This is a genomic window from Confluentibacter citreus (genome assembly GCF_002807055.1).
Classification (GTDB): domain Bacteria; phylum Bacteroidota; class Bacteroidia; order Flavobacteriales; family Flavobacteriaceae; genus Confluentibacter; species Confluentibacter citreus.
Window position 1 is genome coordinate 1 of the sequence record NZ_NIXN01000002.1, and the last position, 57,671, is coordinate 57,671.

The 57,671-nt window shown below is 34.3% G+C and carries 38 protein-coding genes (1 of these 38 running past the window's edge); 17 read left to right on the top strand and 21 right to left on the bottom strand.

The features are described from left to right. The 5 genes from CDH49_RS05810 to CDH49_RS05830 form a co-directional block, all read right to left on the bottom strand. Positions 1–7,094 (bottom strand): beta strand repeat-containing protein (locus CDH49_RS05810; protein ID WP_100614517.1); only part of this gene is annotated, 7,094 nt, incomplete at its 3' end. A 74-nt stretch (positions 7,095–7,168) separates the two neighbouring features. Beyond that, entirely contained in the window at positions 7,169–9,586 is a 2,418-nt protein-coding gene (locus tag CDH49_RS05815) for a PorP/SprF family type IX secretion system membrane protein (RefSeq protein ID WP_239970593.1), read from the bottom strand. 22 nt (positions 9,587–9,608) lie between these two features. Then, positions 9,609–11,036, bottom strand: a complete 1,428-nt coding sequence (locus CDH49_RS05820; protein ID WP_100614519.1) for a T9SS type B sorting domain-containing protein — start codon at positions 11,034–11,036, stop codon at positions 9,609–9,611. Between the two features lie 180 nt (positions 11,037–11,216). Further along, on the bottom strand, positions 11,217–12,551 hold the full coding sequence (locus CDH49_RS05825) for a hypothetical protein (protein WP_100614520.1): 1,335 nt from the start codon (positions 12,549–12,551) through the stop codon (positions 11,217–11,219). 376 nt (positions 12,552–12,927) lie between these two features. Beyond that, positions 12,928–13,374: a hypothetical protein gene (locus tag CDH49_RS05830; RefSeq protein ID WP_100614521.1), complete on the bottom strand. Its 447-nt coding sequence runs from the start codon at positions 13,372–13,374 to the stop codon at positions 12,928–12,930. 485 nt (positions 13,375–13,859) lie between these two features. Here CDH49_RS05830 and CDH49_RS05835 point away from each other — a divergent pair, with 485 nt between their 5' ends. Further along, the gene (locus tag CDH49_RS05835; protein ID WP_100614522.1) at positions 13,860–15,356 is read left to right on the top strand and encodes a SulP family inorganic anion transporter; all 1,497 of its coding nucleotides are present in this window, start codon (positions 13,860–13,862) and stop codon (positions 15,354–15,356) included. 114 nt (positions 15,357–15,470) lie between these two features. On the opposite strand, the gene CDH49_RS05840 is transcribed toward CDH49_RS05835, so the two are convergent. Both CDH49_RS05840 and CDH49_RS05845 read right to left on the bottom strand, forming a co-directional pair. Continuing rightward, on the bottom strand, positions 15,471–16,820 hold the full coding sequence (locus CDH49_RS05840) for a sensor histidine kinase (protein ID WP_100614523.1): 1,350 nt from the start codon (positions 16,818–16,820) through the stop codon (positions 15,471–15,473). Positions 16,821–16,829: 9 nt separating this feature from the next. After that, positions 16,830–18,221: a sigma-54-dependent transcriptional regulator gene (locus CDH49_RS05845; RefSeq protein WP_317044380.1), complete on the bottom strand. Its 1,392-nt coding sequence runs from the start codon at positions 18,219–18,221 to the stop codon at positions 16,830–16,832. A 172-nt stretch (positions 18,222–18,393) separates the two neighbouring features. On the opposite strand from CDH49_RS05845, the gene CDH49_RS05850 reads away from it, so the two are divergent. The 10 genes from CDH49_RS05850 (at position 18,394) to CDH49_RS05895 (ending at position 37,028) form a co-directional block, all read left to right on the top strand. After that, positions 18,394–19,770, top strand: a complete 1,377-nt coding sequence (locus tag CDH49_RS05850) for a TolC family protein (RefSeq protein WP_100614524.1) — start codon at positions 18,394–18,396, stop codon at positions 19,768–19,770. Position 19,771: 1 nt separating this feature from the next. Next, complete coding sequence (locus CDH49_RS05855; RefSeq protein ID WP_100614525.1) at positions 19,772–21,022, top strand: efflux RND transporter periplasmic adaptor subunit; 1,251 nt, start codon at positions 19,772–19,774, stop codon at positions 21,020–21,022. Between the two features lie 375 nt (positions 21,023–21,397). Continuing rightward, positions 21,398–23,791: an ABC transporter permease gene (locus CDH49_RS05860; protein ID WP_100614526.1), complete on the top strand. Its 2,394-nt coding sequence runs from the start codon at positions 21,398–21,400 to the stop codon at positions 23,789–23,791. Positions 23,792–23,928: 137 nt separating this feature from the next. Next, entirely contained in the window at positions 23,929–26,298 is a 2,370-nt protein-coding gene (locus tag CDH49_RS05865) for an ABC transporter permease (protein ID WP_100614527.1), read from the top strand. Positions 26,299–26,448: 150 nt separating this feature from the next. Further along, positions 26,449–28,758, top strand: a complete 2,310-nt coding sequence (locus tag CDH49_RS05870; protein WP_100614528.1) for an ABC transporter permease — start codon at positions 26,449–26,451, stop codon at positions 28,756–28,758. Between the two features lie 193 nt (positions 28,759–28,951). Further along, the gene (locus CDH49_RS05875; RefSeq protein ID WP_100614529.1) at positions 28,952–29,644 is read left to right on the top strand and encodes an ABC transporter ATP-binding protein; all 693 of its coding nucleotides are present in this window, start codon (positions 28,952–28,954) and stop codon (positions 29,642–29,644) included. A gap of 69 nt (positions 29,645–29,713) precedes the next feature. After that, complete coding sequence (locus CDH49_RS05880; RefSeq protein WP_100614530.1) at positions 29,714–32,164, top strand: ABC transporter permease; 2,451 nt, start codon at positions 29,714–29,716, stop codon at positions 32,162–32,164. 30 nt (positions 32,165–32,194) lie between these two features. Continuing rightward, complete coding sequence (locus tag CDH49_RS05885; RefSeq protein WP_100614531.1) at positions 32,195–34,639, top strand: ABC transporter permease; 2,445 nt, start codon at positions 32,195–32,197, stop codon at positions 34,637–34,639. 92 nt (positions 34,640–34,731) lie between these two features. Next, positions 34,732–36,432 carry a GMC oxidoreductase gene (locus CDH49_RS05890; RefSeq protein WP_100614532.1) on the top strand — a complete coding sequence of 567 codons (1,701 nt, stop codon included), beginning with the start codon at positions 34,732–34,734 and terminating at the stop codon, positions 36,430–36,432. 2 nt (positions 36,433–36,434) lie between these two features. After that, positions 36,435–37,028: a gluconate 2-dehydrogenase subunit 3 family protein gene (locus CDH49_RS05895; protein WP_100614533.1), complete on the top strand. Its 594-nt coding sequence runs from the start codon at positions 36,435–36,437 to the stop codon at positions 37,026–37,028. Positions 37,029–37,146: 118 nt separating this feature from the next. On the opposite strand, the gene mnmE is transcribed toward CDH49_RS05895, so the two are convergent. Beyond that, positions 37,147–38,535 (bottom strand): tRNA uridine-5-carboxymethylaminomethyl(34) synthesis GTPase MnmE, encoded by a 1,389-nt coding sequence (gene mnmE / locus CDH49_RS05900; RefSeq protein WP_100614534.1) that lies wholly within the window; start codon positions 38,533–38,535, stop codon positions 37,147–37,149. 353 nt (positions 38,536–38,888) lie between these two features. On the opposite strand from mnmE, the gene CDH49_RS05905 reads away from it, so the two are divergent. Beyond that, complete coding sequence (locus CDH49_RS05905; RefSeq protein WP_157805275.1) at positions 38,889–39,311, top strand: hypothetical protein; 423 nt, start codon at positions 38,889–38,891, stop codon at positions 39,309–39,311. Here the strand turns inward: CDH49_RS05905 and CDH49_RS05910 are convergent. From CDH49_RS05910 to CDH49_RS05930, 5 genes are all read right to left on the bottom strand, one after another. Beyond that, positions 39,300–40,133 carry a CvfB family protein gene (locus tag CDH49_RS05910; protein ID WP_100614536.1) on the bottom strand — a complete coding sequence of 278 codons (834 nt, stop codon included), beginning with the start codon at positions 40,131–40,133 and terminating at the stop codon, positions 39,300–39,302. The genes CDH49_RS05905 and CDH49_RS05910 overlap by 12 nt on opposite strands. A 128-nt stretch (positions 40,134–40,261) precedes the next feature. Beyond that, a complete protein-coding gene (locus CDH49_RS05915) occupies positions 40,262–40,600 on the bottom strand; it encodes a DUF2853 family protein (RefSeq protein WP_100614537.1) in 339 nt (112 codons plus the stop codon). A gap of 69 nt (positions 40,601–40,669) precedes the next feature. Then, positions 40,670–42,430, bottom strand: a complete 1,761-nt coding sequence (gene menD, locus CDH49_RS05920) for a 2-succinyl-5-enolpyruvyl-6-hydroxy-3-cyclohexene-1-carboxylate synthase (RefSeq protein ID WP_100614538.1) — start codon at positions 42,428–42,430, stop codon at positions 40,670–40,672. 50 nt (positions 42,431–42,480) lie between these two features. After that, positions 42,481–43,602, bottom strand: a complete 1,122-nt coding sequence (locus tag CDH49_RS05925; RefSeq protein WP_100614539.1) for a chorismate-binding protein — start codon at positions 43,600–43,602, stop codon at positions 42,481–42,483. A 3-nt stretch (positions 43,603–43,605) separates the two neighbouring features. Then, positions 43,606–44,031 (bottom strand): PaaI family thioesterase, encoded by a 426-nt coding sequence (locus tag CDH49_RS05930; protein WP_100614540.1) that lies wholly within the window; start codon positions 44,029–44,031, stop codon positions 43,606–43,608. 131 nt (positions 44,032–44,162) lie between these two features. Here CDH49_RS05930 and CDH49_RS05935 point away from each other — a divergent pair, with 131 nt between their 5' ends. After that, positions 44,163–44,741: a GNAT family N-acetyltransferase gene (locus CDH49_RS05935; RefSeq protein WP_100614895.1), complete on the top strand. Its 579-nt coding sequence runs from the start codon at positions 44,163–44,165 to the stop codon at positions 44,739–44,741. A gap of 13 nt (positions 44,742–44,754) precedes the next feature. Here the strand turns inward: CDH49_RS05935 and CDH49_RS05940 are convergent, their stop codons facing one another. Both CDH49_RS05940 and CDH49_RS05945 read right to left on the bottom strand, forming a co-directional pair. Beyond that, entirely contained in the window at positions 44,755–45,081 is a 327-nt protein-coding gene (locus CDH49_RS05940; RefSeq protein WP_100614541.1) for a DMT family transporter, read from the bottom strand. A 124-nt stretch (positions 45,082–45,205) separates the two neighbouring features. Then, positions 45,206–46,192 (bottom strand): aldo/keto reductase, encoded by a 987-nt coding sequence (locus CDH49_RS05945; protein ID WP_100614896.1) that lies wholly within the window; start codon positions 46,190–46,192, stop codon positions 45,206–45,208. Positions 46,193–46,327: 135 nt separating this feature from the next. Between CDH49_RS05945 and CDH49_RS05950 the strand changes: the two genes are divergently transcribed. Beyond that, positions 46,328–46,687, top strand: a complete 360-nt coding sequence (locus tag CDH49_RS05950) for a hypothetical protein (RefSeq protein ID WP_100614542.1) — start codon at positions 46,328–46,330, stop codon at positions 46,685–46,687. Positions 46,688–46,708: 21 nt separating this feature from the next. After that, positions 46,709–47,128 (top strand): thiol-disulfide oxidoreductase DCC family protein, encoded by a 420-nt coding sequence (locus tag CDH49_RS05955; RefSeq protein ID WP_100614543.1) that lies wholly within the window; start codon positions 46,709–46,711, stop codon positions 47,126–47,128. A gap of 2 nt (positions 47,129–47,130) precedes the next feature. On the opposite strand, the gene CDH49_RS05960 is transcribed toward CDH49_RS05955, so the two are convergent. The 3 genes from CDH49_RS05960 to aroC all read right to left on the bottom strand — a co-directional run bounded on the left by CDH49_RS05960 (position 47,131) and on the right by aroC (position 50,648). Beyond that, positions 47,131–47,961, bottom strand: a complete 831-nt coding sequence (locus CDH49_RS05960; RefSeq protein ID WP_100614544.1) for a sulfurtransferase — start codon at positions 47,959–47,961, stop codon at positions 47,131–47,133. A 10-nt stretch (positions 47,962–47,971) separates the two neighbouring features. After that, complete coding sequence (locus tag CDH49_RS05965; RefSeq protein ID WP_100614545.1) at positions 47,972–49,417, bottom strand: dicarboxylate/amino acid:cation symporter; 1,446 nt, start codon at positions 49,415–49,417, stop codon at positions 47,972–47,974. Positions 49,418–49,586: 169 nt separating this feature from the next. Beyond that, on the bottom strand, positions 49,587–50,648 hold the full coding sequence (gene aroC, locus CDH49_RS05970; RefSeq protein WP_100614546.1) for a chorismate synthase: 1,062 nt from the start codon (positions 50,646–50,648) through the stop codon (positions 49,587–49,589). 194 nt (positions 50,649–50,842) lie between these two features. Here aroC and CDH49_RS05975 point away from each other — a divergent pair, with 194 nt between their 5' ends. Further along, entirely contained in the window at positions 50,843–51,682 is an 840-nt protein-coding gene (locus CDH49_RS05975; protein WP_100614897.1) for a UDP-2,3-diacylglucosamine diphosphatase, read from the top strand. A 221-nt stretch (positions 51,683–51,903) separates the two neighbouring features. Next, the gene (locus CDH49_RS05980) at positions 51,904–52,398 is read left to right on the top strand and encodes an outer membrane beta-barrel protein (RefSeq protein ID WP_100614547.1); all 495 of its coding nucleotides are present in this window, start codon (positions 51,904–51,906) and stop codon (positions 52,396–52,398) included. A gap of 141 nt (positions 52,399–52,539) precedes the next feature. On the opposite strand, the gene bshA is transcribed toward CDH49_RS05980, so the two are convergent. The 3 genes from bshA to serB all read right to left on the bottom strand — a co-directional run. Further along, on the bottom strand, positions 52,540–53,676 hold the full coding sequence (bshA, locus tag CDH49_RS05985) for an N-acetyl-alpha-D-glucosaminyl L-malate synthase BshA (RefSeq protein ID WP_100614548.1): 1,137 nt from the start codon (positions 53,674–53,676) through the stop codon (positions 52,540–52,542). A 98-nt stretch (positions 53,677–53,774) separates the two neighbouring features. Continuing rightward, complete coding sequence (locus tag CDH49_RS05990) at positions 53,775–56,690, bottom strand: glycoside hydrolase family 3 N-terminal domain-containing protein (protein WP_100614549.1); 2,916 nt, start codon at positions 56,688–56,690, stop codon at positions 53,775–53,777. 138 nt (positions 56,691–56,828) lie between these two features. Next, positions 56,829–57,671, bottom strand: the 3' portion of a protein-coding gene (serB, locus tag CDH49_RS05995; protein ID WP_100614550.1) for a phosphoserine phosphatase SerB. 381 nt of this gene lie beyond the right edge of the window; the window shows 843 of its 1,224 coding nt (coding positions 382–1,224); its start codon lies beyond the right edge, outside the window — the gene reads right to left on this strand; the stop codon is at positions 56,829–56,831.

Below are 57,671 nucleotides of genomic sequence, written 5' to 3' on the forward strand. Positions count from 1 at the left end.
TTGACTATACTGAATGTATTCGACGTTTGAATTGTTCCTTCTGGCAACATTTGGTAACTAAAGTCGCCCGAACCTCCCGTGACGGTTATACTTATTGAACCTGTATTGTTGCAATCAATTGGCGTAACAATAACTGCTACCGCCTCTGTTAATGCAGGTAGAGGTGTGATTGAAACCGTATTGGAAGCAATACATCCATTGGCGTCTTTTACAAAAATATTTATTGTTTGGGGGATACCTATATCAATAATATCAAACGTATTTGTTGATAAGTAATTGGTCCCATTAATGCTATATACATATGGAGCTGTTCCCCCTACCTCTGAAATGGTAAGAGAAGATGTGTTTACAGAATTATCGGGAGCACAAGCAAAATCCGTTGCTGTTCCCGTAACGGTCAAAAGCGTAGGCTCACCAATGGTTTCTTGTAGTGTTAAACTACAATCTCTACTTGAGGTTACCGTAATATCATAAATTCCAGCTGGTAAGCCTGTAAAAATATTTGAATATTGTGGCCCAACTGAAACTGGTCCCGAAATACTATAGGTATAAGGCGGATTATTATTACCTGCAGCTAAGGTTACTATTATTACACCATCACTTCCACCATTACAACTTACATCATTTGCAGAAGTTGTAAAGGTTACAGGTGTTGGCGTTTCCAAACTAATAGGTGTTTGTGATGAACAGTTCGTAGTGGTATCTGTAATTTCTACAATGTAATCTCCATCTGGAATATCTGTAAAGTCTGCCCCAGAAATTGTATAGGTTGTTGGGTTTCCTAGGCTATCCAAAACAGCAAAGCTATAATTGCCACTGCCTCCATTACCTGTAACTGTAATAATACCGCCTACAGTACATGATGGTTGTGCACCAACAACTGCATTTACCTGTATTGGTGGATAAATTGTAATAGTGTCTGTTGCTGTACAGCCATTTCCATCCCTAATAGTCATTGTATAGGTTCCTGGAGTAGATACCGTAAAGGTTGGGTTGGGTTGGAAATTAACACCATCAATACTATAACTAACCGGTGTTATTTCGCTTCCTCCAGGTGTGGCCGTGAGGGTATATGAATTACCAGTAGATGAACATTGATCTATTGCCAAAGTTGGCAAAGTTACAGAAGGCAATGGATCGGCAGCAATCACAACATCCAGAGGCGTTGCAACGGCACATCCATTTGCATCCCTTACATATACATCCCAATTGGTATTTACGGTATAATCTAAAACCGCCAAATTGTTTGTTGTCCAATCGCCCACAGAAGGTAACGCACCATCCTGAACAAAAGCGTATTCATAAGGAAGTACTCCTCCACTACCATTCACAACAACTTGTGCATCTTGGTTACAGTTTGCATTGGTGTTAACCACTTCGGCCAATAATAGCTCGGTAGGTTCTATAATTCTGAAATTGATAAATGCCGTACATTGTGTTGAACTTAGGTCTGTTTCAGTAACCAATAAATAATAATCACCAGGTCCTAAACCAATAACTGTGTCACTATAATCTGCACCTGACAACCCTGCTGCGTTACCTGTTATTCCTGTTGTTATATTTGTTAAATCATTAAAAACCTCCCAAGACAAAGCGTCTCCCGTATAAGCAGATATGGTAAAATCAAACGTACCATTAGTATCCCCTAAACAGGCTACGCTATTGGCTGTACCAGATAAGGCCATTGGGGATGGACTATCCACTGCCGGAACTTGCTCTATATAAGTACATCCTGTACTGGTGTCCAATACTTCAAAAACATAGCTCACTCCAAATTGTAAACCAGAAAACTGATGGTTTCTCTCGTTTGGTGAAACATCCGATGTTGGCATTCCGTTAGGATCTACACCATCAGTAGGGTCAAAAGTTGGAGTTCCATCATAAATACGTACCCTAAAAGGACCAACCCCATTTACGATTTCTATGTTATAGTCAACCCCTGTTAAACAACTACCAGAAGCATCAGTATCAATATAAAGCGCATCAACATCTGAAGCAACTTGATATGGCCCAAAATTGTATTCACAACCATTGGCATCAACCACTCTTAAATAATAATTTCCAAAAGCCAAACCGTTAAATGTAACACTTGCACTTGCTGTTGGCCCTACTGGATTTGTAGACGATGTTGTGGCAAGATTTCCAGAACCATCCAATAAAGTATACGTATAATTTCCTGTACCACCAGCAACGCCTGAAATTGTAATAGCCCCCAAAACATTACCACTACCACTACACGTAATAGGTGTTATAACCGCAGAACCTAAAGTAACAGCACTAGGCTCGTTAACCGTAGCAACGCCATTAAATTCGCAAGCATTGCTGTCCCTGACTATATAATTATACGTTCCAGCAGATAACCCACTGTAAACTGTTTGAGAAGAGAATGGAGCACCATTAAAACTTATTTGGTAAGGAGGTGCTCCAACGGTTTCGTCAACATCTATAGTTACAACACCACTGTTATCACTACTACAAAATACATCCAATACATTTGCTGTTGCCGAAGGATTTGTAATTGGCTGTATTATAACAACATTAGTTTCTGCCGTACAACCTAGCGCATCTGTAATCCTATATTGGTAATTTCCTACTTGGGTGTTGTTGTATGTATAGGCTGGAGTTCCAATAGATGTAAATGTTCCACCGTTAAATGATACTTCGTAAGTGAAAGGTGGCGTACCTCCCAATACCGTAACATCAACTTCTGCATCAGGGGTAGCCGTACAATCCAATCCTTTGGTTAAAACTGCGGTTGCCGTTAATTGATTAGCAATAGTTTGGGTAGGTACATTAAATGTACATCCATAAGCATCCCTAACGGTTATATCGTAGTTTCCTGGAATCAAATTGGCAAATGTATTATTGGAAACAAACGCACTGCTATTAATACTATATTCGTAAGGTGCTTGTCCATCGGAAGCATTTACTATAATGGTGGCACCACTTCCACTATAACATAAATCGGATGTAGCATCTATGGTTGCCGTTGGTGTGCTTGGAGCATTTAATGTAAATGATGTTGTGGTTTCACATCCTTTTGAATCGGTAACTGTAGCCGTATAAGTTCCTATTTGGGACAAGCCTGCAAAAATATTACTGCCTTGAGGACCTAAAACCGTGTTATCGGGCTGTAAAAGTTGGTATGTATAGCCACCCCAGCCACCAGTAGCACTAATAACCACACTACCATCGGCATTACATGTTATGAGTGACGTGTTTGATGTAGCACTTAATACCGTAGTTGGTTCGTTTATTGTTACTAAAGCTGTAGCCGTGCAATTGGTTGTTGCATCAGTTACCAATATAGTATAACTTCCAGCTAATAAGCCTGTTAAATCAATAGGAAATATTCCAGCTATTGATGCCCCTCCATTAATGGTATATGTAAAGTTTGTAGTACCAGAAACTGTAAATCTGGCAGATCCATCAGATGCGCCTAAACAAGAAACATCACTTATGGCTTGCCCCACTACACTTATTGTTGGTAATGGTGGGATATTATAGGTTTCCGAATAGGTACAATTATTAGCATCCCTTACTTGAAACGTATAGGTTCCTGGTGCTAACCCCGAAAAAACATTGGATGTCTGATAAGCTGTAGCCGATCCCGATGGCGCTATTATTTGGTATTCCAATGGTCCCGTACCTCCCGTTACACTTGTTATGGTAACATCCGTTGTGTTGGATGGACAGCTCAATGGCGTATTGCTGAATGACATGTCTGTTGGGGGGTCTAATGGATCAATGGTCACTGGTGCTGTTATAAATGTACAGCCGCTAGCATCTATTATGGTGACGTTATACGTACCATTTGTTAATCCTGAAAATGTTAATCCAGACTGAAAATTAACCCCATCAATACTGTACGTATATGGTGCCGTTCCTCCAGAAACCCCAGAGATGGTTATAACACCATTAATTGTACATGTATAAGGAGTTGTTAATGTTGCTGTTCCAGTAATTGCAGGTGGTATGTCTATAGTGACCGTTTGTGGTGCAGTGTTACATACGCTGCCACCCAATGAATATTGAACCACTACATCATAGGTTCCCACAGCTAAATTGGTAAATACCGATGAACTATAGAAAGTGGTTCCATTATCAATACTGTACATTAAACTGTTTCCGTTCGCATTAGTAACGTTAATGTTTATGGTACCTGTATCGCCAGAATCCGAACAAGCAATATCTGTGGCGGTTAAGGTAAATTCTGGTGCTGGTACACCTTCAACTATAATCGAAGTTTCGGCAGAACAGTTATTGGAATCTACAACTGTAATTGTGTAGATGCCAGGAGTACTTATAGGTATTACGGGCGAATCCAGAGAATCAGCTGCTCCATTCACATAATATATGTAGGGCGGTGTTCCTCCGTTTGGATATACTGTTATCTCACCATCGGTACAAGTTAAAGGCTGTGTTAATGCCGCCGTAGCCGTTAATAATGGGGGCTCTATTATCTCAATATCTTCAGAATAAGTACAGCCATCATCTGTTGAAACGTTCACCGTATAGGTGCCCGGGTTTAAAGAGGTAAATGTATGGTCGCTTTCCATAACAGGACCTACACTATTTACCAAAGTTCCACCTAAATAAATACTATAATAATATTGAGGGAGCGCATTATTTGCGGCTATGATAATACTCCCTTTTTCCCCATAGCAATAAGGTTGAATTACAGTTGTTGATACGGTAAAATCCCTTTCCCTAACATATACACTGGGCGTTTGGAATATACAAGGATTTGTATTTACGCCAATTTGTCTGATATAAACCGTGTAATATCCCGCTGAATTAATAGGAAACACATTGCTTGTTTGATAATCGGTTCCATTGATGCTGTATTCGTATCCACTTGGTACCCCACCTACTGTTACTTCTCCTGGGGTAGTACACAAAATATCCGTTGCCGTAATTGTAGGGTTTAATAAGTTTTGGTATACATTAAAATAAAAAATATTGAAACAACCTCCAGGATAATTTATAACTAACCTAAATTGCCCAGATGTATTTGCAACATAATTAGACCCGGTAGCTACCTGATTCCAATTACAAGTATCATTTTCATTGGCACAATTGTCCACTGCCATTGCTGGACAGCTGGTTTCATCCAATTGTTCCCAAATAATTGAAACAGCATCACTAATACCTGTATTAATTGCCCTCGAATCGTTTGCGCCACATAAGAAAATGTTGGGCAATTCCTTTCCATCATTGGGACAAATAACCACTTCATCTGCAAAAGGGATAACAGGATTGGTTACGCCTGCACCGTAAGTAATAACATTTATTTGTTCATCTATAGACAAACAATTAGCTGGTGCTGTATTTCTCACATAATATGTCCCCGATTCTGTTGCGGTATATGTTTGCCCTGTACCAATAACTGGAGTTCCTGTTGGACTTGTGGACCACGAATAGCTTTCATAACCGTCAGAGGCCGTTAAAAGTATGCTGGTACCACACAAAACTTCAGTTCTTTCAAAAATACAATCAGAAATATCCACTAAAAAGTTGGTAGCCATAGGTGTTCCCAAACATTCTGTAGAGGCAAAACTTCCTTCATCTTGAATTATTTCAGGATTAATAACCCCTCTATACGTGGCAAAGGCCTGATTAAGGATTTCATTAGAACAAGCCTGGCTTAAATCGTAACAGTTAGGCACAATCTGAACGGCCAAACGTATTGTAAACTTTGGGTCGTTTATTTCTACCGATGTATCGGGAATATTAAAAATAAGGGTTCTTGTTACCGGATCGTATGATTGTAAAGTGGCGCCTCCTGCGTTGGTTAAATCGATGTCTGTTGCCGGATTAAAAATAACATTTTCTGGAAGTACGTCTTTTATTGTAAATTGTGTTACATTATCATTGCCCGTACTTTGGTAAGTGATTTCATAAAATAATCTTTGGCCTAAATCAACCTCTTCGCCTCCAATGTCATTTCCAGAAGCATCAAGCACAGTTTTAGTTAAATCTATATCTGGTGCAATAATATCTACGGCAAAAGCACTAAAAAAGGCATACACAGGATCTGCTTGTCCCCTAGCCACCTGCAAACGAAAGTCAGCAGAGTCAACATTATTCTTAATGTATGCAGGATTGGCATTTTTAAGCTCTAAAAAACCTGTATCATATCCCAAGGTGTTTTCGTTAAAAGGATTTCTAGGATAAGTAACCGCATTAACAGGTTCTAAATTCGTGTTCTCTATAACAGAACCAAAAAATCTATTTGCAGGACCTCTTAGAGGGGTTGTTACTTCCTTACCGTTGATTTCCAATTTATTTGCTCGTCTAGTCCTATCACCATCTAATGCACCATAGGCAAATTGCAAATCGATACTACCAGCTTGAGGCGTTCTAAATCCTGTAACGGGAATTATTAACTGTTGTCCATCATAAATGTGGCTAAAACCATCATAGGTGGTAAAAGATTTTGTTTGGAGTTCTGGATCTTCATAAATTACCAAAAGGGTCCAGCCTGCACTTAACCCTGTAGAATTATTGAAACCTTGACTTGATAGAATATCTGCTATTGTATATGTCCCTTCAATATTCGTTAAGCCAGAGATAATATCGGTAACATTAGCATAACAGGCATATGGAGTATTACCTGGCTCGTTGGGTACAGAAATTATTGGATTTGCTATGGCATCATAAACAATTTCACCCGTAATATTGGTATATGTAGAACTTCCTGGTGTTTTTAACTTGATTTGATTAATATTTTCCCTGCTGCCAGATTGCAAAAATGACCCCCAATACAATGCGGCATAGGCCACACGATAACAATCTGTGGAACTGCCGTCTGCATGATTTGGTAAAATAAGATCTGCACTACTGGAATTAAAAGTAGCCGCATCATTATCAATATCAATATACCGCATATTGATATCCTGATTATCGGCATTATTGTTATTAAATGGCTGGTTACTTTCGCTGAGAATATTGTTTCCTATAACCAACATACTACCCCTTACATCAACTTTTTCCCTTACCACAAAAGGTTTGTAGGTTTGGGCTATGCTATTAAAACAAGTTAATATAAATAAAACAACAAACGTTGATTTAAAATAAGTAGGTTTCTTCATGGTGTTAATTTTCGTGATTTCTTTCCTTTAATTGGGGTTTAAGGAAAAAAGATCTATACATGCTGTTTCATATACTAATTTTCTATTTTGATCATAGACATTTTACTGTTATATGGTTTATTATCCTTTGTTTTTAAAGCATTATTTGCAGCTTCTATGGTTTCAAATTTTTGATAGTAAATAAAATATTTACTGGTGTTAACATCATAAAAGAAGTTAATATCATTTTGTCCAGATGCTACCACTTTAGTTAAAAATTCATCACGTTTTGCAACGTCACTATGTACCGCAAGTACGGCATAATAGCCACTTTCCACATTGCTAACTCCTTTTAATATTTGTATGTTATCACTTCGTTCTTCTCCAAAATCAAAATCATTTTCTTCAATTGGAACAGTACTTAAAGTCGTATTTTGTTTTATAACATTTAATGCCGCTCTATCTTTTAAATATCTATCTTGCTCACTATCAAAAGCAGCTCGCTTAATTCTTCGTTTTCTTTCAATCTCTGTAGCTTCTTTAATGCCTTCTAATGTTGTTAGCAAATTATCTTTAGTAATCACTGCTTGTAATTGTTCTGCTTTCAGTGCGTTTATTCTACTTAAATATGAAGCTTTCATGGAATCATCTGCATTTGCATTTTTATTATACAAATCTTCCATCTGTCTTATTTTAGCATTCTGCGCTTTTATAACATTTTCAATATCAATTTTTAAAGATTCTAGGGCAGCATTTTCTGCTGAAACACTTTTAAAAGGTTTAGGTTCTGAGTAAATGCCTTGTTCGCTTAAATCGTTTTCTTCTTTTAAATCTTTAAGATCTTGTTCTTTACGTGCTACAGTTTCTCGTAGTTTTATTAATAATTCATGCTGCTCTATACTAGAGTCTGCTGTTAATGGACTAACCTTTTCAGTTTCATTAGTTTTATTTTTCCCTTGGGCTTCCACAACAACATCGTCTAAGTCCACTTGGCCTATAGAATCGTTTACTTCTTCCTTAACTTCATTTTGAAGCGCTTCTTGCTCTAATTTTATCCTAGCTTCTTCGTCCGCTTTGACTTGAGCCTGTTCTTGCTCTAACTTAATTCTGGCTTCTTCATCTGCTTTAGCCTGAGCTTGTTCTTGTTCTAATTTTAGTCTAGCTTCTTCGGCTGATTTAGCTTGTGCCTGTTGTTGCTCTAACTTAATTTGGGCTTCTTCGGCTGCTTTAGCCTGAGTTTGTTCTTGTTCTAATTTTAGTCTAGCTTCTTCGTCTACCTTGGCTTGAGTCTGTTGCTGTTCTAACTTAATTTGGGCTTCTTCGGCTGCTTTGGCTTGAGCTTGCTCCTCCTCTAACTTAATTCTGGTTTCTTCGTCTGCCCTAGCTTGTGCCTGTTGTTGCTCCAACTTAATTTGGGCTTCTTCGGCCGCTTTGGCTTGAGCTTGTTCCTGCTCTAACTTAATTCTGGTTTCTTCTGTTGATTCAGATTGAACTTCAGGAACAGCATTAACATTTGTATTTCTAACCGTTCTTGTGGTTGGTGTTCTTTTTGCAGCAACAGTTCTTGATTTTTTTACAGGCGTAATTAAAGCGCCTTCATCATCATCTCCGCTGTAATTATATCTATATCGGTTTTTAAATTTATATGCTAAAGTGATTTCATGAGAACTACCAAACATTGATAAATCGCCTATAGCCTTTTCGTAATTATATTCTAAAGCAATCTGGGAACTAACATTAAATCCAACACCTCCAGATAAACCAAATAATGTATTGTACCCGGCTTGTGCCCAGAAACCTTTTGGGACCGTAAACATGGCGATACCAGAAATAACTGTTTGATCTTTTTTGAATTCCGACCTAACTAAACCAGAGAATTTTGTTTCATCAAAAAAACCACGACTGTTTACATACCCAGTATACATAACATGAGCCTGAACACTTTGCTCTGGGTTGTCTTCAATGAGCCTTGAGGTCGTAAAATTGTATGATGCCAAATTGTTTAGCGACACGCCTACATCAAAAAATGCCATTCCATAATTAATACCAGGATTTACAGTAATCACTGTATTGGACGGTATATTCTGTAATGATGGATCTGGAAAATTTGTTACAACGTTTCCTTCATTAATGCCACTTTTATAGGCACCTAAATTCATACCAAAAGTTAAATTACTGTCTCTATCAAGTACCACGTTGTAAGCATAATTAAATACACCTCCAAATGTGGTTAATACCCCATAATTTTGCTGAAACAATCCAACGCCAATACCAGAATTTTCACTAAATCTTCCAGAATAACTAAATAAATACGTTTGTGGTGCATTATCAAATTGCATCCATTCTCTTTTATTTGTAAAAGTGACATGTTTATTCTGTTCCCTTACAAAACTAAATGTAGGGTTGATAACGTATTTATTAAACTTTAATGAATTTCTAACAGGTAAAGCCAATGCCACAACACCGTCTTCTTGAGAATTGGATTGTTGCACTATGGACAAAAATAAAATCATATATATAAAATATTTTACCATGTTACTTCACTACCGTTATTGATCCTTTTTTGGTTTGGTTATTTTGCGTTGTTATTATATAGTAATAAACAGGATTGATATCTTTAAAATCTATTTGGTTCTGTGGCCAGTTGTTTTGATAATCCGTTGTTTTCAAAACAATTTTGCCCTGAGAGCTTATTATGATAACTTCTGTATTTGTTCCAGCTACGTACTGTTGGGGAATGACCCAAGTATCGTTGATGCCATCTCCATTCGGACTAATTAAATTGGGAATATTCGTCACATTTGGAAATGCTTCGGTTACAGTAAAAACATGTTCATTTGAAGCTATGCAACCACTTGTTTGATTTATTACAACCCTATAGTTGCCTGTTTGAGTCACTTCAAAACTACTTCCCGTTGCACTTGGAATAATAGCATCATTCAAATACCATTCGAATTCAGGATTTGTAGCATCAGTCGTTACATTAGCCATTAAGGTATTACCTTCATTCAACACATTCGTATCAGAAACATCAATGCTGCTTGTAAAGCCATTGTTTTCAAGGTCTATGGATGCATTTGTAACACAATTACCTAAATCTATGGTAACGGAATAAGTACCAGATTCATTGGTTACATAGGTTTGATTCGTTGCGCCTGAAATGGCGACACCATCTTTAAACCATTGGTAACTATTACCATTTATCGTACTTAGTGTTGTAGAACCTTCGTTTAAACAATAAGGATTTCCTAGACTGGAATTAATCGACGAAGAGGCTCCCGAAGACGCTTGACTGATAGTAACCCTATTTGAAAACGAGTTGGATGTACAAGTGCCATAATTTGTTTCGGCAAAATAGGTTCCTGCTTCGGTAACAGCTAAAGTGTTTCCAGATGCTACAAAAACAGATGTTGTGGGGCTCGTTTCTCTATACCAATTGAATGTAAGCGAAGGATATTGCAATGGCGAATCATTTGACCCAGTTCCAGGATTATCTATGGTTAATAGATAACTTCCCCCTGCACAATATGCACCTGTTTCTATCAAATTATTAATAGTGAATGGCGTATCTTGGATTTTATAATATGCCGCAAATTCGTTTGATGGCGTACTAGTTGCCACTGGCGCAGTACTTTTAATCCTAACCCTATAGGCTTCACCACTAGTTGTGGTTGGTAAAGAAAAACTTAAAGTAGCTGGTGATACTGTCACTGCGCCTTGTGCCGATGTAAAAACCGTTGTTGGGTTTGTGAAACTACCTGAAGCATCTGAAAGTTCTACTACAAATTGATTTGTGGCGGACAGTCCAGACTCCGGTGAAAAGGAAAAAGTTACGTTATAAGTATTAAATGTAGGGCTCGCACAAGCTTGGGTAAAACCTAAATTAGGCTTCGCTATAACTATTTGGGCATTAATAGTTTTAGTAAAAGAAAAAATTAAAATAATAATAGTAAAATTCTTCATTCCATATTTTTTTCTTTATCAGATAAATTTTAAAAAAATTACCGTTCTATGATATTTAGCCCATTGTTATGATAACCAAACATGGCTACCTTAATCAAAAAAATTCTTGCTTTTGGTTTGTTAGGGATTAAACTAGAAAACATGTGAAGCCAAGATTTTATCGATTAATATTACTTTGTATTAATCGTTAATACCTGTATCTTCTGCCGCAAAATGATCTTTAGATGCAATTATTTTATTAATCCTTAATCTAAAATCAGGCTTTTTATCATTCTTTAAATCAATAAAGGTTTCTGCATTATTACTTTTAGCGTACACATTAAAAAAGGCACTATTACCATACCAGTTCTCTAGGTCTTCATTATTGGAATTGTTTTCTACAAAAATATTGCCGTTGCAATTGTTAAAATACATATTAGAAAACTTGATTTTTTCTAAATTTTCTTGATTAATGAAAATGGTATCTTGGAACAATACAGCTGGATTAAAACCAGAGATTACACTTGTACTCATATTAAGTGATGAATTCTGACCAACGTATACAGCCTCTTTTACTAAACCTTTATCTATATCAGCTTTTATGTTATCACTATCGGTTACCAATGTTATATTTTCAGCAACTACCATAGTTCCATTTTTACTAAAATCCACTTCTTCCTTTTTATTATATGAAGAAATCTGTATACATCTGGAACCATAACTACTTGACACATAAGGTGATCTTACCGCTAGTGAATTATGTAATTTTGAATTCGCTCCATAATTAAATTTAAAATCATTACCGCTAGATCTATAAGAAACTAATTTGTTTAAATTAACTTGTCCTCCATATATTTCAAAAGAATTCCCTGCCGAATAACTAACCATAATATTCTCAATGACGGTTTTACTACCTGTGCAAGCCAATAGCAGACCATTAAAATAGTCATTATTGCTTATTCTTTTACCAGCGAATTCTATTCTAACATATTTCAATATCCCAGAGTTACTTTCTGGATCTGATCCTCCAAAATTTGTATTAGCATAAGCCGATGGTGTTAAATCTGTATGATATGATGCCACAGATCCATTGCCAAATTTGTTAGTAGGCGCATCTCCAAGTATAATTAGACCACCCCAATCTCCTGCTCTTTTCACACTTCTATTTGACGTGAAAATAATGGGATCCGTTTCTAAACCCTCTGCAATTATTTTAGATCCTTTGGAAATGGTAAGAGACGCTTTGGATGCAAAATCCCCTATGATTACGGTTCCAGGTTCTATGGTTAGTGTTGCTCCATTTGTTACAAAAACACTACCCAATAGCAAATAGGTATCCCTTTTAACCAATTTTGTATCTTTATCTATATTACCGGCTATTATTTGAGTGGGCTCATCGTAACTGTTTTGGTTCGGTTTAAATTCGGCCCAATTGTACAACCAATTATTGGCGCCTATTATTCCTTTTTCCTGCTGAGCAAAGACATTTCCAATTACAAAAAGAAATATCAACAATAATTGAGTAAAATTTTTCATGACTAAATAAATTTGTGTTAAAAAACTAAACAAGAATTTTCAACGAATTAATGCTCAAAAATAAAATAAAATCCTATGAAATACCAAATATTTCGTTAAAATACACAAAATAAGTGAATTCACTGTCAAATATATTCGATGAACGACACAAAATTGTTGATAAAAAAATCACTTTTCATTAAAATCAACAATTTACGTTTTCCTTCAACTATGACTTTAAATAATAAAACTTAATTTTTTATGTGATTAATATATAAGTTTCGCAAATTATACTTCTTAAAAAATAGCTTAAATGTTAAGTTCATTACAATAAAAAGCCTTGAGTGTTGTTCTCAAGGCTTTTATATAATTTTAAGTGTGTCTTTTAATAATATTCTTAATGAAACTCACTGTATTCATGCAATGATTTCAATATTTCTTCATAAAATAAAATTCCCGAAATTAACTTGTTTGTATCGGAATAAGGTAAAATTTTACTTTGAAACCCTCTATTAGCCTGTAAGAAAGTGCTAGTAGCCTCAAATTTACTGTCCAATATTTTTTTATTATCATTATCATTTGGAATACCCAGTGTAGCCATTGTTACGCCTGGCTTTGTAGCAAATGCTATATAAGGTAATGTTTCCACTAAAGCTTCAATACGTTCTGTGTAAAGTGTCAATAGCTCGCCCTTTTGCAAGCGTTCCAATTCCTCCTTATTATAATATTTCTTAATCGATATTTTACCATTAATTATGCTTTTAGGTTCATCCTTTTTTTGAGCAAATCCAATGCTTGCCACTAAAAACAGACTGACACTTAATAAAATAATTTTTGTATTCATGTCTAAGATTTAAGGGTTTGTTTGGCAAATCTATGCAATTAATCGTTAAAAACAATCGTTTTATCGAATTTTTTATCAATAAAATTTATTTTTATAAAATTTAAAATGCATTCGAAAGATAGTATTTAATATAAACACACTGTGTTTACTGATAAAATTCTTCAAAAAATCACTTTAAGATTACTATCACATATAAAATTTTTGATATAAATATATAAAGCAATAAACAACATTCATGGCATGCATTTTAAAACAAATAAGCGCAGTAAAAATCTAATTAAATTTGTCAGGGTTGGTAAATGATTTATATTTGCAATCTTAAAAAAATGAAGAATATTACATCTATATATCAACTTGTATTGCCAATGGCAACACCGCATTGAATCCTTCATAGATTCTAAAATCTAACACTCAATTATTTTCAAACCAATATCCTTAATTATTCAATTGACCAATTGGTCATAAAAATTCATTTTGTTCATATTATGAAACCATATTTACGATTATTTGATTTTAAACAAAAAGTAGATTATAAAATTGAAGTTCTTTCAGGTTTAACTGTTGCATTTGCTTTGGTTCCAGAGGCTGTTGCCTTTGCGCTTATTGCTGGCCTAGCCCCATTAGTTGGGTTATACGCTGCCTTTGTTATGGGCTTTGTGACTTCTATTTTCGGAGGGAGACCTGGCATGATTTCAGGTGCTACAGGAGCTGTTGCCGTGGTAATCGTAACTTTAGCTCAAAGTCATGGTGTAGAATATGTGTTTGCAACCGTGGTACTAGCAGGTATCATACAAATACTTGCTGGTGTTTTAAAACTAGGAAAATTAATGCGTCTCGTTCCATTACCCGTGGTTTATGGGTTTGTTAATGGGCTGGCCATCATTATATTTATGTCCCAATTAAACCAGTTTAAGGATGCATCAGGGAATTGGTTAACAGGCAACACTTTGTATATTATTTTAGGCTTGGTATTACTCACCATGTTTATCATTTGGGGATTACCAAAACTTACCAAGGCATTTCCTGCTTCTCTGGCAGCTATTTTGGTCGTGTTTGGTATTGTGGCCTTTTTGGGAATAGATACCAAAACCGTGGGAGATATGGCCTCCATACAAGGTGGTTTTCCTCCATTTCACATTCCAGAAATTCCCTTTACATTAGAAACCTTAATACTTATTTTTCCCTATGCTGCTATCATAGCTGGTGTTGGTTTAATAGAGAGCTTATTAACATTGGAACTTATAGATGAAATTACAGAAACCAGAGGACGTACCAATAAAGAAGCCGCTGCACAAGGTATTGCTAATATTGCATCAGGTTTCTTATCAGGGATGGGTGGCTGTGCCATGATAGGACAAAGTTTAATTAATATTTCCAATGGTGCGCGGGCAAGATTATCGGGTGTTGTTGCATCTGTAGCCTTACTTCTTTTTATTATGTTTGGTGCAGGAATTATTGAGCAAGTACCTATGGCAGCTTTAACAGGTCTAATGATCATGGTATCTATTGGAACTTTTGAATGGGTAAGTGTGAAAATTTTAAATAAGTATCCTAAATCTGATATTATTGTCATGTTACTGGTTATGTTGGTAACAGTGTTCTTGCACAACCTTGCCCTTGCCGTATTAATAGGTGTTATTGTTTCGGCATTAGTGTTTTCTTGGGACAATGCTAAGCGCATTAGAGCCAGAAAATATACTGATGAAAAAGGCGTCAAGCATTATGAAATTTTCGGACCTTTATTTTTTGGATCGATAAAAATGTTCAATGACAAGTTTGATGTGCTTAACGACCCAGCTGAAATTATGATTGATTTTAAAGAAAGTCGTATTGCAGACATGTCTGCCATAGAAGCCCTAAACAAGCTCACGGAACGCTATCATAAAGTGGGAAAAAAGGTGTATATCACCAATTTATCAGGTAGTAGCCATAAATTACTGATTAAAGCTGATAAAATGATTAATATCAATTTAGTTGAATAGTTTAGTGGTTTTTCAATCATCTAGATAAAAATAAAGGGATAGTATGGTTGAGAACAAGTAAATGTAAAATTATAAGATGTTCCCGTCCATAAATTTGGTGCAATCACAAAATCACTAAAATTCTAAAGTGAAAGTAGTTGTCTTATTAGCTAATGATTTTACATGAATGGCACCTCCGTGTAATCTCATAATGTGCTTAGATAAACTCAAACCTATTCCTGTTCCTTTTTCTTTAGTTGTAAAAAAGGGTATAAATATTTGGTCTAATAAATTGGGTGGAATGCCTCCCCCATTATCGGTGACTTGTAAACTGGTTTTACCTAAATTATTTTTCACACCCGATAGTTTTATCGTACCGCTCGGATTTTGATTTAATGATTCTAAAGAATTCTTTACAAGATTTACCAATACTTGAATAATTTGTTTTTCATCGGCAAATACCTCTAAATTTTCTGGTTCAACGTGTATTAAAAACTTAGTTTGGTTAAACCCAGTTTCTTGGCTTACTAATATTCTAATCTTTTCAAAAAGCAATGTTACTTTAACAATGTCTTTCTTCGGACTTGGAATTTTAGTAAGTGTTCTATAAGATTCTACAAAATTTGTTAAATCCTTTCCTTGGGTCTGTATGATATCCAATCCTTTAACAACATCAACTATATCATTTTCATTTATTTCAGAAGGGGAAATCAAACCCTTCTCCGTTTTATAAAAACCAGATAATGTTTCAGAAATGGACGTGATTGGAGCAATGGCATTCATTATTTCGTGCGTTAAAACCCTAAACAGTTTTACCCAAGAATCTACTTCATTATCATTTAATTCGTTGCTTATATTCTGAATGATCACCAGAAGCAAATTGTCATTATCAATTTTTATTGGAGTTGCTTTTATAGTCAGTTTTATTATTTCCCTTTCATTAAGTAATTCAATTAATTTTTGATCAAACGGTTTTAATTGGGATATAAGCGTGAACAATTTTTCATCAATACGCTTAAGTTGCTGAATATGGGTTAGCGACTCATAATTAAGCAATTTTTTAGCCGTTTTATTGGCCAAAATAATATGGCCTTTTTCGTTTAAAGTAAGGATGCCAATCGTTGCATGTTCTAATATGGTGTGATAATATTTTTCTTGCGTTTTATTTTCAATCTTTACTTTTTGAATTAAATGATTCACACGATTTAAACTTTTATGTAATTCTTTTAAGGATTTGTCTTTAGTGTGTACCGGAAAATGAATGGATGAATCGTCATTCTCAACAGCATCAAAAAAGAAAGCAATTTTACGATTGGTGGTATTGAGAAACTTAATAAGTCCCATGACTTGAAATAGAATAACAATTCCTAGATAAGTTGAGAAATCATACTGTTTTTCTAAAAGAAAATAAGAAAAACAAAAAATGGCTATGACTAATAATAGCACTCTTACTATAATTTTAAAATACATATTTTTACTTGCCATATCTGTAAATTATAGTCCGTATCGTTTCATTTTATTATAAAGTGTTTGTCGAGTAACACCTAATTGATTGGAGGCTGCACTAAAATTACCATGATGCATTTTTAATGCATTGGCAATCATGTCTTTTTCCATCTCATCCAAGGTGGTATTTAATTCTTTTTGATATACTTGGGGACGTTGTTTGAAAAGAAAATCATCAGCAACCAAAACATGACCTTCACTTAATATAACACTACGCTCTATGGTATGTTGTAGCTCCCTAACATTACCGGGCCAATTATAATTCAGCAATTTTTTCTCAGCAGATTTCTGAATTTTAAGGCCTTTTTTACCGTATTTGTTACCATATAGGTTCAAATAATATTCAATAAGCAACAGAATGTCATTGTCGCGTTCCCTAAGCGGAGGGACTTCTATGTTTATGGTATTTATTCTGTATAACAAATCTTCCCTGAATAAACCTTGTTCCACCATTAAATCAAGGTTACAATTAGTGGCACAAACTAATCGAATATCAACAGGAATTGCTTTATTGGAACCAATCTTAACAATTTCCTTATTTTGGATAACTGCTAGTAATTTTGCTTGCAATGATAAGGGTAAATTTCCAATTTCATCTAAAAACAATGTGCCTTTATGTGCCGCTTCAAATTTGCCCATGCGTTCTTCGTGGGCATCTGTAAAAGCCCCTTTGGTATGTCCGAACAGTTCACTTTCAAAAAGAGATTCACTAATGGACCCCATATCAATACTCACGAGAACTTCTTCGCTACGCTTAGAACATTTATGGATCTCCCTGGCTATAAGTTCCTTCCCTGTGCCATTTTCACCAGTAATTAATACGGTTGCATTGGTTTTAGCAACTTTTCTTGTTACTGTTAAAACCTCTTGTAAAGCCTTTGAATTACCAATTATATAATTGTCGTTTTTGTTGATAATGCTTTTTAAGTGTTTTTCTTTTTCCTTTAATCCAAATACTTCACGTCGCGATTGCCTTAATTGGTATGCAGATTGTAAAGTGCCTATCAATTTTTTATTATCCCAGGGTTTTAAAATAAAATCGGTTGCACCTTCTTTCAACGCTCTAACGGCAAGTTCTACATCACCATAAGCTGTAATCATAATAACCGAAATATCTGGAGCTATCTCCTTTATATATCGCAACCAATAAAACCCTTCATTTCCATTATTAACACCCGAAGAAAAATTCATATCCAACAACACAACATCATAATCTTTTAAATCGGCAATCGACGTAATTTGATTTGGGTTAAAAATGGTAACCACATGACTGTATAACTTTTGAAGTAATAATTCCAAAGCGCTTAAAACACTTTTATTATCATCTACAACAAGGATTTTTCCATCCAACATATTAATACTTTTAAGGTCTGTAACCAAAGCTAGCAATTCAAGTTAAATATTAACAATAAGTGTAAAATATTTTTACACTTATTGTTAATATTTTTTACATTATATATAACTACACACCATATAAAAATCATTAAACATCACATTATCAATTATTTAATTTTTATGGCATACCATTCGCTAAATATGTAACATATCATATATGAAAATAATGGGCCGACCCTTAAAAACCTTTCTCTTTTTATGTTTTGTATTGCACAATTCTTTCGGTTTTTCACAAAAATCGTGGACGTTAGATGAATGTATAGCTTACGCTTTAGAACATAATTTAGGCCAACAAAACCAAACTTACAATGAAGCTATAGGTAAAGAAAACTGGAGGCAATCCAAAAGGGATTTAATTCCACAAATCGGTGTTGGCTCACCAAGTTATGCCGTTAATTATGGTAGAACTATAGACCCTATTACTAATACCATTGTAGATACCAAATATGGTTCTGGCAATGGATCTTTATCTTCTTCCATAGTTCTTTTTGAAACTTTTAAAAAATGGAATACGCTCGCTTTTCAAAAAATACAATTTGAAACAAGTAAGCAAGCGACCGAACAATATAAGTACGATTTGGCATTTAAAATCATGAATTTGTTTAATGATGTGCTTTTTAATGAAGGCGCATTATCCATTGTAACAGAACAACAGGCCATTAACTTATTGTACTTAAAATTAATCGACTCGCAAGTAAAATTAGGCATGAAAGCTAAAGCGGATTTATATGACATTGAAGCCACTGTTAGCACAGACGAATTAAATGTTTTGCAAGCTAATAACAGGTTAAAGGAATCGAAGCTAGCATTAACACAGGAAATGAATTTACCCCAAAATGATATTGAGCTTTTAGCTCCTTTAGAAAATCAATCAATCAACGAATCGTTATTAGGCACCAATGCCGAAAGCTTGTTCAACAATGCCCAAAAGTTCTTGCCAGCGCTTCAAATAGGAGCGCTGGATTTGATGGCGGCTAAAAAAAACTTAGCGATTACTAGATCTTCATTTTTTCCAAAATTAACTTTTAACACCGGCATTAATACAGGATACTCGCCTAACAGATTGGATGCTTCAGGTAATGAAATGGAGTTTTGGGAACAAATTAAAACCAATACAAATAAATATATTGTGCTGTCTTTATACATCCCCATATTTGGCAATGGAAGAAATTGGAGTAATACTAAAATCGCAAAAATCAACATCCAGAAAGCAGATGTCGATTTAAAACAAAAAGAGCAACTTGTTTATAAAGAAATTCAGAAGTTAATTCAGAAAAACGAAGCCTTATTTGCCGAAGAAAAGTTAAACTCAAAGAAAGTAGAACTTAAAGAATTAGCACTGACCATCGCACAAAAAAAATTTAAAAATGGATTGATTAGTATCTACGATTTGCAAGTCGCAAATAATGAATTTATAGGTGCTAAGATTGATCAGTTACAAATGAGAATTCAATTTAATATCCAAAAAAAGACCCTGGATTTTTATAATGGGGATTTCATATTACCAAGCACTATACAGATAACCAATAACTAAGATGGATACTAAAATAGAAAAGAAAAAAGGCATTCGCCCCAAACATATAGGCATCGCTGCCATTGTTGGATTGATGCTATTTTTTGTAATATATCTCGCTTTTGGCAATACCAATTCCTCTTTAAAAGTAGAAAAAGAAAAAATCACCATTTCAGAAGTTATTAATGATAAATTTAATGATTACATAAGCATTAGTGGCTTGGTGAATCCCATTTCAACCGTGTATTTAGATGCTTATGAAGGAGGTCGTGTGTTGGAAATTTTTATTGAAGAAGGTAGCATGGTAAAAGAAGGCGATGTTATTTTGAAATTAGAAAATAGAGATTTGTATGGTCAGATTTTGAGTAGTGAAAACATTTTAGCTACCAAACAAAATGATTTGCGGCAGACACAAATTAATTTTGACTCTAAACGAATTGCTGGTCAAAGAAGTCTACTTGAATCGGAATATCAATTGAAAAAAGCCAAACGTAATTATGAACAAAATGAATCTCTTTATAATGAAGAATTAATTGCAAAAGAAGATTATTTACAAGCAAAAGAAAGCTATGAGCTTTCCAAAAAGAGTTACGAAGTAAACAAATTTCAAACCGAGCAAGATTCTCTATTAAGTGTCACAAGTATTATAGAACTAAGTAGAGACCTCCAAAGGATGCAACAAACATTAAGTATGGAATACGAACGTATTGACAACTTAAATGTAAAAGCTAGCACCAATGGACAATTAGGAACTTTAAATGCTGAAATTGGAAAACAAATAGCCAGAGGCCAAAACATTGGGCAAATTAATGTGTTAACCGACTTTAAAATAGAATCAACAATCGATGAACATTATATTGATAGAATCAAAAAAGGATTATCCTGCACATTTGAGAGAGATGGCAACACTTACCATTTAAGTATTAAAAAAGTATATCCAGACGTCAAGGAAGGCAAGTTTAAAATAGATATGGTGTTTGTCGATAGTACCCCAAAAAATATAAGAACCGGACAAAGTTATTATATAAAATTACAATTAGGTGAGCCAACTGAAGCGCTTTTGTTACCAAGGGGCGCCTTTTTTCAAAGTACGGGAGGGCAATGGGTTTATGTGATTAATAACTCCGGAGATTTTGCTATAAAACGTCAGGTAAAGATAGGGAAACAAAATCCGCAATACTATGAAATTATTGAAGGATTGGAACCTGGGGAACAGGTTATTACATCCAGTTACGACAATTTTGGAGAGACTGATAAATTGTTATTGAACTAACGCGTTGTGCTTTTTGAAAAATATGTCGCACGTAGTGTCAGTTCGAGTGAAATTCTTGTAAAGAATTTTGTATCGAGAACTATTCTGAAATTAAAAATTTGATTCTCGATACTAATTTCAAACATAAAAATGTCTGAAATTCACTCGAATTGACAAATTTTCATCAAAAAGAGCAACGAGTTAAAAACTAAATAAAAAAAAATAGAATATTATTATGAAGGCGTGTTGAACCTATGTTAAAGCGGTAGTTTGTTTTTTGTTTTGCTATTGCATTAAACAAACATAAAAATAGCAATAATTTTCTAGTTGAGAGAGTCTGGAGGTTATAAGCATGGTTCTCGCGCCTCATAATAATTTTATAATAAACCAACTAAGATGCTAAAACACTATTTCAAATTTGCCATTAGAAACTTCCGTTCCAACAAAACCATATTTGCGGGTAGTCTTGCCACACTCTGTTTAGGAGCGTTATGTATTTCGTTATTGTTTTCGCATGTGTACAATGAACTTACAATGGATGAGTTTCATGAAAATGTAGAAGACATACATATGGTTTTAATGAAAACATCCCCTCAAACTGAGTGGCAGTCACCATATAGATTCAATGCCTTGGATTATCCTGAAATAGAACATTCTACAGGAATAATACCTTTTACTGAAGATGAACTTAAATTTAAATATGACGATAAAACATATACTCCACTTTCAATTGTTGTGGATAGCAGCTTTTTCAAAGTATTTGACTTTAATTTAAAGATTGGAAATAAGAATACCATACTTAAAGATTTCCAGTCCGTTATTCTAACGGAAGCTTTTAGTAAAAAAGTTTTTGGTGATGAAAACCCCATAGGAAAAGAGGTTGTAGTAAAAGGCAGAATGGGAGAAGATATTCATATTGTTAAAGGTATTGTAGAAGTCCCTTCTAACAGTTCTATGAAATTCGACTTTATATTGCCAAGTAATTACGATGTTGTAAAATATAGCCGTAGTTTAACCCATTATTTTCTAGCAAAAAAAGATTTTAATAAAAATGCCTTTAATAAAAAGATTGACACCATAAACAATGGCGTTCCTAATGTTTACCCACAGCTTACAGAAAGTAAAACGATGGCAATGCCATTTAAAGATATTTATTTTGATTCAGACTTAGAAAAACTCAAGGATCGTCTTTTGCTTAAATATGGCAATAAAAAGCATATTGATACACTCATTATTGTCATGTTGGTTATTTTATTAATTTCCGTATTAAACTTTACCAATCTTCAAATAGTCAATGTCAATTCCATTGTAAAAAACATAGCCATATCTAAAGTTAATGGTGCTTTTAAAAGGCAAATAATTTATCAAAGAATTATTGAAAATATCATTTTAATTTTACTCTCTGCCCTTCTAATTACACTATTGTATAATCTTATTTTACCCTATTTCAATGCCTTTACAAAAGTGCCCCTGTCTCCCCCAACATGGCAAATATTTGTAATGAATGCATCCATACTCTTTTTAATAACCAGCATCGGACTTATTTATCCCATGTTTGCTATTTCTAGAATATTAATAACAGAAAGTCTAAAGGGAATTAGTGACAATCATAAACTGAAGGGTAAGAAATCCATTATTGTTTTACAGTATGCGTTAACCTTTGTTTTGGTTATTTCATCCATTGTTGTTACAAACCAACTTAATTTAATGTTAAGCAAAGACCTTGGTTTTAACAGCGAGCATGTCATGCAAGTGAAACTTTATTATGCGCCTCCATTTAATAGGGACATGATGAATTGGAGTCGAGAAGAAATAGATACATATAGAAAAAAAGCACAGGAAAAGCCCGAGTATATTAATACACAACTTGCTTCTTTTTCTGGTATTAAAAACATAGGACAAGGAAACTCTCCGTTAAATATTTTTAATATTGATTGGAAAACCAAAGCAGAATCCGCCCAATATGAGTCTTTAAATACATTAACCATATCAACAACATGCCAAGAGGTTTTTGGCTTTGAGCTATTAGAGGGGCGCTTTTTTGATAAAGATATTGACCAAGAACGAGGACATAAAATGATAATAAATGAAGCTGCAAAAAAATACTGGGGCATAAAAAACATAGAACATGTAAAAATAGACAATAGATTTTGGGGTGAAAATTATGAGATTGTTGGCGTAGTAAAAGATTTTAATTATGAACATTTATCATCAACACCAAAACCGCTTATTATACTCTATTGGGAAGATGCTGATGCTGATTATTTTATTCAGTTCTATAATAATCAAAATCAGGAAAGCATCACTCAAATCCAACAGCTATTTAATGAAATAAACCCCAACCAAACATTTACGTATTCCTTTTTAAGCGATGAAATTGCCGCTCTTTATGATAAGGAAAAACGCTTAAGCACCATTTATATCATTTTTACCATCATCGCCTTATTAATTTCAGCTATTGGTTTATTTACCATTGCACTATATGATACCCAACGCCGTATTAAGGAAATTGGTGTTCGCAAAGTAAATGGTGCTACCATCAAAGACATATTAGTCATGCTCAACAAAGATTTTATTAAATGGGTATTTGTGGCGTTTGTAATCGCCTGCCCAATCGCCTATTACGCCATGAGCAAATGGTTAGAGAATTTTGCCTATAAAACCAATTTGAGTTGGTGGGTATTTGCATTGGCGGGTGTTTTCACACTAATCATTGCCTTGTTAACGGTAAGCTGGCAAAGTTATCAAGCTGCCACGCAAAATCCTGTGGATAGTTTGAGGGATGAGTAAAAGGCCCCCTCTAACTCCCCCAAAAAGGGGAGAATTATAAACGTGAAAAATAAAAAACAATATCATCTGTAAATAATTAATGAATTGTCGTTCTGAGAGAAGCGAAGAATCTCATAAAACAACAACCATAAACCAAAATGCTAAGACACTATATAAAATTCGCCATTAGAAACTTCCGCTCCAACAAAACCATATTTGCTGGTAGTCTTGCAACGCTTTGCTTAGGAGCATTGTGTATCTCATTATTGTTTTCATATGTATATAACGAACTTACAATGGATGAGTTTCATGGCAATGTTTATATGATAACCATGAAAATTGCTCCCGGCGGTGAATGGAGAATGCCCTTTAAGAGAAGTTATCATGAATATCCAGAAGTTAAAAATAGTACCTCGTTGTTATATTTCGAAAAAAATGAAGTTAAGTTAAAACATAATGACAATACATACATACCAACAAGTGTGGTTGCTGACAGTAGTTTTTTTAAAGTATTAAATTTTAAATTAACCATTGGAGATGAAAATACCATTTTAGATGATTATGAGGCCATTATATTAAGTGAGGAATTCAGTAAAAAGTTATTTGGAGATGCTGACCCGATAGGTAAAGAAGTGGACTTTGAGGCGACAATTTACCAAGGTCTCCATGTTGTAAAAGGCATTATTAAGATACCATCAAATAGTTCCCTTAAATTTGATGTTTTGATACCCAATGCAGGTGTTCCGTATAGTGCTCAACACGGAGAATTCGTGAAATTAAACGAAAGAGTCCAGCAACAAAATTTTGATAAAAAGATTAAACATTCTAATAATAATGTTCCAAATGTTTACCCTCAATTAACAGAATCTTTCACGAAAACAGTAAAATTAAATGACCTATATTTTAGCAAGGATTTCAATCGAATAAAGGAATTACCAATATTTATTTCTGGAAACAGGGATAATATAGACATCTTGATAATATACATTTTAGCAATACTATTAGTTTCTATTCTTAATTTCTCCAACCTTCAAATAGTTAATGTTAATACCATTATCAAGAATATAGTCATATCCAAAATCAATGGAGCCTTCAAAAAGAATATCTATTATCAAAAGTTAGTTGAATACATTTTAATAATTATTATTTCAGCTATTATAATAACGGTAATTTACAATTTGGTTATCCCATATTTTAACGGTTTTATGAATACTGGCTTAAAGCCACCTGTTTTAAAGATTGTATTAGTTAATATGTTGTTTTTAACACTGATTACAGGAATTGGTTTAATATATCCAGTGATTTGTATCAATCGGCTTTCGGCAGTATTAAATATAAATAAGCAACAACAACTAAAAGGAAAACAGTTTATTGTTGTAGTTCAATACACTCTAGCGGTTATTCTTATTATAGCGTCCATAATAGTTTCTAAACAACTCCAATTAATGCTAAACAAAGATTTAGGGTTTAATACCGAAAACATTATGAAAGTAAAACGATATTCGGAAACCATTAATGTACCAGTTGTTGAAAGTGGAAATGAAAAGCAACAGATTGCTGATAGAGAAAAAATACTTGATAAATCGGAGTACGTTAAAAACCAATTAGCCTCTTTCCCTGGCGTTAAAGCAGTTGGCTTAGGAAGGTCTCCTCTAGAGATATATCAAATTGAATGGAAAGTCAAACAAGAAACCTCTGTTTTTGAAACTTTTAACACCTTCATGATATCAGCGGAATTCCAAGATATTTTTGGTTTTGAATTATTAGAAGGTCGCCTTTTTGATAAAGAAATAGACCACGAAAGAGATACAAAGATTTTAATAAATGAGGCTGCTAAAAAATATTGGGGCATTAAGGATTTTCGTACTACAATCCTCGACAACATATCTTGGGGGGAAAATTTTGAAATTATCGGTGTCATTAAAGATTTTAATTATGAACATTTAGCATCAAAACCAAAACCACTTATTATAATTTATACTAGAGCTGGCGGATCTTATTATTTCATTCAATTTCATAACAATCAAAATCAAGAAGCAATTGCTCATATACATCAGTTATTTAAAGATATAAACCCCAATCAACCCTTTAAATACAGTTTTTTAAGCGATGATATAGCGGCTCTTTACGATAAAGAAAAACGGTTGAGTATTATTTATATCCTATTTGCCATCATTGCCTTATTAATTTCAGCTATTGGTTTATTTACCATCGCCTTATACGATACACAACGCCGCATTAAGGAAATTGGCGTGCGTAAAGTAAACGGCGCCAACATAAAAGACATTTTAATCATGCTCAACAAAGATTTTATTAAATGGGTATTCGTGGCATTTATAATCGCCTGCCCTATTGCTTATTACGCCATGAGCAAATGGTTAGAGAATTTTGCCTATAAAACAAATTTAAGCTGGTGGGTGTTTGCACTCGCTGGCATATTTACCTTAATAATTGCCTTATTAACGGTAAGCTGGCAAAGTTATCAGGCAGCGACCCAAAACCCTGTGGATAGTTTAAGGGATGAGTAAAAGCCCCCTCTAACTCCCCCAAAGGAGGAGAATTAAAATACAGAAAATGAAAATCGATTTAGACCTAGAAATAAATAATGAATTGTCATTGCGAGTACAGCGAAGCATATGCTTCTTAAATAGCTTCATTAAAAAAATAATTCTGTAAGTATGAAAATGATAAGAAAAAATTTAAAAATAGCTATTAGGGATTTAAGGAGAAATCGCCTGTTTAGTTTGTTGGGGATTGTTGGCTTTTCGGCAGGATTCTCCATTTGTCTTATCATTGGTTTGTTTGTTTATAAGGAACTGACTATTGACACGTACCATGAAAATTATGATAGAATATACAGACTGATCGATACCAAAACCAAAAATGCCAGTATAGATTACAGGCTAAATGAAACGCTTAAAAACAAGTATCCTGCAATAGAAAAAGCATGTCCAATATATATAAACACGAATAATCAATCTATTGTCTATACAGACTCGTCCTCAGTTTACATAGAGGGTTTAATTGCGACGAATAATTCGGTGTTTGATATGCTGAACATTAAGGTTCTTAAAAGTATATCTAACAACCCATTTGCTGATAAAAATTCTTCTATCATAACAGAATCTGCTGCAAATAAAATATTTGGAACGACTGATCCGCTTGGAAAAAAACTAAAAGTTGATTCTTACGCGAAAACCGTTATAAGTGCAGTCATTTCAGATTTCCCTCCTGGTTCAAGTATTAGTGGAAAAATCTTGCTCAACTCTGAAAATCCAGATTTCAGACTCAATTCAATATATGCTTTTGAAGAAATATTCAATACCTCCAATCATTACATCCTTCTAAAAGAAAATGAAGCTAAGGAATCAATGGAAAAAACAATCAATGAGTCTGTTGGCAACTACCATAAAACAGTAAAAGAAATTACTCTACAACCTTTAAAGGATATTTATTTTGATTCTGATGTTATAGATGGCAATAAACACGGTAACTATAACTTGGTTAAAATTATTTCTATTATAGGCATATTCATTTTGTTATTATCTATTATTAATTACATCAATTATATATTGTCCTTACAATATAAACGCATCAAGGAAATTGGTATCAAAAAAGTAAATGGGGCAAGCAATAAGGATATTGTTTTCCAATACCTTTCGGATGTTTTTTTATGGGTAGTTATCGCATTCATACTGTCACTTATAACGGTTCAGTTTACTCTACCTTATTTCAACCAGCTATTTGAAGAAGCATTAACCATACAAACATTGTTTTCATTACCGCTTGTAACAGCAATTGTATTATCACTCGGTACTGTGGTTTTCTTATCTAGCATACCTTTGTTTGTGCTACTATCAAAATTCAGCTATCAGAATTTTTTAAACAACAGTGTTTTTAAAACAAAAAGCGCCTTGAGAAGCAGTTTGCTGCCCATTTTTCAATTATCTACATGTATTCTTTTAATTATCGGGGTTTTAACCATACAAAAACAAATATTTTACGCTAAGCACAAAGATTTAGGGTTTAACAAAAACCAACTACTCTATATAAATGTTCCTTATAAAGCTTTAGATCCTGAATCATTCAAAACAGAACTTCTAAAAAATCCTTCCATTAAAAAAGTGGCATTAAGTGGAGGTACTTTAGGTGATATATCTATGAAAATATCTAACCCTAAATGGGATTTTGAAGCTTATCAAATTGATGTGGACGATGATTTTTTGGAAACCATGGGAATTACACTTTTAAAAGGGCGAAATGTATTGCCAAATGATAAAAACCAATGTATCGTCAATGAAGCGACCATAAAAGCCTTTGAATTAAAAGATTCCATAGGTGAAAAAATTAAACCGTTTCAAGAAGAAATGGAAATTATTGGCATCGTGAAAGATTTCAATTTTGGTCCCATCCATAAAAAAATAGAACCACTAATCATCAAATATGGCATCAATAGAAATGTTAGTGTTAGAATGTCTGCAAGTAATATCGCAGAAACTATGCAATACATAAATAAAGTTTGGGGCGACATGACGGCAAACGAGCCACTAGAATATGAATTTTACGATTCAAAATTTAATGCCATGTACAAAAAGGAAGAAAAACTTGCCAATGCTTGTTCCTTATTTGCACTAATTGCAGTCATTATTACGTGTTTGGGGCTTTGGGGACAAATCATATTTATCTCCAATAACAAAAGCAAAGAAATAGGTATCCGCAAAGTTAATGGCGCGAGCATTAAAGACATTTTAGTCATGCTCAACAAAGACTTTATAAAATGGGTATTAATAGCATTTCTGATTGCAACCCCAATCGCCTATTATGCCATGCATAAATGGTTGGAAAATTTTGCTTATAAAACCAATTTAAGCTGGTGGGTATTTGCACTCGCTGGTATATTTACGTTAATAATAGCCTTGCTAACGGTAAGCTGGCAAAGTTACCAAGCAGCAACACAAAATCCTGTGAATAGTTTGAGGGATGAGTAAAAGCCCCCTCTAACTCCCCCAAAGGGGGAGAATTAAAACCTAAAAAATGAAAAGCACCATATAGACCTAGAAATAAATAATGAATTGTCATTGCGAGAGCAACGAAGCAATCTGCTTCTTGAATATTTTAAGCAGATTAATTTTGAAAATAATGAAAAGAATAGAAGATATAAACCAATAAAAACGAATAATTATGATTAAAACAGAACATCTATCAAAAATCTTCAGAACCGAAGAAGTTGAAACAAAAGCATTAAACGACGTCAATCTACACATAGAAAAAGGAGAATTTGCCGCCATTATGGGACCATCCGGTTGTGGTAAATCGACCCTCTTAAATATTATAGGATTATTGGATAATCCATCCGAAGGGACTTATTTATTTAATGGTGAAAAAGTTGGCGGATTAAAAGAAAGTAAACGTACACAACAAAGAAAAGGCAACATTGGGTTTGTCTTCCAAAGCTTTAACTTAATTGATGAGTTAACGGTTTTTGAAAACGTAGAATTGCCTCTTATCTATTTAAAAATTAGCGCTAGTGAACGAAAACGCATGGTTTTAGAGGTTTTAGAGCGTATGAAAATCGGCCATAGAGTGAAACATTTTCCACAGCAATTATCGGGCGGACAACAGCAACGTGTTGCCATCGCTCGTGCCGTAGTTGCCAACCCTAAACTTATCCTCGCAGATGAACCTACAGGAAATTTGGATTCTAAAAATGGTATTGAAGTCATGAATTTATTAACCGAATTAAACCGTGAAGGCACCACGATTGTGATGGTAACGCACTCGGACAGAGATGCTAATTACGCCCACCGAATTATAAATTTATTTGATGGTAAAATAGTAGCCGAAAACATCAATGAAATGTCCGCACAATTGTAGATAAAAACTTTGAGGCTTTAACTTGGTTATCAATAATCGTAATCGGTCAGTTTACCAATAAACCATGACATGCTATTTAAAATACTAAGGGAATACATTCGTAGAATTACGCGCAATTATAAAATATATGCTGTTTCCATTTTAGGAATGAGCATAGCCATCATTGCATCTTTTCATATATATCATTTTGTATATAAAGAGTTGAGTGTTGATGCGTTTCATACTAAGCGTGAGGATATATATAGATTGGTAACTAAATATCCCAATAGCAATACTAGAAGCGTACAGACGTATCCTTCTTTAGGAGGATTATTGAAGGACAATTTACCAGAAGTCAATGATTTTACCCGTATTGTGCCCAACTCTATTATCTATCTAATAATTAATGATAATAAGCAAGATGAGGAAGTATTGTTTGCTGACCCTTCCTTCTTCGACATATTCGATTTTAAGTTAAAACAAGGTGATGTAGGTAAGTTTAAAGAGAATATAAATGGTGTTGTAATTTCCGAAAAGAAAGCCAAAGAGCTTTTTGGCAACAAAAATCCTATAGGAGACTTTATTGAAATCAATAGGAACGGAAACCCAGAAAATGAAAAGTTGGAAATTATTGCCGTTATGGAGAATATTCCAGAAAATTCAACAATTCAAACGGATTTTGTTTTAAATATCTCCAAAGACAATATTGTACATTATACTACCATTAATGAAAAGGCCAAATGGTCTGTAGCGTTCACCCATTTATATGTTTATGCCCCAACCATAACAGATACTAAAAACTTTACCAACAGAGTAACAGATGTTTTATTTGAAGAGTTCAAAAAGTCCAGAGGTGGTGGAGCTAATTTAAACAAGGCAAATTTTCAATACGACGCACAACGGTTAGACACCATTTATTTTGATTCAGCTGATGTTACCAACCAAACAAAAATAGGGTCACGGCAATTTGTTAATATTTTGATTCTGGTAGGGTTCCTAACGCTCTTATTGGCAGTATTTAATTATATCCTCATGAATTTAGGTCTTAATTTAAACCGTGTTAAAGAATTCAAAACCAAACGGTATTTAGGGGCTTCAAAATTTAACATTTATGTACAGTTACTATTAGAGTCCTTAATCAATGTCTTGATTTGTTTTGTCTTAACACTGCTTACATATCCTATACTAAATGAATTTATTAAAAATCTTATTGGATTTGAATATAATTTATCAGTGTGGCATGACAAAACGCTACTTCTATCCTATTTAACAATCATAATCTGCATTGGTTTTATCACTGGAACACTAGAATTTATACTATCACATAGAGCAATTTTTACAGCAGATAAAGAAAAAGGTGTTAATTGGACCCATTCATGGATTTCCAAAAAAGTGATGATTGGTTTCCAGTTGTTTTTATTTATAGGTTTAACTATGTGTATTTTATTTGTTAAAAAACAAATTAATTATATAGAAACAAAAGATTTAGGATTTGATAGTGAAAATGTTGCTACCATTAGTCCTTATGGTTTTAATGAGGTTGTAATAAATGAATTAAAATCCAAAAGTTATGTGAATGCTATTTCCATTGGTGATATATTATACCAATACAGCTCCTTTATTTTAGAAGATGTAAAAATTAAAGACTCTCAAAACGAATTACAAGCCATGGTCATTCGAGGGGATACCAACTATTTAAAAACTTATAACTTAAAATTACTGCAAGGTAGAAATATAAAATCTTCAAAACCGGCAAAATACGCTCCCTATATCCAAGTTGGAGGTTCTATAGAAAAAACAAATGATTTAATTGAAGTTTTGGTAAGTGAAACGTTTGTAAATAAAGCAAATTTAAAAAGTCCATTAGGAACTGTTTTCGAATCAAACAATATTAACAATGCTGTCATTGTTGGTGTTTTTAAAGATATACACAATACATCATTATATACACCTATAAAACCAGTTGTAATAGGTTTTGGTTTTAATAGTTTACCCATAGGTATGTTTCAGATTTCGTATGATAAGACTTATGAAAAAGATTTAAAATCATTTTTAAAAGACCTTTATCTAAAAAATGGGATGACTTATTTTGACAGAATAGAGGATAATTTACTGTCTAAAGTTGACTTTAAGGATATTTACAAAAAAGAACTCCAGCTAAAACGCCTTTTGGAAGCATTCACGGTCATTGTATTATTTATATCCTTGTTGGGCATGATAGCCATTAGCCTATTCATTACCGAAAGTAAAACCAAAGAAATAGGCATCCGTAAAGTTAACGGTGCCACCATAAATGAGATTATGCTCATGCTTAATAAAGACTTTATGAAATGGGTAATCATTGCCTTTATAATCGCGGTTCCCATCACCTACTACATCATGAGCAAATGGCTGGAAAACTTTGCCTATAAAACTAGTTTAAGTTGGTGGGTTTTTGCTTTGGCTGGTGGATTTACTTTGGTGGTGGCTCTGCTGACTGTGAGTTGGCAAACCTATAAGGCAGCAAGTAAAAATCCGGTGGAGAGTTTAAGGGATGAGTAATACTTGGCAGAAATAAAAATATGAAAAGATATGCTATTCAAAATATTAAGAGAATACATCCGAAGAATTACGCGCAATTATAAAATATATGCGGTTTCCATTTTAGGAATGAGCATCGCCATCATAGCGTCTTTTCATATTTATCATTTTGTATATAAGGAAGTGAGTACCGATGCCTTTCATACAAAACGGAAGGATATTTATAGATTGGTTCAAAAGAACACTAATACAAATACTATTAAAAGAAGTGTTTTACCTAAACCTTTGGGAGCTTTATTAAAAGAGACTATGCCTGAGGTTGAAGATTACACAAGAATCTTGCCTGATAGAATAATGAAATTAACGTTTGATGATATTTCTTTAAAAGACAATGTCTCTTATATAGATGCTTCTTTTTTCAATCTGTTTGATTTTAGTTTAAAACTCGGCTCTGTTACACAGTTTGATAACACCCCTAACGGATTAATAATTTCAGAGAAAATTGCAGATAATTTCTTTAAAGAAGAAAATCCAATAGGTAAACTCATCACCGTTAACGAAGAATATAACACTGAAAAAATAGAACTGCAAATTGTTGGTGTTTTAAATGAAATTCCACAAACATCTACTATCCAAGGAGATTTTTTTATCAACTTTAAAAACATTGATAAAAACCCAAATACCGATGGCAGTAATGAGACATGGGTTACAACAGTGGGTGGCGCACTATATGTTTACGCACCAAAATTAACAGATGGTTTAAGCTTTTCTGAAAAAGCAGGTAATCTTCTTTATCAAAGAATGGAATCCTCATATCGAATTGTTGTGGGAGAAGAAACGAATTTTAATGCTCATTATTCGTTAGATCTTCAAAGATTGGATGTCATTTATTTTGATTCCACAGATATTGTCGACCAAAAAAGAAAAGGCGATTTGCAGTTTTTATACATTATCATTTTAGTTGGTTTGTTAACGCTCTTTTTAGCGACTTCAAACTACATCATTATGAATCTTGGCTTGAATTTAAATCGTGCCAAAGAATTCAAATTAAAACGTTATTTAGGAGCTTCTAAAGCAACTATTTATACCCAACTCATTGTAGAATCTTTATTGAATGCTGGTATTTGTTTTGTATTGACACTGCTAAGTTATCCTATTATAGGAAAACTTATTTCTGATCTTATTGGTTTTGATTATCGACTATCTTTAATAGATGATGGCCTATTATTAATCACTTATTTTTCAATCATTCTACTTATTGGTTTTATAACTGGGAGTTTAGAGTATCTTCTATCATATAAAGCAATTTTTATTGATGATGAAAAAGGAGAAATCAATAAAGTGAATTCATGGTTTTCAAAAAAAGTCATGATTGTTTTTCAGTTGTTCCTGTTTATAGGCTTGGCTATATGCATATTGTTTTTAGGAAAGCAGGTAAATTTTATGCAAACAAAAGATTTAGGTTTCGATACGGAAAACGCCGTGAGTTTTTCAACTTTTAATCATAAAAGTTTGAAATCTTTTTTGGATTCTAAAAGTTATATAAAAGCAACGTCTTATTCAGATGGCCCGTTTACACCCATCTTGAATCTTGCCAAGCTAAATAATGCTAGAACTAATGAAACAATAGAAACAACATCAATGTATGGGGATTCTGAATTTTTGGAGGTTTACGGCATGGAACTCATGTATGGTGAAAACTTTGCATATGTAAATCCTGAAACCAGAGAACCATCAAAAAGACCTGAATCGGGTTTTGGCAAGACCGTTTTTGATGTTTTGGTTAATGAGGAGTTTGTAAAAAAATCAAATTTAGAAAACCCCATAGGGGAAATTTATAAATCTGGCTCTAACGAATATATTATCAAGGGCGTTTTTAAAAATATTTACAACTTACCTATGTATTATCCTATCCAGCCCTTAATGGTATTGGAAAGGGATTTTGATGGGTGGTATTATGGTTCTTTGTCGGCCTCGTTTGTTAAGGGCAATAAAAAGCAATTGGAAAGTGACTTGAAAACCTTTTTTGTAGAAAAAGGCAAAGATTTATTGCTGTTGGATGATATTATTTGGGATTATGACTATAACGACATTTATAAAAAAGAACTCCAGCTAAAGCGACTTTTAGAAGCGTTTACGGTTATTGTATTGTTCATTTCCTTATTAGGTATTGTGGCGATTAGCCTATTTATAACCGAAAGTAAAACCAAAGAAATTGGCATCCGTAAAGTCAATGGAGCTACCATCAAAGAAATTCTAATCATGCTTAATAAAGAATTTGTTAAGTGGGTGCTAATTGCCTTTGTAATTGCAGTTCCCATTACTTATTACATCATGAGTAAGTGGCTGGAAAATTTTGCCTATAAAACCAATTTAAGTTGGTGGGTTTTCGCTCTCGCTGGTGTGTTTACTTTAATAATTTCTTTGCTAACTGTGAGTTGGCAAACCTATAAAGCTGCAAGTAAAAACCCTGTGGAGAGTTTGAGGGATGAATGAGGCTTATCAATAATTCATATTGGAATTTTTTTAATAATTTTAAGAATCACTTTTTTATTCATTATTTTAGTGCCACAAGCGATACATAATACATGGCAAATTTCAACATTGACGCAAAAAAAAACATGGTCTATGACGCCATCGTTATCGGATCTGGTATCAGCGGCGGCTGGGCTGCAAAGGAACTTTGTGAAAAAGGCCTTAAAACCTTAGTCCTCGAACGGGGAAGAATCGTTGAACATGTGGTTGATTATCCAACCATGAACCTTGATCCATGGGATACAGAACTACGAGGTGGACTCACCCCAGAGGAAAAAGAGAAGCATTACAAAAACATCCGGTCAGGCTGGGTGGACAGGGAAACCGAACATTTCTGGGCAGATGATGCTGCAAATCCATATACCGAAACAAAACCTTTTTTATGGCTGAGAGGTCATCAAATGGGAGGCAAATCCCTGCTATGGGGAAAGCAAACCTACCGATGGAGCGATCTTGACTTTGAGGCTAACCTCAAAGATGGCAATGGTGTAGATTGGCCCATAAGATATAAAGACATGGAGCCTTGGTACACCTATGTTGAAAAATTTGCAGGTATCAGTGGTGAAGCTTTGGGACTCCCACAATTACCTGATAGTCATTTTCTACCGCCTATGGAATTGAATTGTGTGGAAAAACATGTAAAAGAAAGGATAGAAAAAGAATTTAAAGGCAGGCATATGATTATTGGTAGAGTGGCGCACCTCACTCAGCCTCATAATGGCAGAGGACAATGCCAGAATAGAAATAGGTGTAGCAGAGGCTGCCCATATGGTGCCTATTTTAGTAGTAACGCAGTCACCTTACCACCGGCGAATGCCACGGGCAATCTGACCATTAGGCCGTATTCCATCGTACAGTCGTTGATTTATGATGATAAGAAAGAAAAGGTAACTGGAGTAAGAATCATTGATTCCGAGACGAACGAGGCCATAGAATACCATTCAAAGATTGTTTTTGTAAATGCCTCTACATTGAGTACAACACAGATTTTAATGAATTCAAAGTCGACCAGATTCGAAAACGGATTAGGAAATGATAGTGGTGAACTAGGACACAATTTGATGGATCATACCTATAGGGTTGGAGCTATGGGCAAGGTAGATGGTTTTGATGATATGTACTATAAAGGGAGAAGACCCAATGGCATCTACATTCCTAGGTATGTGAATATTGATAAAGACAGTAAATCGGATAAATTTCTGCGTGGTTTCGGTTTTCAAGGTGGTGGTTTCCGTGGTGGCAATCCTGCTAATATAGAATCGTTTGGTGCTGATTTCAAGGAAAGTATCTTAAAGCCAGGTCCTTGGGAATTTTTCATTACCGGTTTCGCAGAGTGTTTGCCATATCATGATAACCAAGTAACCTTAAATAACAATGTTTTAGATAAATGGGGTCAGCCTACGTTATCTATTGATGCCGAGTTCAAGGCAAACGAAAAAGCGTTAAACAAGCAAATACAAGAAGATGCCCTAGAAATGCTTCAAAAAGTAGGCCTAAAGGATGTCCTCGGTTTCGATAACGAACATCCACCTGGTTATGGCGTACATGAAATGGGTACAGCACGTATGGGTCGGGATCCAAAAACATCCGTATTAAATGGGTTTAATCAGGTACATGCTGCCAAGAACGTATTTGTAACCGACGGTGCTTGCATGACCTCATCGTCATGTGTGAACCCTTCATTAACGTATATGGCACTTACCGCTAGAGCGGCAAACCATGCCGTTTCCGAATTAAAAAAATTAAATCTTTAAGCATGGACAGAAGAAAAGCAATACAACGAACGGGCCAATTGGCGGTAACTACCCTGTTAATGCCATCTATGCTATCACTACTCCAATCGTGCAAAAAGGAAAACAGATTAGATTGGCAGCCTGAATTTTTAAAGGAGGAAGAAGCCAAAACCATATCCACTTTAGTAGATATAATACTTCCTCGTACTGAAACACCAGGGGCATTAGACGTAAAAGTGGATATATTTATTGATAAGGTAATAGCACAAACCTATGATGCTACTGAGCAAGAAATTATCAGAGCAGAAATTGCCGCCTTTAATGCAGATTGCGAAAAGACATTCGGAAATATATTTATAGATTTGAACAAAACAGATCAGATCAAAGTATTACAGGAAGCCGAGACCAATTCTGGAAAAATCAACCCTGGGGTTTGGGGAGCTTCCGTTGGTGAACAAAAGCCAATCGGTTTTTACAGAACTATGAAATCGATGGCCATATGGGCTTATTTTACTTCTGAGGAAATAGGTAAAAACGTATTGAGCTACGACCCAGTTCCAGGTAACTATGAGCCGTGTAAACCACTCTCTGAAATAGGCAATCGCTGGAGTTTATAGTCGTCTGAAATAAGTCCAAACATTTTAAATCTTATAAAATTGGATTTGGGTTTATAAAACACCCTAATCCGTTTATGGATGTTTCAATAAAAATGGAACAATTGTGAAAAACCTTAATCTATTTGCCGATGCAAAAATTAGCAAAAATGTTACCCAGTAAATCATCATTGGAAATTTCACCAGTAATTTCACCAAAATAATACAATGCCTGTCGAATATCAATAGCTAATAAGTCGCCAGATAAACCGGATTCCAGTCCATGTTTAACTTTTTCAATTTCATCCAATGCTTTTAATAAAGAATCGTAATGTCTTGAATTTGTTATAATTGTGTCATTATTTCTTAAAGCCCCTGTATTGACAAAACTTAATAGTTTATCTTTTAATTCATCAACCCCAGTGCCTTCTTTCGCAGATAATAATTCAAGATTTGAGATTTGAGATTTGAGATTTGAGATGTCATCTTCTGATAATTTATCTATTTTATTGGCAAGTATAATAAGTGGTTTTTGTGGATATTTATTTTTAATCTTTTCTAATTCAATCTTAAATTGCGACCCCAATGTTTTAAATTGTGTACTATCAAACAAATAAACAACAACGTGGGCCTGATCAATTTTTTCGAAGGTTTTTTTGATACCAATGCTTTCTACCACGTCTTTCGTTTCCCGAATGCCTGCGGTATCAATAAATCGGAATCCCATCCCTCCTATGGAGATTTCATCTTCGACAGTGTCTCTTGTAGTTCCTGCAATTTCAGAAACGATAGCTCTTTCTTCATTTAAAAGCGCATTTAAAAGTGTTGATTTACCAACATTTGGTTCGCCCACAATCGCTACCGGAATGCCATTTTTAATGACATTTCCAACAGCAAAGGAATCTATCAATCGTTTTAAAACAAAGCTGATGCGTTCCAGTAACTCTTTAAATTTAGTTCTGTCCGCAAACTCAACATCTTCTTCTGCAAAATCTAATTCCAATTCAATTAAGGATGCGAAATTTAATAGTTCTTCCCTTAATTTAGCGATTTCAGATGAAAAACCGCCACGCATTTGCTGCATGGCTATTTGATGTGATGCTTCATTATCACTTGTTATTAAATCGGCTACCGCTTCCGCTTGGCTTAAATCCAATTTTCCATTTAAAAAAGCGCGTAAGGTAAACTCCCCAGCCGTAGCCATTCGGCAACCATTTCGCAAAAATAATTGAATGATTTCTTGTTGAATATACTTAGAACCATGACATGAAATTTCAACCACATCTTCACCTGTATAGGAATTCGGATTTTTAAAAACAGACACCAGAACTTCATCAATAGTTTTATTGCAATCCATAATATGCCCTAAATGGATGGTATGGGTTTTTTGTTTAGCCAAAATCTTTTCTGAAACCGATCTAAATTGTTTATCAGCAAAATGGATGGCATCTGCACCCGATAATCTTATAATGGCAATGGCGCCTGCGCCAGAAGGTGTTGCTAAAGCTACTATGGTATCTTGAAGTATCATGGGGCAAAAGTAAATATAATTAGCTTAAATGATATGGGCTTTTTGTAAAACCTAAACCTTAAAAATAGATGGATATTTTATCATAACTTATTAAAAAATAAATACTTAAGTAAGTATTTAGCGTTTTTACGAAATATTTTTCTTTCTTTTAAACTTATTTAACAAATTGGTAACATTAAAAAAAATGATGTAAATAGCTTATTTTTATGTATTTATGATTGTTTTATTATATTATTTATACATTTTTTCAAATGATTTTAATAAAATAATGATTAATCAATAATAATTTGACGTCTCTTTATAATACTTCATTTGGGTGGTATATTTGCACTCCCTTTTAAAAAATGAAACTTATGTCTATAACAGAGACCCCTCTATATCAGAATGTTAAAAGTCATGAAAAAACAAGTTTAGGTAATCTTTTCTTTTTTGAAAATTACATAGTTGCAGAGTTTTTTGAAGGTGTGGAAATTAATTATAACAATTTTGAAACTGTTAGAGAATTAATTAAAGAACATTTTGGAAATGACAGTTTCGGACTTATTAGCAACAGAATAAACTCATATTCCATCGTTATTACTGATGCGCCATTATTTAATCAATGTGAAAGTCTGAAAGCGTATGCTACGGTAACCTACAGCCTATTTGCTGAACGCGTATTTAACGTTGAAAATTATTTTTTTAAATTCAATAAGCAGAATTTTAATTCATTAACAGATGCTAAAGTTTGGGTTGAAGACACTTTAACCATACATACCCGGCAATCACTTAACTAAATAAATACCGTCTGGTTTTATATCAACTAAATGTTGTTTATATAAAGTGCCGACCGCCTTTTTGAAGTTTTTCTTACTCATTTGAAGTGTATTTTTAATAACTTCTGGGTCAGTTTTATCTGTTAAATTTAAATACCCACTATTATCTTGTAACTCATTCATGATTATTTGGGCATTGGGTTCTATATTTCTATAACCTACTTGACCTAGTGAAATATCCAACTTATTGCCCGGTCTTATTTTTTTAACCACACCTTTAAGGCGGTCACCAATACTTAAATCCGTAAAAATATTGTCTTTGTAAATCAAGCCTAAATGCTTTTTGTTGACAATCACGTTCATGCCAATATCAGAGGGATGGGAAACGATTAAATCGACTTCTTCAAATTCTTTTACCGTAAGTTCTTTATTGTCCAAAAACTGATTGGTTTTACTGGAAGCTACCAGCCTATCTGATTTTTCATCTAAATAACAATGTACCAAATACCAACCACCTTTCTTCATAGGAAAGGCTTGTTCTTTAAAAGGACAAAACAATTCCTTTACCAATCCCCAATCCAAAAAAGCACCATAATCAGTAACTTGGCTGCATCGCAATAAGGCATAATCATCCCGCTTTACATAAGGGAAGTCTGTAGAAGCAACTGGACGCTCTTCGTTATCCAAATAAACAAAAACATCAATTTTATCCCAAATTTTAAATGATTCTGGAACATATCTATTTGGTAAAAGCACTTCATTATTTTCATCATCCACTAAATAGACGCCGTGATCTGTTTCTCGAAGTATTTCTAAGGTGTTTATTTGTCCTAAATGTATCATGCCGCAAAGGTATAATATTAGATTGAGTTTTATTTACCTCAATAAAATTTTAAAAAAACTAAAAAATCCAACAAAAAAGCATTACCAAACTTTAGTAATGCTTTCAATATATCTTGTTAAGATTGGGTTTAGTAAACCGATTCTTTTTTAAAGTGTTTCACTAATAAATAGTACACAACAACTCTGTATTTATTACGATTGGATTTTCCATATGTTTCCATAATAGCATCAATGCCTTTATCTAAATCCGGACTATCTTTTAATCCCAATTTTTTGATTAAAAAATTACTTTTAATCGTTTGAAGTTCAGAAGCATCAGAACCTGACACAGTTGATGAATCTGCATTATATATGGAAGGTCCACAACCAATTGTTACTTTGGTTAGTAAATCCATGTCTGCCATTACACCACATTTTTCCTTTAAATCTGCTGCGTACTTAGCGATAAGTTCATCTCTTTTACTCATAATAAATATTTTAAGGTTAATGAATTAGTTGGCTAAATATAAGGCTTTTAAAACAAAAAATATTATGTTCTAAGTTATGAAATTGAAATATTCCAAAAGGATTTCGTCATTAAGCGTACGTGGGGTGAAAATTTCTAACAGTCGTGGATTTTCTGAATCTGAATAAAACGTTTGCATTTTACTTTTTATTTGTAATTCTGTTTTTGCAGTTACGTATTCAATGCCATACATTTTACATAAATGTTTAGCTGATAAATTATGTGTTGTTTCAAAAAAACTATCAAAATTTTCGCTGTTTTTATGACCTGGTAATATTCTAAAAATACCACCGCCTTGATTATTAACAACAATAATCCTGAAATTTTTAGGGATGTAATTATTCCATAGTGCATTGCTATCATAAATAAAACTCAAATCGCCCGTTATAAAAACGGTTGGCTTTTTACTAACTACGGCACATCCAACAGCTGTACTAGTACTGCCATCAATACCACTTGTACCTCTATTGCAATACACTTCTAAGGTTTTATCAATGTTGAATAACTGTGTGTAGCGAATGGCAGAACTATTACCTATCTGCAAAATATAGTTTTTTGGCACGGACTTTAATACAACCTCAAACACTTTTAAATCACTAAACGGAATTTGCGCTAAATATTGTTTGTGCTTTTGCAACCGTTTTTGTTTTACTACTGCCCAAATATCTCGATAATTGCTTTTTACATAATGTGTTATTTTAGGCAACAACGCTTCAAAAAACTGATTTGGTGTTGCTTCTATATGGTTTGTCAAACAAAAAAAAGTGTCGTTTGCTAACTTTTTATCAATATGCCAATGTTGTTTGGGTTGGTGTTTTCTCAAAAATGTCTTTATTTTTTTTGATACTATTAACCCGCCAAATGTTATTAATATATCTGGCTTTAACTGTTTTTGCTCTTCTTTTGTAAGTGGCGCAATCAGCTGGTCTATGGAAGGGAAAAAACTCTCATGGTGCAAGTTGGATGTGGTTTCTGTAAATACAATAACACTATTGTCTTCAGCCAATTCATTTAACCATTTTTGTTCCACTTCATTTGGATTACAAACACCTACCAAAACCATTTTTTTAGCAGCCGAGTTCCAATCCTCTAAACAACTTTGGATAATATAAGAATCAATAGGCTTGTTTTTTAAAACAATGTTCTCTGATTTTGGAGATACAGTTAACTTTCCAACCGTTTCATACAAAGGTTCGTCGAACGGAATGTTGATATGAACAGGGCCCTTGTTAATGATGGCATAGTTTATAGCTTCATTAATTTCAATTTCGTTGTGTGTTTGAATATCCTTTTGAAAACCTAGGAAACGTTCCAGCTTATCTTCTATATTTTTCATCATAGGTAATTCCTCATGCTCAGGGATGTTGTTTTCATCCTTAACATCCAATTTTAAATTGGAAGAAAATAGAATATGGTTTTCAAATACATTTTTCTGGTTTATGGTTTGTCCATCTCCAATGCCAATTAAATGTTTAGGCCTATCGGCAGATAGTACCACCAAAGGAATATCACTGTAGAACGCCTCAGAGATCGCTGGATAATAATTCAACAGAGCACTTCCAGAGGTACAAAGGACAGCGGTAGGTTCTTGTAATTTTTGGGCTATTCCTAAAGCAAAAAAAGCAGCACTGCGTTCATCTACAATACTATAACATGAAAAGTAAGGATCATTTGTAAAGCCAATTGTTAAAGGGGCATTTCTGCTGCCCGGTGAGATAACAATATGCTTAATTTTCTTTGCTTTACAAAGTTGAATAACCGTTTGCGCGAGAGGAATTTTTGGGTAAATCATGTTACAACTAATCTAAGCTACAAAAGTAAGAAATAGCAAGTTAAGAAAACCTATTGCAAAATATTTTTAATAATCTTTGATTTTGAAACGGTTTCCTCCCACTCTGCTTCGGCATTGGAGGTTTCGGTAATACCACCTCCAATATAAATATTGGCATTTTGCCCTTGAATTTGCATGCACCTTAAATTTACATAGAGCTGTGTACTCTTTTTTGTCATGGCATAAGCGCGGTTTTCTATGTTTTTTTTAGAAGCTCTTGGAGCCATAATCATCTCAAAATTTAGCTCACCTAAAAATCCCGTATAAAAATCTCGGTTATACTGTTCGTTTCCTAGAATAAACGTTTTGGCGGCCGACTTGGGTAAACCACAAACTGCAGGCGTTGGATGTAAATCGAAAATAAGTTGTTTCAAATTAGATGCCTCTGGTTTTAACTGCGCAGAAATCATGGTTCTTAAATGGAGTAAATTACCCGCTTTAACCGTTTCGGTTTCAGAAACCTTTAAATTTTCGACAGATGGTTTTAAATGCTCAAGAATAAAATCGGTTACTATTTGTTGCTCATTAATTTCCTTGTCCTTCCAAACCACTTCTGTCGTACCATTATAATCTTGAGTTCCAGCCAATGACATGATGGAAAAACGATTACCTTCTATTTTCAGTAATGTTTCTGGTGTGGCACCTAGCCATAACCCTATTTTTGGGTGGTACCAGCAATAAACAAATGCCGATGGATACGTATTTAAAAGCCTTTTGAAAATAGAAATTGGATCGCTTACCGAAAGTGGAACGGTTTCTTTTCTTGATAAAACAACCTTGGTAAATTGATTGTTCTTTACCGCTTGAACACCTTTGTTGATAAGATTGATATGATTTAATTTCTCCTCAGCTGAAGCGTCTCTTGCTATATATTCCGATTTATTTTCAGCTACAGTATTAATGGTTACTTCTAATTGCTCAGAATTATTTAAAGGCATTAAAACCGTTCTTTCATTATCATTGAATGGGGAAAACACAAAACCTATTTCAGAAAAAGTTTCAGCATTACATAGGGTGTCATCATACTGAAATATGCCTTTAACGAGTGCGCTATTGGGTTTTCGGTAGGCAACAAATGGCAATGCGTTTTGATATTGGGTTTCAATACGCTCAAAAAAATCTTCCAAAACCATTAACTAATTATTTTTTGGTAATGAAATGGTCGATAATTTACAAACGGCAATTAAATTATCGGCTTCATCCGTCACACGGATGTCCAATAATTGTGTGGTTCTTCCTTTATGGATAAATGTAGCTTTGGCATATACAAACCCTTCTTTAATACTTTTAATATGATTTGCTGTAATTTCTATTCCACGCACAAAAAATTTCTCGGTATCAATAAAAATATGCGATGCAAAACTCCCCACACTTTCTGCCAAGGCTGCTGTAGCGCCACCATGCAATACCCCATCGGGTTGGTGCACTCTAGAATTTACAGGCATTTTTGCCACCAAAAAATCAACGCCATAATCAATCACCTCAATTTGCAGGGTTTCCATCAAGGTGTTTTTACTGGCTGCATTTGCTTTTGCAATAACAATTTCTTTAGTTAATGACATAAAATATTGTATTTTTAATCATGTTTGCAAAAGTACAAAATGACGAGTGAACCTAGTAAAAAATCAGTGTAAATAATAACAGATTCCTGCCTACGCAGGAAATCAAAGATTCGACGAAGTCAATGACAACCATGAAAGTACCAACTCTAGAAAACCACCGTGTAAAATTGTCGCTTTTAGATTTAAGCAACTATAAACACTTAAGCCACATTGCCCAAGAACCTCATTTATTACAATACTCGCCCAGCAAAATTGATACGCCCGAAGATTTAAAAGAGTACGTACAAACAGCCGTTGATGATTATTACCATAGAACCGCCATTCCTTTTATTGTGTTTGATAAAGACGCCAACGCTTATGCTGGTTGTACCCGTTTCGGATTTATAAATTGGCAAAACAAAGTGATGCATATTGGTTGGACATGGATTGGCAACCAATTTCAAGGAACTGGTTTAAATATGCACATGAAGTTTTTAATGCTGCAATATGCATTTGAAACATTGGAATTTGATAAAGTAGAATTTCGGGTTGATGAACGTAATATACGCTCCAGAAAAGCGGTTGAAAAACTAGGCGCTACATTAGAAGGCATTTTACGAAAAGACATCTTACTAATAGATGGTTTTAAACGAAGTAGTTGTTGTTATGGTATCTTAAAAGAGGAATGGCCCGCTATTAAAACGACTGTTTTTAAAGAGTTTTATTCTTAATAGAGGTCAAAATTCAATTTGAAACCATTTTTAATCCAACTATGGAAAGTATTAAAGTGGTTATGAAAAATAGTCTTAAAAACGTGGCAGGTTCTTTAAATACCAAAATTCCGACCAAAACGGTCCCGACGGCTCCAATGCCTGTCCATACGGCATACGCTGTCCCTATTGGCAACGTTTGAGTGGCCTTCATTAAAAGTGCCATACTGATAGCGAGGGTTACAATAAAGCCTACATACCATAAATACATGTCGTTTCCAGTGGTTTCCTTGGTTTTCCCTAAACAGAAAGCAAATGCGACTTCAAATAATCCTGCAACAATTAAAATAATCCAATTCATTTTATAGTGGTCTTGAGGTTGCTTTTCTCTTAATTATAAGAGGATTTAATATTATTTGTCAGTTCGATCCATTATTACTTCGTAGTATCATAAAAATAAACCGAACTGACTTTAGTGTAAACAATTAATACCCACCACGAATATGAGTGTGTACCTGTGTTTTGTACAACTCTATCAAAGCGCTATGCACTTCTGGAGACAAAGCCTGTAAACTAGACACCTCGGCATTCGAAATCACTTGCTTTGGCGAGCTTGCTCCTGGAATGATGGTGCTAACAGCTTTGTGGTCTAATATCCAACGTAACGCCAGTTGTACCATAGTTAAGTTATTGGGCAATACATTGTTTTTTATTTGCTCTACCAATTCCAAACCTTTTTCAAAAGGCAAACCTGCAAAGGTTTCACCGACGTTAAAAGCGTCACCATTTCTATTAAAATTTCTGTGGTCATCTTCTGCAAACCTTGTGTTGTCATCAAACTTACCTGATAACAATCCGCTTGCCAATGGCAATCGTACTATAATGCCCACGCCTTTTGCTTCCGCTTGCGGAAATAATTCGGTCACCAACTTTTGCCTGAAAATATTAAAAATAACCTGTAACGATAATAAGCCTTCTTGTTCCATACACACCAGACCTTCTTCAACAGTTTCCACACTCGCACCAAAATGTTTGATGAGTCCTTCCTTTTGTAAATCGCGAAGCCAATTAAAGACGGCACCGTCTTTTAAATAGTGTGGTGGTATGCAATGTAATTGCAATAAGTCTAAAGAGTCCACACCCAAACGCTTCAAAGAACCTTCAACCGTTTGACGCAGAACATCTTTTGTGTATTTATCTGGAAACGCATTTCCTGCCCTACCAAATTTGGTGGCGACACGTATTGGGGCATCACAGGTTTTTAAAAACTCGCCTATCAAGGTTTCACTTTTTCCGTCTCCATACACATCGGCCGTATCAAAAAACGTGATGTCATTTTTAACGGCTTCATTTAAAATATCAAAAGCGGCATCCTTTGAGATATCGATACCCCAATTGCCACCTAATTGCCAACAGCCTAAACCCACTTCACTAACATTAAAACCGTTAGTTCCCAATTTTCTTGTTTTCATAAATAATTTAATATGTGTATTAATAATAATTAACAACTTTTAATCGTACAAAAAGCTTATCAAAACGAAATTATAAAGCTTTCAAAATTAAAAATTATAGTTTTAACTTCTTAATCAGACCTAAATATATAAACTATGAAACCATTAATGGTACTTTTATTAATATTCTTTGGTGGCACTAAAATCTGTAATGCGCAATTTATTTCAGGAGATGATAAATTGCATTTTGGTGCTGGCGCATTGATTTCTGCTACCACTTATGCGATGACTTACAGCATTACTAAAAATAAGAAAAAGGCTTTTTGGTATAGTTTAGGAACATCAACCCTTGCCGGTTTTGCCAAAGAAGCTTATGATGGCACCCAAGAGAATAATAAATTCGACACAGGCGAAATGATAGCGACCTCTTTAGGTGGACTAACAGCTGCTGTTACAATAAATTTATTTGTTGGAAACCGAAAAAACAAGCACGTATCGTTTGTTCCTGTTGAATAGCCAAAGTTGTATCTTTGGAATATGGAACTGAATCTCCCACACAACAAAAAACTAATCCTTTTTGATGGTGTTTGCAACCTATGCAATGCGTCGGTACAATATATTATAAAGCATGACAAAAAAAACGTGTTTCTTTTTGCGGCTTTGCAAAGTGACCTTGGGAAACAAATTATTGAAGCTTATGGTATTGATACCAATAAAACAGATTCCATTTTACTTTATACGCCAGAAAATGGCATCTATTACAAATCGACTGCCGCTTTAAAAATAGCTCGCCATTTAGGATTCCCAATAAATGTAATGGGTACTTTTATCATTATACCAGCGTTTATTAGAAATTGTGTCTATGATTATATTGCCAAAAACAGATACAAATGGTACGGCAAAAAAGAGAGTTGCATGATCCCTACACCAGAACTTAAAAATAAGTTTTTAGGATAGAACTAATCCTTGACCAAGCTACCCCATTCTGTCCACGAACCATCATAAACCGAGATATTTTCATATCCTAAAATAGTAGCTCCTAAAGCTAAAACGCAGGCCGTAATACCCGACCCACACGAAAAAATAAGTTTATCTTCTTTGTTCGCTAACATGTGAAATTTAGATTCCATAGTTTGCTTTGGTATCAATAGATTATCATTTAGCAAATCCTCGTAAGGTAAGTTCATGGAATTTGGTATGGTCCCCATTCGTAATCCAGCTCTTGGTTCTGGTTCCAAACTTTTGAATCGGGCTTCCGATCGGGCATCAATAATAGTATGGCTTTTTGTTTTTGATGCTATTTTAACATCATCAAAAAATGTCATCAATTCAGGTTTGCACTTCCCTACAAAATCTCCTTTTTTTATCGGTTTACTGGTTTTTATTTCTGTTTTATAGCCTGACTTAATCCATTCGGGCAGTCCGCCATCTAAAACGGCTACATTGTCATGACCCATGGCCTTAAAAAGCCACCAAACTCGTGCACTGGAATAAATCCCTTTATCATCGTAAACTACAATAGCACTATCTTTATTTATTCCTAATTTTTGTGCTTCCTTTGTGAATTGCTCTTCGGACGGAAAGGTTGTTGGAAATGGTGCCGATGTATCACTAAAAGCATCTTTTAAATCAAAAAAACGCGCATTTGGTATTTGGACTTCTGAAACAGCCAAAGATGGATTAACGACTTTTTTTATTGAACCATCCAGAATAACTAAATTATCAGCATTTAAATGGCTAAAAAGCCATTCAACTGAAACAGTGGGGTTTTTAATTAAAAGTTTCGACATTGCATTATTTTTAAGATTCTAAATCAAATGTTTCTGATGGGTTTTCAGTAGTTTCATAATGAAGCATATTTTCACCATCAGCAATGATGGAACACACAATAGAATCTCCCGTAACATTAACAACCGTTCTAAACATATCTAAAATCCGATCCACTGGAAAAATAATGGCTATCCAAGCTGGATTTAACCCCACGGAATTTAAAACAACAATAAGCATAACCAATCCCGCACTTGGAACAGCTGCCGATCCAATAGATGCTAAGGTCGTGGTTAGCACAATGGTTAATTGTTGACTAAATGTTAAATCTATCATGTGCAATTGCGCCAGAAAAATAACAGCCACAGCTTGATACAAGCTCGTGCCATCCATATTTACGGTGGCCCCAATCGGCAATACAAAACTACTGACTTTTTTATCCACACCTAAATTCTGTTCTACACATTCCATAGTTACGGGAAGTGTTGCTGCACTACTGGACGTTGAAAACGCTAAGGTTTGTGCTGGTCCCATGGCTTTAAAAAACCCTAAATACGGTATTTTTTTTACGAATAACTTTAAAATTCCTGGATATACCACAAAAATCATGAGCAATAAACCAATTAAAACAGTTAAGGAATACCAGCTCAATCCTTTAAAAATCTCTATAACTTTCCCTATATCATTTCCTGCCATTTTACTAACCACACCAGCTAGCAGTGCAAACACAAAAAATGGTGCTGCTTGCATCACTAAATCGACCATTTTTAAGAACACTTCATTAATGCCATCAACTAAATTTAAAACTGGTTGTGATTTGTCTTTGTCTATAAAAAGTAAGCAAACTCCAAAAAACAAGGCGAAAAATATGATTTGGAGCATGAGTCCATTATTGGATAACGCAGCGACAAAGTTCTCTGGAACTATATCAACCAATGGTTGTAATGGTGATACTTGCTCCTGTTTTTTAGCATTTTCAATTTTATCGGAAACCGAAACTTCGCTCAGTTGTGAGTTTGATAGTTTAGAAATGTCTTGAACTCTATCTTTTAAATTGGGGTCTTTTAGATAATTGATACCATCCTTAATCTCATGCCCTTGGGAAGTTGCCCAAATTTCATAATGTATTCTGTTATCAATTCTACTGTTGTCATCTATAAGTTTGCCTGGTTTTAAGGTATTAACCAGCAACAACCCTAAAGAAATTGCCATAATGGTCGTAAGAAGATATATAAGCAAGGTTTTTCCTCCCATGCGTCCTAAACTAGCAGGATCGCCAATATTAGCGACACCTCCTATGATAGAAAACAACACTAACGGAACAGCAATTAATTTTAAAAGGTTTATGAAAATAGTACCAAATGGGTCTATCCAGTTAATGGTAAAAGCACTCCATCCTAAAGAACTGGAAAGCAAGGCCCAAATAATCCCCAGAACCATTCCTATTAATATTTTCCAGTGTAGTGCCAATTTTTTCATATCCTGAGTCTTGAGGTTAGTAGTATGCTGACTAAGATATTAATAAATACTGAAATCTATTTTTTCAACGGCTCAATATTTTTATGAAAAATACCATCCTTTAAGTAGATTCCTGCCTGCGCAGGAAATCGAAGATTCGGCGAAGTCAATGAAAAAAAAGAAATAACTATTAGTGATATAGCTTATTGATTAAATAAAAATCCGCCAAAACCAAAGCTGCCATAGCTTCTACAATAGGCACCGCTCTTGGCACAACGCATGGATCGTGACGACCTTTACCGTGCATATCCACCACATTTCCTTGATTATCTATAGTTTCTTGACTTTGCATAATGGTTGCTACAGGCTTAAAGGCTACATTAAAATATATATCCATACCGTTACTAATGCCTCCTTGAATACCACCTGATAGGTTGGTTTTAGTAGTTCCATCTGCATTAAAAATATCGTTGTGCTCGCTACCTTTCATTTTAGAACCCTCAAAGCCACTACCATATTCAAATCCTTTAACAGCATTTATGGATAGCATGGCTTTGCCAAGTTCTGCATGCAGTTTATCAAAAACAGGTTCGCCCAAACCAACTGGTACATTTTTAATAACACATCCTACAGTACCTCCAATGGTATCGCCTTCTTTACGGATTTGCTTAATTCTTTCAATCATTCTTTCTGCGGTTTCCGCATCAGGACAACGCACAATGTTTGATTCGGTAAGAGAAAAATCGAGTTCGTTAAGTGGTTTATTCAGAGTAATATCACCTACTGATGATACGTAAGCGTAAATTTCAACCTCTTTTAGAAGTTGTTTAGCAATGGCACCCGCCACAACACGGCAAACGGTTTCCCGTGCAGAACTACGTCCACCACCACGATAATCACGCACGCCATATTTTTTATCATAGGTGTAATCGGCATGACTGGGACGATACACATCTTTTATGTGTGAGTAGTCATGGGATTTCTGATTGGCATTTTCAATAATAAAACCAATGGGCGTTCCTGTTGTTTTACCTTCAAAAATTCCGGATAAAAAAGTAACTGTATCTGGCTCTTTACGTTGGGTCACAATTTCTGATTGTCCCGGTTTTCTTCTGTCCAATTCATTTTGTATGGCATCCACATCAATATCCAATCCAGATGGACATCCATCAATAACACCTCCTAAAGCAGCACCATGAGACTCACCAAATGTGGTGAGATTAAACAGTTTTCCAAAAGAATTTCCAGCCATAAATTATTTTTTTTGCTAAAGTAAATCTAATATTAGAGATACAAAAATGAAATTAAAAAAAGACCCATAATTAAAACCCAAAAAGTAAGGCATAACAATTATATAACCATATACATATAAACAGTTAATTTAAAATTAAAGATTAAGTAATGTTATTATGCTTACTTTGAAAAGAACGATAAAACATACACTTGATAATTAAACGTAAGCTTGAGATTGTTGTTATTTCCGATGTACATCTGGGAACGAATGCATGCCACGCCAAAAAGTTGCTCAATTACCTAAATTGCATTACTCCAAAAAAACTAATTTTAAACGGTGATATTATTGATGCTTGGCAATTTAACAAACAGTATTTTCCTAAGCAACATCTTAAAATCATCAAGAAAATTATGGATATGGCAGCGGACGGTGTTGAAGTTATTTACATAACTGGAAACCACGACGACATACTACGGAAATTTACAGGCACTACCATAGGCAACGTCTCTATTGTCGATAAAAAAGTCTTAGACATTGATGGCAAACAAGCTTGGTTTTTTCATGGGGATGTTTTTGATATTTCCATTAAAAACGCGAAATGGCTAACCAAATTGGGAAGTTATGGATACAATATGCTCTTGTGGTTAAATAGATTGTCTAACTTAGTTTTAGAAAAGCTAGGAAAAGAAAAATACTCGAAATCAAAAAAAATAAAGAATAGTAAATCTAACTCTTCCAAGGTTATCTATACATTTGAAAAAGTGATTTCTAACCTTGCTATTGAAAACGGTTACGATTATGTGATTTGTGGACACATACACCATCCCAAAATGGAGATAAAGGAAACTAAAAAAGGACAAACCTTATATATGAATTCTGGTGATTGGATGGAACATTTCACTGCATTGGAATACCAGTTTAAGCGTTGGAAACTTTATCATTACAATAAAGACAAGCTAGCACCTTTTTTTGTTGATGAAGATGTGAGTGACTTACAAATAAAAGATTTAATAGCTGCCATTACTATCTTTAAACAAACGAAACAAATATAAATTCATTTTCAATTAATATATTTCTTTTCCCAATTGACACTTTACTATTTTGTTAATCAAATCGTTAAACAGTCATAATGTGTCACGCTTTCATAATTATATACATTTACGATGTTTAATCTGAATTTTAGCATTATTTTTGTAGTTGTATAACGAATAATAAAATCAAGTCCTTTTTATTATTTCAAACGTATATACTCAAAAACATAAAAACTTAAATTATGAAGAAATTACTTTTATTATCCATTACACTATTAGGTTTTGCATTTTCATCAAATGCGCAAGAAATTTCAAAAAATGCTCTTGGTCTAAGATTAGGTGATAGTGATGGCTTTGGTGCCGAAATATCATATCAACGCGGACTAGGGGACAATAACCGATTGGAATTAGATCTTGGATGGAGAGATGGTAAAAACTATGATGGTTTTAAGCTTGCTGGTTTGTATCAATGGGTATTTCCTTTAGAAGGAAATTTTAACTGGTATGTTGGTGCAGGTGGTGGATTAGGCTCTTTTAGTGTTAATAATCCTAATGGAAATGATGATTTTAGTGATACCTTTTTCTTCCTTGCTGGAGATATTGGTATAGAGTACAATTTTGACATCCCATTATTACTATCATTGGATTTTAGACCAGAATTAGGTTTTGGAGATGATCGATACAATAACAACGATTTAGATTTTGATATTGCTTTAGGTATTCGTTATCAATTCTAAAATTTGAACTTATAAATTAAAAAGCGCCCTACACGGCGCTTTTTTTATGCTTAAATTTGATTTATAAGAGTGAAATATCTAAAATAGGCATTCTGGTACGTATTAAAAAACCACAAACAAGTTTACTAATCAGTAGTTATCTTATAACGCCAAACACTTTTTTAAAGTGTCTTCATAAATAGCTTCATATAGCGGTACTATCTTGTGCAAGTCGAAGTTTAAAGCTTGTTTTCTGGCATTATTCTTAAACATTTTTAATCGTGTAGGTTCACTTAAAATATACAGAGCATTCTTGGTCATCTCATCCACATCACCCACATTGCTTAAAAAACCAGAAAAACCTTGTTCGTTTACTTCGGATAGCCCACCAGTATTGGTGGAAATTACGGGTACACTTGATGCCATTGCTTCTAAGGCGGCCAAACCAAAACTTTCGGTTTCCGATGGTAATAAAAATAAATCACTAAAGCATAAAATCTTATCAATTTCGTTACTTTTTCCAAAGAAAATTACCTTATCAAAAATACCTAATTGTTTGCATTGGCTTTCAACTTTTTCCCTTTCTGGACCTTCTCCTACTAACATTAATTTAGCTGGCATTTGCTTTTGAATATTATAAAAAATAGTAATAACATCCTGAACACGTTTTACTTTTCTAAGGTTGCTAATATGTGTAATTATTTTTTCATCATCCTTTGCCATCATACCGCGTTGACAATCTGTAAACATGTGACTATATTTATCTAAATCAATAAAATTCGGCACGACATGAATGTCTTTTTTTATATCGAATAATCTTAACGTATCATCTTTTAAACTTTGCGAAACGGTCGTTACGGCATCCGATTTATTGATACTGAACGTTACTGCCGGCTTATAAAACGGATGACTGCCAACAAGTGTAATATCTGTACCATGTAATGTGGTAACGATTGGGACATAAATACCTTCTTCTTGGAGCATTTTTTTTGCCATATATCCAGCATAGGCATGAGGAATGGCATAATGTACATGCAATATTTCTATACCATGAAGCTTTACCATATCTACCAACTTACTCGACAAAGCTAGTTCATAAGGTTGGTAATGAAACAAAGGATATTCCGGTACATTTACCTCATGGTAGTGTACATTATTACTTAACAACTCGAGCCTTACTGGTTGGTTATAGGTAATAAAATGAATTTCATGTCCTCGTTTAGAAAGCTCTAGACCAAGCTCTGTAGCTACAACGCCACTACCTCCAAAAGTTGGATAACAAACAATACCTATTTTCATCTGCTTATAATTATTTGTTTTTTAGTAGTTAGAGGTAACATCATTTTAATTATTTTACTATATGATTGGGAAATAATCATGATTGTCTTTTTTATTATTTAGTCTTCTATCGCTTGGTAAATAAGGCTCTGAATATCGGTTCTAATGTTTCTCTTTAATAATAAATTATCCCCTTCTATGGGATAGGTTCTATTTGCTAAAAACACATATACAATTTCTTTTTCGGGGTCTGCCCAAGCATACGTTCCCGTAAATCCTGAATGTCCAAAACTACTCATGGAAACACATCCACAAGTGGATCCTTCACCACTTAGCTGTGGTTTATCAAATCCCACCCCACGTCTATTCTTCTTGTCTATATAGTAGGTGGTATTAAATTTATCTACGGTTTCTGGTTTTAAATAGCGCTTACCCCCATAAAAACCTTTCTGCAAATACATTTGCATAATTTTAGCAACATCATTGGCATTACTAAAAATACCTGCGTGTCCACCAATGCCATTCTGCATAGCTGCCCCTGCATCATGTACATACCCTTGTACTTTTTGGTATCTATAATAATTGTCCTCTTCAGTGGGTACAATATTTGTATTACTTATTTTGTGATACGGATTATACATGGTATAATTGGCTCCTAAAGAATGATAAAAATGGTCTTGAGTTAACTGTTCTAAAGTTCTGTCGTAATAGTTCTCAATATATTTCTTCAAAATAAAATAAGGGAAGTCGCTATAGCGGTATTCCAATTTATCCAAAAGCTTTGAATCTTTAATAATTTCTTGTATAGAATCCTGATAATCACTACGTAAAAACAAATTATTTGCCACTTCAATATTGAAATCCTTACTTAAAGTATCCCTATAATATTTCGGACTTGGCTTCTTATCGGAATCTAAAGTACGATAATAAAAAGGTTCCCATGGGCGTAATCTAGCATAATGTGACAGCATGCTTTTAATGGTAATATTATTTTTATTTGAGTTTTTATATTCAGGCAAAATTTCAGATAATTTAGTATCCAATGTAATACGCCCTTGTTCTTCAAGTTCCATAACTAGAGGTAATGTTGCCAAAATTTTTGTTAAGGAAGCAACATCATAAATATCATCAAATCCAACCTTTTCAATACCATCATAAGTATGTTTACCAAAATTTTTATTGTAAATCACTTTTCCTTTTCTAGCGATTAAAAGTTGGATACCTGGGGTCATTTTCATATCCACCGCCATTTGAGCTAGGGAATCTACTTTCTTCAGCTTTTCAGAACTCATCCCAACCCTTTCAGGAATGGTATAGCTTAAACGTTGAATAGCATTGTTGATGATACCATCACCAACTTTAAAATGATTTCCAATGGAAACAGGCAAAGTCCCTTTTGAAGCAATGGCCCCAAAAAGCAATTGAGCTGATTTTTGTTGGGCTATCACACTATTTTGGTAACTTACTACTATACTTTTAATATTTTCGATGGAATCTAAATCCAAAAGCGCATAGGGTTTTGTAAAAACGTCCAAAACAACCGTATGCGATTTGGCGATTTCTTTTAACCAATTTAATTCTTCGGGCGTAAACTTATGATCTTTCCAAGGCGTACTGTTCGATTTATGAAATCCAACAATAACCGTATTATAACTACTTAATTTAATAAGTAAACTATCGATGGTTGTAGATTCAATTTGGTGAATCTTTGCATATTTTTTTAATTCATTAAAAAAAACAGAACCATCATCGTCTCCCAATTTCACATAAGCTATGGTTTTACTTTCTAACTGACGGAAAGGCAATATTTCAGCATCATCTTTAACAACGGTAATGGCATTTTCTAGAAGTTCTTCGTAAAGAACATTATCTTTAATTCTGTTTAAATCTTCATTTAAATTATGAATTCCCACAGGCTCATATTGGTTCAATCCTACTTTGTATTTTGCTTGCAATATTTTCTTGACCGAATGTTCTAGTCGCAATTCCGTAATATCTCCATTAGTGTAGGCTTCAACAAGTTTTGAAATACCAACAGGAACATTTTCAGACATGAGCATGACATCATTGCCGGCTTTAAAAGCTGCTAAATCAACCTCGCCAGATTCATTGAAATTTGAAACACCTTTCATGTCAAGCGCATCTGTAAAAATAAGTCCTTTAAAACCCAATCTATTCTTTAATATATTAGTGACAATGTGTTCCGACAAAGAGGACGGATAGCCTTCCCTCGGCTCTAGACTTGGTACGTTTAAATGAGCCACCATAACACTTGAAAGCCCTTCTGCAATGAGTTTTCTGTATGGATACAGTTCTATTGAATCAATACGTTTCTCATCAAAATTTACAGTGGGCAAAGTTTTATGGGAATCTTGATCGGTGTCACCATGACCCGGAAAATGTTTGGCATTTGCCAATACACCTGCACTTTGCATCCCTTTCATAAAGGCTAAGGCTTTTTCGGTGACATTGTCTTTATCTTCCCCAAACGAGCGATTGCCTATAATTGGATTTTTAGGATTTGTATTAATATCCACAACGGGTGCAAAATTAAAATGCACACCTATACGCTTGTTATGTTCTCCAATTTGCCTGCCTGTTTGCTCTATAAGTTTGTTGTCTTTTATAGCGCCCAATGTCATATTCCAAGGAAACGCATATGTAGAATCTAAACGCATTTTTAAACCCCACTCGGCATCCATGCCAATTAGCATGGGTAATTTAGATATGGATTGTAATTCGTTATTTAATTTGGCCTGTCTTACGGGGCCACCTAAGGAATAGATAATACCTCCTATATGATGATCCCGAATCAAATCAATGATTTTTTTCTTCGTTTTGTCATCTTGATTGGACATGACCTGAACCATGAACAACTGCCCTACTTTTTCATTAAGCGACATGGATGCATAAACACTATCAACCCATTTTTGTTGTGCTATAAAATCAACTGCTAATAATGGATTTTCAACTTTTTGGGCTGATATAGAATAGGTTATAAAAAGAAAAATTAAACCGAAAATGATTTGACGCATACATGGATTTGTTAAGCAGATTACTAGTGAGTATTATACACTAATAATCATGCCAAAATAAGACTTTTAAAAGAAGATAAAAAGACTTTAAGATAGATTTATAACAAGTTTGTAAACAAAACTACTGATTGTAATAATCTATTCTATTAAATCTATATGCCTGTCGTGATACCCTAACAAATACAGCACACCATCTAAGCCAATGCTAGAGATGGAACTTTGCGCATTATCCTTTACCGTTGGTTTGGCGTGGAATGCAATTCCTAAGCCAGCAAGATTCAACATTGGCAAATCGTTAGCACCATCACCTACAGCGATGGTCTGGTTAATGTGCAGACCTTCTTTTTGTGCGATTTCTTTAAGATATTCTGCTTTTTTATCGCCATCAACAATATCGCCAACGTAACCGCCAGTTAGCACACCGTCCTTAATTTCCAATTCGTTGGCATATACATAGTCTATACCCAATTCCTTTTGTAAATAATGACCGAAGTATGTAAACCCCCCTGATAAAATGGCTGTTTTAAATCCGTAGGCTTTCAAGGTATCAATAAGCCTTCTAGCGCCTTTTGTTATAGGCAAATTGATAGCCACATCTTGAAGCACCTCTTCGCTCAACCCTTTTAAGAGTTTCATACGCCTAATAAAACTTTCCTTGAAATCTATTTCCCCTTGCATGGCGGATTCCGTGATGGCTTTGACTTCATCACCAACGCCTGCCAATTCAGCCAATCTATCAATCACTTCGGCCTGAATTAAAGTGGAATCCATATCGAAACAAACCAAGCGCCTATTCCGTCTGTAAATATTATCCTCTTGAAACGCAATATCCACATCTAACTCCCTAGAAATTTGCATAAATTTGGCAGTAAACTCTGTTTTATCCGTAATTTCACCTCGAATGGATAATTGTATACAAGCTCTTGGATAATCTTCTTTTTTTAATAGAGATATACGTCCTGTAAGTCGGATTATAGAATC

What these genes read in the sequence shown, in the direction of transcription:
- CDH49_RS05815 (WP_239970593.1), bottom strand. Translation starts at nt 9,586, where the DNA reads ATGATTTTATTTTTGTCCATAGTGCAACAATCCAATTCTCAAGAAGAC.
- CDH49_RS05820 (WP_100614519.1), bottom strand. Translation starts at nt 11,036, where the DNA reads ATGAAGAATTTTACTATTATTATTTTAATTTTTTCTTTTACTAAAACT.
- CDH49_RS05825 (WP_100614520.1), bottom strand. Translation starts at nt 12,551, where the DNA reads ATGAAAAATTTTACTCAATTATTGTTGATATTTCTTTTTGTAATTGGA.
- CDH49_RS05830 (WP_100614521.1), bottom strand. Translation starts at nt 13,374, where the DNA reads ATGAATACAAAAATTATTTTATTAAGTGTCAGTCTGTTTTTAGTGGCA.
- CDH49_RS05835 (WP_100614522.1), top strand. Translation starts at nt 13,860, where the DNA reads ATGAAACCATATTTACGATTATTTGATTTTAAACAAAAAGTAGATTAT.
- CDH49_RS05840 (WP_100614523.1), bottom strand. Translation starts at nt 16,820, where the DNA reads ATGGCAAGTAAAAATATGTATTTTAAAATTATAGTAAGAGTGCTATTA.
- CDH49_RS05850 (WP_100614524.1), top strand. Translation starts at nt 18,394, where the DNA reads ATGAAAATAATGGGCCGACCCTTAAAAACCTTTCTCTTTTTATGTTTT.
- CDH49_RS05855 (WP_100614525.1), top strand. Translation starts at nt 19,772, where the DNA reads ATGGATACTAAAATAGAAAAGAAAAAAGGCATTCGCCCCAAACATATA.
- CDH49_RS05860 (WP_100614526.1), top strand. Translation starts at nt 21,398, where the DNA reads ATGCTAAAACACTATTTCAAATTTGCCATTAGAAACTTCCGTTCCAAC.
- CDH49_RS05865 (WP_100614527.1), top strand. Translation starts at nt 23,929, where the DNA reads ATGCTAAGACACTATATAAAATTCGCCATTAGAAACTTCCGCTCCAAC.
- CDH49_RS05870 (WP_100614528.1), top strand. Translation starts at nt 26,449, where the DNA reads ATGAAAATGATAAGAAAAAATTTAAAAATAGCTATTAGGGATTTAAGG.
- CDH49_RS05875 (WP_100614529.1), top strand. Translation starts at nt 28,952, where the DNA reads ATGATTAAAACAGAACATCTATCAAAAATCTTCAGAACCGAAGAAGTT.
- CDH49_RS05880 (WP_100614530.1), top strand. Translation starts at nt 29,714, where the DNA reads ATGCTATTTAAAATACTAAGGGAATACATTCGTAGAATTACGCGCAAT.
- CDH49_RS05885 (WP_100614531.1), top strand. Translation starts at nt 32,195, where the DNA reads ATGCTATTCAAAATATTAAGAGAATACATCCGAAGAATTACGCGCAAT.
- CDH49_RS05890 (WP_100614532.1), top strand. Translation starts at nt 34,732, where the DNA reads ATGGCAAATTTCAACATTGACGCAAAAAAAAACATGGTCTATGACGCC.
- CDH49_RS05895 (WP_100614533.1), top strand. Translation starts at nt 36,435, where the DNA reads ATGGACAGAAGAAAAGCAATACAACGAACGGGCCAATTGGCGGTAACT.
- mnmE (WP_100614534.1), bottom strand. Translation starts at nt 38,535, where the DNA reads ATGATACTTCAAGATACCATAGTAGCTTTAGCAACACCTTCTGGCGCA.
- CDH49_RS05905 (WP_157805275.1), top strand. Translation starts at nt 38,889, where the DNA reads ATGTCTATAACAGAGACCCCTCTATATCAGAATGTTAAAAGTCATGAA.
- CDH49_RS05910 (WP_100614536.1), bottom strand. Translation starts at nt 40,133, where the DNA reads ATGATACATTTAGGACAAATAAACACCTTAGAAATACTTCGAGAAACA.
- CDH49_RS05915 (WP_100614537.1), bottom strand. Translation starts at nt 40,600, where the DNA reads ATGAGTAAAAGAGATGAACTTATCGCTAAGTACGCAGCAGATTTAAAG.
- menD (WP_100614538.1), bottom strand. Translation starts at nt 42,430, where the DNA reads ATGATTTACCCAAAAATTCCTCTCGCGCAAACGGTTATTCAACTTTGT.
- CDH49_RS05925 (WP_100614539.1), bottom strand. Translation starts at nt 43,602, where the DNA reads ATGGTTTTGGAAGATTTTTTTGAGCGTATTGAAACCCAATATCAAAAC.
- CDH49_RS05930 (WP_100614540.1), bottom strand. Translation starts at nt 44,031, where the DNA reads ATGTCATTAACTAAAGAAATTGTTATTGCAAAAGCAAATGCAGCCAGT.
- CDH49_RS05935 (WP_100614895.1), top strand. Translation starts at nt 44,163, where the DNA reads ATGAAAGTACCAACTCTAGAAAACCACCGTGTAAAATTGTCGCTTTTA.
- CDH49_RS05940 (WP_100614541.1), bottom strand. Translation starts at nt 45,081, where the DNA reads ATGAATTGGATTATTTTAATTGTTGCAGGATTATTTGAAGTCGCATTT.
- CDH49_RS05945 (WP_100614896.1), bottom strand. Translation starts at nt 46,192, where the DNA reads ATGAAAACAAGAAAATTGGGAACTAACGGTTTTAATGTTAGTGAAGTG.
- CDH49_RS05950 (WP_100614542.1), top strand. Translation starts at nt 46,328, where the DNA reads ATGAAACCATTAATGGTACTTTTATTAATATTCTTTGGTGGCACTAAA.
- CDH49_RS05955 (WP_100614543.1), top strand. Translation starts at nt 46,709, where the DNA reads ATGGAACTGAATCTCCCACACAACAAAAAACTAATCCTTTTTGATGGT.
- CDH49_RS05960 (WP_100614544.1), bottom strand. Translation starts at nt 47,961, where the DNA reads ATGTCGAAACTTTTAATTAAAAACCCCACTGTTTCAGTTGAATGGCTT.
- CDH49_RS05965 (WP_100614545.1), bottom strand. Translation starts at nt 49,417, where the DNA reads ATGAAAAAATTGGCACTACACTGGAAAATATTAATAGGAATGGTTCTG.
- aroC (WP_100614546.1), bottom strand. Translation starts at nt 50,648, where the DNA reads ATGGCTGGAAATTCTTTTGGAAAACTGTTTAATCTCACCACATTTGGT.
- CDH49_RS05980 (WP_100614547.1), top strand. Translation starts at nt 51,904, where the DNA reads ATGAAGAAATTACTTTTATTATCCATTACACTATTAGGTTTTGCATTT.
- bshA (WP_100614548.1), bottom strand. Translation starts at nt 53,676, where the DNA reads ATGAAAATAGGTATTGTTTGTTATCCAACTTTTGGAGGTAGTGGCGTT.
- CDH49_RS05990 (WP_100614549.1), bottom strand. Translation starts at nt 56,690, where the DNA reads ATGCGTCAAATCATTTTCGGTTTAATTTTTCTTTTTATAACCTATTCT.